We start from the raw sequence: 57671 nt of genomic DNA, 5'->3' as shown, positions 1-57671 counted from the left end.
CCTATCACTTGAATCTTCTGAGCACTTTTTTACGTACGGTCTGGCTTATACCAATAAGGACATTACCAACTACAACAAAATCATTGATCGCTCTAACAATGACCAAACATCGATATACTTTTATCAACCTGATGCAACCGAAACCAGAATTGGATTGTTCGTTCAAGATCAGATTTCATTCCTTGAAGATAAGTTAATTGTAACTCCAGGTCTACGTTGGGATAGATTTGAAACTAAGCCTGATAGCTCCACTGAAGGTATACCTTCAGGACAAACTTATGAAACGAACACAAGTTCAGCGCTTACTGCACGTCTCGGCACTGTGTATTCTTTAGATGATACATCTAAGGTGTTTGCTCAAATAAGCCAAGGTCACAGAGCCCCAACGTTTGAAGAGTTATACTACTCGATGCCTGGACATAGCTACACAAACGTACCTAACCCAAATTTGGAAGCTGAAGAAAGTATCACGTACGAAACCGGTTATCGTTATACGAATGACTTCTCTCGTTCAGAAATCGCCGTCTTCTATAGCGACTACAAAAACTTCATTGATGTTGTCGATATTGGTTCAGGCTCATCTGAATATCAACATCAAAATGTTGGTAAAGCGACGATTAAAGGTATTGAATTCTCAAGCCGTATTGCTATCAGTGAAGTGTTCGAGCTACCTAAGGGTATATCTACTAACTTTGCCGCTAGCTACACTGAAGGTGAAGATGGTGAGAACAAGCCACTTAATTCAGTAAACCCGTGGAATGCTGTCGCGTCATTGGATTACGATGCACCTAGCCAAACATGGGGTACCAGTATTGCAATGAACTACTACGCTGAGAAAAAACTATCGGACATTAACATTGACCCTGATGATAGTACGAGAACACCTGATGAAGTGGGAACACCAAGTGCAGCCATTATCGATCTAACAGCGTATTATCGCCCAATGCAAGACCTCACATTGAGAGCCGGCCTTTTCAATGTAGCAGATAGAAAGTACTGGAAATGGAGCGATGTGAGAGGCGAAGGCGCGCTGTATGCTGATGACACTCAAGCAGGTCGTAACTGGGCCATTACTGCTAAGTACGAATTTTAAAACCTGCCTTTACTAAGTCATTAAGAACTTAGTTTAAACTCCCAAAAGCCATCGCTGGAGACTCTGCTTTAACAGAGGTAATAGCGATGGCTTTACTTATGGCTAGCTAATATTTGAACTGGGAAACTTCCGCATTTAACTGCTCAGCCTGTGAAGACAAGCCCTGAAGAACATTATCCACATCACTAACTTGGCTCGATACCGCTGAAGATGCATCTGCAATAGAGGTAATACTGCCACTGATCTCATCAGTCACCGCTCTCTGCTCTTCGGTTGCTGCCGCAATTTGCACATTCATTTCATTAAGATCGTTCAGCATGGTCACGATCTGTTCCAGCATGACTGCGTTTTGGTCACACGTATCTACTCCTTGTGAAACCGTACTATTAGCGTTTTCTATACTCTTCGACACATCATTAGTTTCACGTTGCAAGGATTCAATCTTCTCACGTATTTCTTCTGTTGATGATTGAGTACGCCCAGCTAGGGAGCGGACTTCATCCGCAACTACAGCAAAACCTCGGCCTTGTTCCCCCGCCCTTGCCGCTTCAATAGCAGCATTTAGAGCAAGTAAATTTGTTTGCTCTGCAATACCTTGTATGACATCCAATACTTCAGCAATGGAGTTACTTTCATGATGTAAACGACCAATAGCCTCGACAGCGGTCTGCATTTCTTCGTTTAAACGTGAGATTTCTGAGCCCAAATTACGTCCGACAGTTACCCCTTCACTGCCTGTATCGTTCGCATTCTTAACAAACTCAGCCGCTCGACTCGCAAACTGTGCCACCTCAGCAATTGAAGCACTCATTTCGTTTACCGCGGTCGCTACCGATTCCGTTCTGTGATTCTGATCCTGAACGGCTGCTCGAGTACTGTTCATATTCCCTGTCATACTTTGAGTATTACTATTGAGGTTTTCGGTCGCCTCAGCAAATTTACGAATAATATCCTGTAAGTGAGTAAAGAGAGAGTTGAGGGACATCGCCAGCTCAGCCATTTCATCTTTACCACCTTCCTCGAGCCGTTCTGTCAAATCATTGTCACGACTGATTTTTTGTATTTTCTCACTCGCAATGCGTATAGGTCTCGCAATACTGTTACCAAGGAAGTACGAAACTAATACGGCCGCTATTACACCTACGACAATACTGGTCATCACAGTCGTAAATTTGGATTGAACAAGTGCATCCAAATCCGCTAACGCTTCTGCCTTATCTATTTCAGTCACAATAGCCCACTGCAATCCCGCAGCATCTAGAGGAGAATACACCGACAAAACTTCTATACCACGATAATCATTAATCACATTAGAACCACTTTGCCCTCGGAATGCTGCTTTAACGCTATCCGTGTCCACCATCTGACGACCAATCGCTGAAGACTTACCTTGTATTTGATCAATTATCGAGCTAGACACACCTGAGCTTTCTAGCTCCTTAATATATTGGTCAGGGTCTTCGATAAGAAAGCGAGATTCACTTCTTAACAAATGATCGGGCCCCACAAGATAGGTCTCTCCTGAATTACCGAGTCCGGCATAACTCCAGTTTTCCTCAAAGGTCATAATGCCGTTAATCTTATCGACGGGCATCTGGAAGATCAGTACACCAATAGTTTGATTATCCACTCTGACGGGAGTGGCAATAAAGGAGGCTGCCGCTTCATATGAAGGAAAGTATGGCGCAAAGTCCTCAAGGTGATATTGAGAAGACCCCAAATTTAGCGCCCCTTTGAACGCTCTGGCGATACCGCTGCCTGCATAAGGGCCAGAGTTAAGATTTGTCGCATAATCAAGTTCTTTGAACACCGAATAAATAACGTTGCCGCTAGGATCAACTAAGAAAATGTCGTAATAACCAAACTCTTCTAAAAAGCCTTTGATGCTTGGGTGGTACTTACGATGCACTTCATCGTATTCCGTACCCAGTGAGTCTGCCATCATTTGATGCTTTTCGCCTAGTGGATTTGGGTTGACACCTATGTAACGAGCTTGAAGTGCTTTTGCTCTCGGTGACAATCTATTCAACTTCTGCATTTCATTTGCAGAGTTTCCGCCATTCGCCGTTCGATAGGTTGTGCCAAAACTCGATGTGTAATAATTGCTAAGGCGAGATAAATCACTGGCACTAACAGATTCAACAGGATAACGCTCAAATGTGTCTTTAAACGCCACCATCGCATCCCTGACACCAATGGAATTGGCTGTGGTCAACATTTGCCCACGTATGTGTTGGAAGTAATTTTCTATTTCACTTCTTTTGTTTTCTCGAATGGAAGTAAGCTGACTAACGGCACGTTGAAACAGTGCTTGTTCTGAGAGTACAGACGCTCTCCACCCTACAAAAATCCCTGTTGCAACAACGGCAAAACTACATAATAAGGTTGAAGCCAAAACTATTTTAGTGGCAATCTTCATAACCGAACCTCTTTGCGGAAACTCCATCTCCGCCTCTGTTTATTCAGAAGAGTCTTGCCAGCTGACGTGCGATTTATATGCATTTAGTGATATAAGTGTAATCATAAAAGTCGATTTTTTCGATCTGGGTTGGCTTTATTGTTGTGTGGAAAATTAAACCCTGAGGCTAAAAAATACGTAACCATTTGAAATAAAATCAAAAAAGGCCAATCCACCCTACTCATTAAGTAGTAATTGCAAACTGGTCTAACCTGTTAAATTCATCAAAAAATAATTCTCGATCAACTTATATCTGCCTGTAATAGCGCCATTTAATAAACCAGTATGTCGTGTGCGAATCAATGACATCGTAGAGTTATTCATTTAGTAACGAGTTTGGCTCTGTTGTGAGTATCAAAAAGAAGTTTTCAGACAAATTTTGCAAAAAAATCCGGATAATATTCTTGTAAAATTCTCCAAATCGATAGTGAATCTTTTCAGATTTCGATATTTCCACTCAAAAAAACCAGCACTTTCATCTGTTTTTTAACGTTTGTAAGAATTAGTTTACTCCGAGGTAACGCCCCAAATCAGGCGCAATTTAACATTTTGGTTACACTTAGGTTAACTGGCATAACCAAGATTCATCACTGGATTAAGTTTATATAGCAGTGTGAAAGAATGCATATGGCTAATTCTCTAGAATAGTATTTCAGGCTATAACAGAGTTCAGTACGCGAAAGTTGGTTTTGCCCGGAGGATGTTAATCAATTGCTGCCAAAGAATGCAGCGTAACAAGGAGCTTGAGATGAACGTTCAGGCCTTACCCATGAATCGATTTATCGATCATCATGGTCAAGTAGTTAAACCACTCCCTGAGTGGGCTGATGCTGCGACACTGAAAAAGTTCTATTGCGACATGGTTGTCGCACGCACCTACGACAATAAAGCTGTCGCCTTACAAAGAACCGGAAAGCTAGGAACCTACCCGTCTCACTTGGGAGCTGAAGCCTTTGGTATTGCCATCGGCCACGCACTGCGAGTACAAGATGTTTTCGTCCCCTATTATCGTGATATGCCTGCAATGTGGGTTCGCGGTATCGGTATGGAGAAGAATCTTCAATACTGGGGTGGTGATGAACGCGGTAGTGACTTCTGCCCAGAGGGTAGTCACCTATCGTGCCAAGACTTACCATTCTGTGTTCCTATTGCCACACAATGTACTCATGCAGTTGGTGTGGCGGCGGCGTTAAAAATAGCAGGCGACCATAATGCTGCACTCGTCACCTGTGGCGATGGTGCAACCTCTAAAGGTGACTTCCTTGAGTCCATCAACTGTGCTGGTGCTTGGAATATTCCACTGGTGTTTGTGGTTAACAATAACCAATGGGCCATTTCCGTCCCTCGTGCTCTGCAGTGCGCAGCTGATTTTCTCTCAGAGAAAGCTAAAGGGGCGGGAATACCAGGTATTACCGTGGACGGCAATGATGTCGTTGCCATGTTTGACGCTGTTTCTACCGCTCTAGATAGAGCCAGAAAAGGTAAAGGCGCAACGCTTATTGAGGCAATCAGCTATCGTCTCAGTGATCATACGACCGCAGATGATGCCAGCCGCTACCGTAGCAAAGATGAACTAAACCAAGCTTGGCAATACGAGCCCATTCTCCGCCTTAAAAATTACCTCCTCAATTACGGACACTGGTCTGAAGAAGAAGAGCAAGCCTTACTTTCTAAAGCAAAGCTAGAAGTCGAAGAAGCGGTTGAACGTTATCTTAACCTCCCTCCTCAAGCTCCTGAATCTGCGTTTGACTATCTGTACGAATCCCCCGTTACAGAACTGAATAACCAGAGAGATGAACTGATCAATAAAGCGATGCGAATGCAGGGAGGCAAACATGTCTGAGATTACACTCGTTGAAGCAGTAAACCTCGCCTTGCATCATGAAATGAGCAAGGATTCTAAGGTTGTCGTTTTAGGTGAAGATGTGGGTGACAATGGTGGTGTATTCCGTGCCACTGTTGGGCTAAAAGAAAAGTTTGGTCTAAAACGAGTCATTGACACCCCACTTGCAGAAGCCTTGATCGGTGGTGTGAGTGTCGGTATGGCAACGCAGGGCTTGAGACCTGTGGCAGAGTTTCAGTTCCAAGGGTTTGTGTTTCCCGCCATGGAGCACCTGATGTGTCACGCTGCTCGAATGCGTAATCGAACACGAGGCCGCCTAACCTGCCCGGCGGTTTTTCGTGCACCTTTTGGCGGTGGTATCCATGCACCAGAGCATCATTCAGAGAGCATAGAAGCTCTGTTTGCTCACATTCCAGGGTTCAGAGTTGTGATTCCATCCTCACCCCAGCGTGCTTATGGATTACTGCTAGCGGCTATTCGCAGTAATGATCCTGTGATGTTCTTTGAGCCTAAACGTATTTACCGCACAGTTAAGTCTAATGTCATTGATAATGGCGAAGCTCTACCGCTTGATAGTTGCTTTACCCTTCGTAAAGGCCGTGACGTCACACTAGTCACATGGGGCGCTTGTGTGGTTGAGTCATTACAAGCAGCGCAAAGGCTGTCAGAACAAGGTATTGAAGCTGAGGTAATAGATCTCGCGAGCATCAAACCTATCGATATGGATACCATTTTGAAATCGCTCGACAAGACAGGACGCTTACTGGTCGTGCACGAAGCCAGTAAAACCTGTGGTGTCGGTGCGGAGATCATTGCGCGTGCGGCCGAACATGCTATGTGCACTCTTAAGGCACCACCGAAACGCGTAACAGGTATGGACACGGTTATGCCTTACTACCGAAATGAAGATTACTTTATGATTCAGGAAGAAGACATTGTTATTGCAGCAAAAGAGCTCGTGGAGGGATGGAAATGAGATCATTTTTATTGCCAGATCTTGGTGAAGGGCTCGCAGAGTCAGAGATTGTGCAATGGCATGTGAACGTCGGTGATATGGTCGAAGTAGACCAAATTATATTAACAGTCGAAACAGCAAAAGCTGTTGTCGAAGTACCAGCGCCCTATAGTGGTAAAATTGTCAGCCGACATGGAGAGGAAGGTGATGTCATCAATATCGGTAGCCTTCTGTTAGAAATCGAAGAAGAAGGGACGACAAAGAAAGCAGAATCCAAACAAAAAGATGCTGCAACTGTTGTTGGCAATGTCTCAAGCCAAACTCATCAAGTCGATGTCGACGATTTTTGGATCGGTGCTTCACACAATACCAGCGAAGGCTCCCCGATCACAGCGATGCCTTCTGCGCGCTTACTTGCGAAAAAACTCGGGGTGGATCTTCTTCGAGTAAAAGGCAGTGGTCATGACGGTATAATTACCGACGCTGATATTTATGAAGAAGCCGGCAAACAGCAACCGGGAACAGAAGTACTAAAAGGCGCTCGTAGAACCATGGCTGGCACCATGGCTGAGTCTCATCACAATGTAGCGTCAGTGACGATCACCGAGGAGGCCTTGTTAGAAAATTGGAAAAAAGGGGAAGATATCTCGAGTCGGCTGATCCAAGCCATTGTGCATGCTTGTGAGAAAGAGCCGGCACTTAATGCTTGGTTTGACGCTGAAACAATGACTCGATGCGTACATAGCTCTGTGAATATTGGTATTGCAGTGGACAGCAGCCATGGTTTATACGTCCCCGTTCTGCGTAACGCTAACGAGGTGAAAACGGAAGATATACGCTCGTGGTTAAATGAAACGGTGACAGGCATCCGTGACCGGAAAATTGGCCGTGAGCAGTTGCAACATGCCACTATCACATTGTCTAATTTTGGTGCCATTGCAGGGATTTATGCCACTCCCGTTGTCTCCCCTCCTCAGGTGGCGATCGTCGGTGCGGGGCGTATTATTGAAAAAGTCGTAATGCGAAATAATGAAGCGGTCGCAGTCAAAGCGATGCCACTCTCAGTCACTTTTGACCATAGAGCGTGCACCGGAGGCGAAGCCGCTCGCTTTACCAAACTATTAGTTGAGCACTTGGAAATGAAGCTTAACTAGCCTTTTTAGCCGCGACTTGGTTGCGGCCATTTTCCTTCGCGCTATAGAGTGCCTGATCTGCGCGCTCTATGGCGCTTTGCCAATCATCACTTCCGTTAAACTGAGTCACGCCAAAGCTTGCGGTACAAAAATCGACATTACTCGGTAACATTTTTGCTTTCTTAATCGCCTCTCTCAGCTTTTCGGCTACAATGACCGCATTTTCAGTATCAGTATTTGGTAATAAGACTAAAAATTCTTCCCCACCATAGCGAAAGCTTAAATCGTCTTTACGGGTTTGCAGTATCAGAAGCTTACCCATAGTCCTTAGCACTCGGTCCCCAGCTTGATGCCCATACGTGTCGTTGATTTTTTTAAAGTGATCGATATCAAGAAGTAACAAAGATAGAGGTTGCCTGTGCCGGCTCGAACGAGCTACTTCCCTAGGAAGTAGCTCTTCCAAAGCACGACGGTTATAAAGCTGGGTCAATTCATCTTTGATGGAAGTATCATAGATAGTCGCAACAAGTCGCCCTGTTAGCATCCATGTCACTGAAAAACCGATGAATATGATCATGAGTAATGTACTAACAAACGCCAGTTGATGAGCGGTTCCAGAAATCATGAAGTCATCAATTCTTTGTTCAAACAACGTCCAGATAAAACGGAATAAATTATAGATGCCCTGTGTTGCTAATCCTATTGAAAGCAGATACTTAGAGGGTGTCATGTCGGCATTTTTGCCTTTTTGATTAGCAATAATAGTAATGAAGCATAAACTTGATACATACGTGCTCATAAGAATGACACGTGCATTGGTCGAAGGCATAAAGAACGTAAAATAGGTTAACCCGACTATCAATACTGGAAAAGTATAAAAACCTATGTTGGCAGTTTTTCTCGGGAAGCCTCTGAATTGACAAACTCCCCAAAGTAAAATGATGTAACTAAACGCCATTAAAGAGTTGGCGAGTATCTTAGAGATCCAATGAGTGATTTGATTACCAAAGCTAAGGAGAAGGAAGCTCACGGAGAGTAAAAGCAGCGCAAAAGCTATTGTGCTAATACCTCTAACGGTAGGTTGAAGTTGCTGAATCAACAACAATCCAATGCAATAACATAAAGCCAACAAAACACAGATAATAGACAGTGTGGCTATATCTAAGTGTATGCTCATCGAATCCCCTCACTAAACACCAATAGATTGAGTTTAGGAGAATTATTGCTCGCTTACACATAAAACCCCGCTAATTTTTAGCGGGGTTTTACTTTTAAATTGAGTTAGTTAATTCTGGTAATATTTCAAACAAGTCACCGACCAATCCGTAGTCAGCAATCTGAAAGATCGGAGCCTCTGGGTCACTATTGATAGCCACAATCACCTTAGAATCTTTCATCCCAGCCAAGTGCTGAATCGCCCCTGAAATCCCGACTGCAATATAAAGCTCAGGTGCGACGATTTTGCCTGTCTGACCGACCTGAAGATCATTAGAAACAAAGCCTGCATCTACAGCAGCACGTGATGCGCCAATAGCACCACCTAACTTGTCAGCAAGTTGCTCAACCATAACAAAGTTTTCTTTACTACCAAGCCCTCGTCCACCAGAAACAACGACTCTTGCCGCTGGTAAATCAGGACGAGCACTTTCGGTTTTCTGACGCTCCACAAGCTCCGACAGATCGTTGCCTATGTTGATATCAACTGGTTTGATTTCGGCTGATGAACTGTCATCTATTTTTGCTGAATCAAATGCAGAACTGCGCACCGTGATGACTTTAATTCGATCCGACGACTTTACTTTAGCCAATGCATTACCTGCATAAACGGGCCTAATCACCGTATCATCAGACACAATCTCAATCACATCTGACAATTGTCCCACGTCAAGCAACGCAGCAACTCTTGGCATGAGGTTTTTACCAAACGTCGTAGCAGGAGCAAACACATGTGTAAAGTCTGCCGCAACCTGTTGTACTAATGAAGCACTGTTCTCTGCCAGCTGATCTTGATAAGCGTCTGAATCTGCGACCAATACTTCTTTGACTGTATCGACTTTAGCGACTTGCTCTACGACTCGCTGACAAGCGCTGCCTACGACCAGTGCGCTGATTTCAGTGCTGAGTGATGCCGCCGCTGACAAGGTTTTCAATGTATCCGCTAACAAGGTCTGGTTATCGTGCTCAACGATGACTAAGGTTTTCGCATTCATACTTATTTCCCTCACAACACCTTGGCTTCATTCTTAAGTTTATCAACCAGTTCTCCCACACTGGAGACCATCACTCCAGAAGAACGCTCAACTGGAGTCATTACTTCGATGATTTCATGGCTGCGTACCAAATCGACACCGAGATCCGCTGCTGAAATAACATCTAAAGGTTTTTTCTTGGCTTTCATGATATTCGGTAATGAAGCATAACGAGGTTCGTTAAGACGTAAATCGGTACTAATGATCGCAGGTAAGGCCAATTTCACCGTTTCTAAACCGCCATCCACTTCGCGTGTTACACTTACCCACCCTCCGTCGACTTGGACTTTGGAAGCAAATGTGCCTTGAGGTCTATGAGTCAACGCGGCGAGCATTTGCGCGACCTGATTGTTGTCAGTGTCAATGGATTGTTTACCTAGAAGGACGATGCCAGGTTGCTCTTGCTCTATTAAGCCTTTCAGTAACTTTGCCACGACTAGCGGCTCTGGTGACTCATTTACCTCTATGTGAATAGCTCTATCAGCACCTAGCGCCAATGCCCCTCTGAGGTTCTCTTGGCACGCAGTATCACCAATAGAGACGACAATCACCTCTTCTGCAACACCGGATTCTTTCAGGCGAACCGCTTCTTCCACAGCAATTTCGCAAAATGGGTTCATCGACATTTTGACGTTGTTGGTTTCAACACCACTGCCATCACTCTTCACCCTAACTTTGACATAAGGGTCAATCACTCGCTTTATGGCGACTAGTATTTTCACATTTCCTCCTTGGTGCTAAAGCATTTCCAGAACGATAACAAGTTGATAGATGATGTGTTTATCGTTGTTTTATGTCGCAATTTTGCGGCTTAACACCACATTAAACACAACTCATGTCGGTTTTTAGCCTATACTCAGCTTAGTAAAGTTTACGTTTACGTCAACTGCACTATATTTATCCATAAGAATTAATTGGCAAGGTAGGTTTACACCATGGAAAGAGAATGTATGGAGTTTGATGTCGTCGTCGTCGGGGCCGGGCCTGCGGGGTTGTCGACCGCAATCAAACTCGCCCAACTCTGCAAAATCAACGAAGTACCTCTATCAATCTGTGTTGTTGAAAAAGGGGCTGAAGTCGGTGCACATATACTTTCAGGTGCGATTTTTGAAACCAAAGCATTGGATGAACTTTTCCCTGACTGGAAAGAACTTGGTGCGCCAATCAATAATCCCGTCACCCGCGATGAGTTCATGTATATGACGACGGAAAGCAATCACATCAAGATGCCTGCATTTGTTACTCCCAAGCTAATGCACAACAGTTCCGACAATCACGTCATCAGTCTGGCGAACTTGTGTCGCTGGCTTGGTCAGAAAGCCGAAGAACTCGAGATTGAGGTCTATCCAGGTTTTGCCGCCGCTAGCGTGAATTATGATGAATCAGGTGCCGTAACGGGCATCAACACATCCGATATGGGTCTGAATAAATCAGGAGAACAAAAGCCAACCTTTGAAGCTGGGATAGAACTGAAAGCCAAATACACTGTGTTTGCTGAAGGTGCACGCGGTCACTTGGGCAAACAGCTCATTAGCAAGTTCAACCTCAATGAGGGTCGACAACCGCAACACTACGCCCTTGGATTAAAAGAAATCTGGCAACTCCCTCCGGACAGCGAGATCCATAAGGCAGGTAGTGTGCTTCATGGCGCAGGTTGGCCTTTGAACGAAACAGACTCTAGCGGTGGTAGTTTTCTTTACCATCTAGAAGATAACCAAGTCGTCGTCGGGTTGATCATTGATTTAAACTACTCGAACCCATACCTCAGCCCATTCGATGAGTTTCAACGTTTTAAGCATCACCCTGTGATTCGACAATACCTCGAAGGCGGTGAACGGATTTCGTATGGTGCAAGAGCGATTGCTAAAGGCGGTTTTGACTCATTACCTAAACAGCAATTTCCGGGTGGGCTGTTGATTGGCTGTGACGCTGGAACGCTGAATTCAGGAAAAATCAAAGGCAGTCATACTGCTATGAAATCCGGCATGCTCGCTGCCGAAGCGGTATTTGACGCACTCCAAGCAGACGGAAGCCAGAGAGAAGCCGATTATCAAAGTCTGTTTGAGTCATCTTGGCTGTTTGACGAGCTAAAACAGAGCCGAAACTTTGCTTCTTCAATCCACAAATATGGTGCGATTATGGGAGGCGCTTTGGCCACATTCGAACAAAACATCTGGCAATCTCTGTTTCACAAGGAAGCACCGTGGACGATTTCCGATCCGCAAGCAGATTACCTGTCGATGAAAGAGATTTCCCAATGCAACGCGATTGATTACCCTAAACCCGATGGCAAACTGAGTTTTGACAAGCCCTCTTCTGTTTACCTTTCCGGCACACAACATGAAGAAGACCAGCCTTGTCATCTGATTATCGCCAGTGAAAGTATTCCTATCGAAAATCATCTTCCTCTTTTTGATGAGCCTAGTCAGCGATACTGCCCTGCAGGCGTGTACGAAATTGTCACGGTTGATAATACGCGCAAGCTACAGATCAATGCCGCTAACTGTTTGCATTGCAAAACCTGCGACATAAAAGATCCTTCGCAAAATATCACTTGGCTCCCGCCAGAAGGTGGCGGTGGTCCCAATTATCAGAATATGTAACTGCTTTTCGCAAGAAATCCAGCACTTAGTGAAAGTGATCAAAGTTTCTATTTCTTACGTATATGAGAATGTCTCTCAACTACAAACCGTGAGGAATAAATATGATTAAACGTAGTGTTGGAATTCTTGCTGTTGTTTTTGGTGCAATCAGCTTCGGAGCTCAAGCAAGCGCAGAATGTTCTGTTTCTGTTGATGCGAACGACATGATGCAGTTCTCAACTAACAGCATTAGCGTCCCGTCTAGCTGTAAAGAAGTCACACTAACGTTGAACCATACAGGTAAGCTGGCTGCAACCTCTATGGGACACAACGTGGTTATTGCCGATACAGCGAATGTTCAGGCTGTGGGCACAGAAGGTATGTCTGCGGGCGCGGCGAACAACTACGTCAAACCAGATGATGCACGTGTTTACGCGTTCACCAAAATCATTGGTGGTGGTGAAAGCACTTCAGTGACATTCAGTACAGAAAAAATGAGTCCAGGTGGTGACTACACCTTCTTCTGTTCTTTCCCTGGCCACTGGGCAATTATGAAAGGGAAGTTCGAGTTGAAATAGCTCATTTCTAAAACAAAAAAGGCACGTAAATCACGTGCCTTTTTAACGTATGAAAGCTTAAGCTTTACATGAATATACCGCCATCGACTTCAAATACACGCGCATTCACATAGTCATTCTCAAAGATAAACTTAGCCGTATTAGCAATTTCTTTGGGATCGCCCATCCGACCCACAGGTACCATTCTTTCTAGACGCTCACGCGCTTCTGGTTTCATCGCTCCCGTCATAGATGTCTCAATCACACCAGGTGCAATAGCGGCCGCTCGAATACCGTACCTTGCCAGCTCTTTACCCCAAGTCGCTGCCAGAGTCGCTACAGCTGCTTTAGACGCCGCATAGTTTGTCTGACCGATGTTTCCAGCACGAGCAACGCTAGAAATGTTGATGATGACTCCTTTTCGCTTGGAATTGATCATCTGAACCGCTGCTTCTCGTCCACACAAAAACGTTCCGGTAAGGTTCACGTCAATCACGGAGTTAAATTGCTCAAGCGACATTTTAGTCATCTCACCATCTTTGACTTTCACCAGTAAACCATCGCGAAGAATCCCAGCATTATTGATCAGGCCGTCTAACTGTCCGAAATCAGTGACAATGTCACTGAAGACCTGCTCCACTTCATGCTCATCTGTCACATTAGCTTTGTAAGTCAGTGCTTTGACCCCGAGCATGTTGCACTGTTCTTTGGTATCCATCAGGGCTTCTTCGTTAACATCCAGTAGGGCTAGTTCCGCGCCAGCTTGCGCTAGTGTGATAGCCATCATCTGGCCTAAGCCTTGCCCTGCACCAGTAATCGCTATTACGCTCTGTTTTAGATCCATCGGCGAACTCCGTTACTTTTTAGATTGATAAAACTCGAACAAACTTGAAAAGTCTAGCTCTTCATTGCCATTTGCGTTGTGAAAAGCATACAGATTTCGGGCTAAAGAACCCATCGGCACGGAAGATTGACTCTGCGCAGCAGCATCCAGCCCTAACCCCAAGTCTTTAAGCATCAGTTTACTCATAAAACCTGGCTTAAACTCGTTGCTAGCAGGTGCTGTTTCCATCACGCCTGGGCAAGGGTTATACAATTCCAGTGCCCAGTTACGACCAGAGCTTTGCAGCATGATGTTAGAAAGGACTTTCGGGTCCAATCCATTATCTATACCTAGGTTGAGTGCTTCACAAGTCCCTGACATAAGAATACCCAACATCAGGTTGTTGCAGATTTTACCCATCTGTCCATCACCTGCTTTACCAGCATGGAAGATGTTTTTGCCCATATGTTTCAGCACAGACTCTGCTTTTTCAAAGGCACCGTCTGAACCTCCGACAATAAAGGTCAACGTACCTGCTTTTGCTCCTGCCACACCACCAGAGACGGGTGCATCAACAAAATCAAGCCCCTTCTCTGCCGCACACTGCGCAACAATGCGAGCTGACTGGGGATCAATAGTTGAAGAGTCGATAAGAAAAGTGCCATCTTCAACCATATTTAATAAGCCAACACCACCTCTATGGTCACCAAGATACACCGCTCGTACATGCTCGCCCGCTGGTAGCATTGTCACGACCGTATCCGCGCCTTTAACGGCATCTTCAACAGTAGGAGCCGCAACTGCGCCCGCGGACTCCAGTTTTTTTACTGCTTCAGGCATTAAATCGAACACCTGCACTTTCAAACCAGCAGCAAGTAAGTTTTCGGCCATCGGGCCGCCCATATTACCTAAACCTATAAACGCTATGGTACTCATGAATTCTTTCCTTCTTTCCCTGCTCGTAGAGCTTAGTAATGGCCCAGTTGTGCCAGCGGATGCGATTTTTCATCCCAAAGAGATGCAAACAAGGTATCAATCACGGCTTCATCAACATTATCGACACGGCTGAACTGCCATTTAGGCTCACCATCCTTGTCAATCAATCTGGCTCTGACGCCCTCTCGAAATTCCCCTAACAGCCCAGAACGTACCGAGAGATTCAATTCAAGACGGAAACAATCGGCTAATGACAGATCTTTGTATTGATTCAGCTGCCTGAAGCAAATATGGGATGTGATCGGGCTACCTGATGCGTGATTTCTTTTCGCAACGTCGAGCCACTTGCTTTGCCCTTCCAGCTCGAGAATGTTCTTACTTACTTCTACAACATTACTAGCGCTACACGCGCGTTGGATATCCTGCATAAAGGGCTGCATTTGCGGGTCTGGCTTGTGGCCGTTAACTTTGTCAGCGAATTCAACGAGCAAATCTGTCACCGCTTCATAAGCGTCTTCCTGCTCGTCCCAGAGCAAAGATAACAAGCGCTCAACTAGCGACTCTTTCTCTTCTGAGAGCACCATGTGGTCAGCTAGATTTACATCAAGCGCATCGCTACCGTTGATCATCACTCCCGTTAAACCGAGGAATAACCCCACCCCAGGTTCAAGCCGGTTAAGGAACCACGTAGCCCCGACGTCGGGATACAGGCCGATACTCACTTCAGGCATGGCCAAGCGCGTTGATGGCGTCACCACCTTGTGGCTAGAGCCCATATAAAGGCCCATTCCGCCACCCATGATGATGCCTTCACCCCATGCGATAATTGGCTTGCAGTAGGTGTGGATCAGATAGTCACATTCGTACTCAAGTTTGAAAAAAGTGGTACAGAAGGCTTCGATTTCCTGACTGGATTTATCTCGCATGACATCATGCATGGTGCGTACGTCACCACCAGCACAAAACGCTTTCTCGCCTTGCCCTTCCAATAAGACACAAGCAATAGTGTCGTCTTCTTGCCAGCGTTCGAGTTTCTCTTTAAGCAAAGCTAACATGTCATAGGTCAAGGCATTCAGTGAAGGCGCATTATCAAGAGTTGCCACACCAATCTTGGTATTCCCATCTTGGCAAAGCAGCTCTTTAAAATGAACGGTTGCTGTCATATTGCCTCCTAGCCATTTTTCCATTGAGGTTGACGTTTTTCTAGGAACGCGTTGACACCTTCTGTTTGGTCTTGAGTGTCAAACAACTGAATAAACAGTTCACGCTCCTTCATCAAACCGTGTGCTAGTGGGCTCGTCCTTGTATTTTGTATCAATGATTTACAAGCAGTGACCGAAGACGGAGATTGATTTGCCACCATTTCTGCAAGGCTAATTGCCGCATCAAGGGCATTCCCTTTGCTGACAACCTCTTCAACCAGCTTGATGTTAAGTGCTTTTGCCGCATCAAGCTGTTCACCGCACAAGATGACGCGTTTCGCCCAGCCTTCACCAACAAGCGCTGTCAGGTTTTGCGTACCACCAGCACAAGGCAATAGGCCAACTTTGGCTTCTGGAAGCGCCATAACCGCCTGCTCTTCTGCGATTCGAATGTCACACGCTAATGCCACTTCTAAACCGCCCCCCATCGCATAGCCATTAATGGCAGCAATAGAAACACCACGGAATGCAGATAAGGTTTCAAATGCCTCACCAAACAAACGCGACATATCTACTGCGACCGATTTGTCACCATCAGCAAACAATTTAAGATCAGCACCGGCAGAGAAGAACTTCTCACCCTGTCCGGTAATAACTAAGGCGTAAACGTCTTTGTTCTCATTAAGATCTAAGATGAGTTGCTTCAATTGAGCCAGACTTTGCGCTGTCCACGTATTCGCTGGAGGGTTGTTCATTGTAACGACTGCGACATGGTTGCGAATCGTATGTTGAATGGTACTTCCTTCTGAATGATTCATCGTTGAGCATCCTTTCAATTAGAGTAGTTGAGAGCCTTCAGCTAGCATTCGACGTGCGATGATCAATCGCATAATTTCATTAGTACCTTCAAGGATCTGGTGAACACGCACATCGCGGAAATGACGCTCCATCGGGTACTCTTTGATATAGCCGTAGCCACCGTATAACTGAAGTGCCTGGTCACAAATCTTAAAACCGACATCGGTTGCAAATCGTTTTGCCATCGCACAATATGCCGTGGCTTCTGGGTCCTGATTGTCCAATTTACTTGCCGCGAGGCGCACCATTTGTCTGGCAGCGACCAGCTCAGTCACCATGTCAGCTAACCTGAACTGCAGCCCCTGAAACTGAGCCAGTTCTTTACCAAACTGTTTGCGCTCTTTGACGTATTGCATCGCCTCATTCAACGCCTGCTGTGCTGTACCTATTGAACAAGTCGCGATATTAATACGCCCTCCATCCAGCCCTTTCATTGCGAAAGTAAAGCCTTCCCCTTCTTTCCCTAACAAGTACTTTTCAGGTACCACAACGTTGTCAAACGTAATGGCACGTGTTGGTTGACTGTTCCATCCCATTTTGGGCTCTTTTCGCCCGTAGCTGATGCCTTCCGCATCCGCAGGAATGACAAAAGCAGAAATACCTTTTGCTGAGCTATCGCCTGTACGCGCCATCACGACTAACACTTCCGTGTCACCAGCACCGGAGATAAAAGTTTTACCGCCATTGATGATGTACTCATCGCCCTGCTTTTTCGCAGAGGTTGTCAATGAAGCGGCATCGGAGCCCGCGTTCGGCTCAGTTAAACAATATGAACCAAGCCAATCGCCAGTGATCAGTTTTGGACAAAACTCTTCTTTGGCTTCCTCAGTGGCAAAACTGGCGATCATCCAGGTCACCATATTGTGAATGGTCATGAATGCCGTGGTGGAGGTGCACCCCATCGCCAGTTGCTCAAAAATGATTGAGGAATCAAGACGGCTCAGTTGCAAGCCCCCCTGATCTTCTGGTGTATACAGGCTAAGAAAACCTAATTCACCCGCAGTTTTGAGTACATCTTTTGGAAACAGCTGCTTTTCATCCCATTCTGCGGCCATCGGCGCTAGTTCATCCATCGCAAACTGCTGAGCGGTTTCAGCAAATGCACGTTGGTCTTCATTTAGTTCAAAATCCATTTGTCCTCCCGTTATCGCAGTTGAATGGTTAGGTTTGGCCCTGTCGGGATATCATCATCAAACCAGCGCGACGTAACGGTTTTGGTTTCGGTATAGAATCGAACCGCTTGCTTACCATAGGCATGTAGGTCGCCATAGAAGCTGCCACGCCATCCAGTGAATGAGAAGAACGGCAAAGGCACAGGAATCGGAACATTGATGCCCACTTGACCAACTTGAATTTCATGTTGGTATTTGCGTGCAGCCGCGCCATTTGCGGTAAAAATAGACGTTCCGTTGCCATAAGGGTTGTTGTTGATCAGTTCAATCGCCTCTTCTAGTGTCTCGACTTCTAGGCAAACTAAAACAGGACCAAAGATTTCCTGCTCATAGACCGACATATCAGTCGTCACACCTGTGAACAAGGTTGGGCCCAGCCAGTTACCTTCTGGCATGCCTTCAACATTGCACTGAGTTCCGTCTAGTTCACACACAGCCCCTTGCGCTTTGCCTTCTTCAATCAAACTCACTACACGATTCTTAGCTTCTTTGCTGATCAATGGGCCGTACGCCGCGTTGCCATCATCCCATGCACCCGGAGTCATCTTCGCCATTTCAGTTTTGAGATCATCGACCCACTCTTTCGAACTTCCAACGAACACCGCAACTGAAATAGCCATACATCGTTGCCCAGCCGCGCCAACTGAGCTTCCAACCAAGTTATTTATCACCTGCGCTTTATTGGCGTCTGGCATCACAACCATATGGTTTTTCGCACCAGCAAACGCCTGAACACGTTTATTGAAGTTGGTGCCCGTCTGATAGATGTACTGAGCAACTGGCACAGAGCCTACGAATGACACAGCACGAATCAAAGGATGAACGAGCAATTTATCGACCTGATTCTTACGGCCATGAACAACCTGAAGAACGCCTTTTGGCGCGCCAGCCTGTTCAAATAGCTCAGCCAAACGCATCGCAGTAAGCGGTACTTGCTCAGAAGGTTTAAGAACAAAGGTGTTCCCTGCGGCGATTGCCAGTGGGAACATCCACAAGGGAATCATGGCTGGGAAGTTAAACGGTGTGATACCACAGCATACCCCTAGCGGTTGAATCATCGAGTAAGTATCAATTTCCTTTGCAACGTTTTCTACGGTTTCGCCCATCATGTTGCTGGCGATATTCGCGGCTTGTTCAACCACTTCAATACCGCGCCAAACATCACCTTTCGCATCGATGGTGATTTTGCCGGTTTCTTTTGAAAGAAGCTCCGCTAGCTCGTCATGGTGCTCTTTAAGTAAGTGCTGATAACGCAGCATCAAGCGAGCTCGCTCCGATACCGCAACTTCCTTCCAAGATTTAAACACTTCAGCAGCATTTTGAATCGCTTGCTCCATTTCCTGTTCAGTCGCACAAGGAAGTTTGGCAATGACTTCACTGGTTGCCGGGTTGGTCACCTCAACCCATTCATTGGTCTGTGACTGGCAGAACTCACCGCCAATAAATAAGGGAACTGACTGAGTCATAATGATGTCCTTTTCTTTTATAGTGGGATCTCAATACCCATTGCGGTTGCTTCACCGCCACCAATACAGAGTGATGCAACACCTCGCACCACGCGTTTGTTGTTCTTGTTTCCATCCGTGCCCAGAGCCTGCAACTGACGAAGGCTATGAATCAGCGTGACAAGAATCCTTGCACCACTGGCACCAATGGGATGGCCTAATGCGCACGCACCGCCTTTCACGTTAACTTTCTCGCTATCGAGGCTGAGCTGTTTGACAGCTATCTGCGTCACCACAGCAAAAGCTTCGTTGATTTCCCATAAATCCACTTCGTCCACCGCCCAATCTAGCTGCGATAGAAGCTGCTCAATCGCGTAAACAGGTGCCAATGTGAATTCAGCAGGAATACGGGCATGCGTTGCATGACCTTTGATAATGGCCAGTGGTTCCAAACCCTGTTGCTTGGCCGTCTGAGCGTCCATAACCACAAGAGCGGCAGCCCCATCGGATATTGCGCTGGAGTTGGCTGCAGTAATCGAACCATCTTTGGCGAATGCAGGCCTTAACTGAGGAATTTTTTCGGGTTTGATTGAGCGTGGTTGCTCATCATAATCAAGCGGAGGATCTTTCTTGAGGGTAACAGGGACGATTTCATCGGCAAACAAATCCTGCTGCTGCGCTTCAATCGCTCGGTTAACCGACAAGGTTGCCCACTCATCCATTTGCTCTCGGGTAAATTCAAGCTTATCGGCAATCTGCTGACCGAAAACGCCCATGAGTTCACCTTCATACGCATCCTGCAGACCATCTAAGAACATATGATCGTAGGTCGATTTATGACCCATGCGCATCCCAGAGCGTGACTCTTTAAGCAAATATGGCGCATTAGTCATGCTCTCCATACCTCCTGCAACAATGCAATTGGCACTGCCCGCTCGAATAAGATCGTTTGCCAGCATCACCGCTTTCATACCGGAGCCACAAACTTTATTGATGGTCGTACAACCTACCGCTTTCGGTAAGTCAGCCCCTAGAGCCGCTTGTCTAGCGGGCGCTTGCCCACAGCCTGCGGGCAACACACAGCCCATATACACTTCATCGACTAACTCTGGCGATAAAGATTGCTCTTCCATTGCCGCCTTTATCGCGACCGCCCCTAGATTGGGTGAAGAATATTCAGAAAGCATGCCCTGAAAACGCCCCATTGGTGTTCTCTTCGCTGCAACTATCCAAATCTCTTTCTCTTGCATTGCCTGCTCCTCACAAGATTGTTGAGTAACGGCTTTACTACCTCAGCGACCACAAAGCAGCTTAATTCACGACGCTGCTTTCACTTTTAAAAGCCATTTGTTTTTTGCACGGTTATTTTCTTGACGTTTACGTAAGCATAGCACTAACATTTACGTTAACGTAAAGAAACACATTCACAACCTGTAAAATCTTTTTTACCGTCGTAGTGGAAAGTGTGATTGTCTATCACCTAGCAGTTGGGGAGTTTCATCTGGTGGAAACATACAAAATCAGCGAGCTCGCTAAAGAGTTTGATATCACAACAAGAAGTATCCGCTTTTACGAAGATATGGGCCTAATTCAACCTGAGCGCAAAGGCAGTATGCGGATTTATCAGCGTAGAGACAGGGTTCGTCTTAAGTTGATTTTACGAGGGAAGCGACTTGGTTTTTCATTGGCCGAGATACGCGACTTGTTAGAGCTTTACGATACTAATCAAATAGATACCCAGTTGATTAAGATGCTCAAAATCATTGATGAGAAGGAAGCTGTACTCAAACGTCAACTTGAGGACATCACCATTGTCCTTGACGATTTGAATACCGCTCGCCAGCGATGTGAAGAAGCGTTGCAGCGTTCAAAAGCCAGCTAAAGCGCTTCTCGAGACATCATTAATCCGCCAGGGATCGTAACCAGCAAAAACCGCTGAATCGGAGGCGATATGATATCTCAGTACACCCCCCTCAACTTTGGGCTCGATGAGTCTGTCAATATGTTGCGGGAACACGTGAATGCTTTTGCCCGCGAGCACATTGCGCCTATCGCGGCCAAAGTGGACGAGGAAAACCAATTCCCGAACCACTTATGGTCGCTAATGGGTGAAATGGGCTTGCTTGGCGTGACCATAGATGAACAATATGGTGGCGCTGCAATGGGCTATTTAGCACACGTGGTAGCCATGGAAGAGATAAGCCGTGCGTCTGCTTCTATAGCACTTAGTTACGGTGCTCATTCTAACCTGTGTGTGAATCAGATTTTCCGCAACGGAAATGCTGTTCAAAGAGAAAAATACCTACCTAAATTAATCGATGGCTCCTACATTGGTGCGCTGGCAATGAGTGAACCCAATGCAGGTTCAGACGTTGTAAGCATGCAGCTCAAAGCTGAATTAAACGGCGATCATTATGTGCTGAATGGCACCAAAATGTGGATCACCAACGGCCCAGATGCGGACGTACTCGTCGTTTATGCTAAAACCGACCCTAGCGCGGCTTCACGAGGCATCACCGCTTTCATCATCGAACGTGATTTTGAAGGATTCAGTCACGCTCAAAAGCTCGACAAACTCGGTATGCGAGGCTCGAACACCTGTGAGCTGGTTTTCACCAACTGCAAAGTACCCGTTGAAAACGTACTTGGTGAAGTGAATCAAGGCGTCAAAGTCTTAATGAGTGGATTAGATTACGAGCGCGTGGTTCTGGCTGCTGGCCCACTAGGTATCATGCAGGCTTGCTTAGACCTTGTTGTGCCTTACGTTCATGACCGTAAGCAATTTGGTCAGTCCATCGGTGAGTTCCAGTTAGTTCAAGCCAAGGTCGCGGATATGTACACCCGTGCCAACGCAGCACGCGCTTATGTCTATACCGTTGCCGCTGCCTGTGACCGCGGTGAAACAACAAGAAAAGATGCCGCTGGCGCGATTCTTTACAGTGCCGAATTAGCAACACAGCTTGCACTCGATGCCATCCAGCTGCTAGGCGGTAATGGATATATCAATGAATTCCCTGCCGGTCGCTTATTAAGAGACGCCAAACTCTATGAAATTGGCGCAGGTACTTCTGAAATTCGCAGGATGCTTATCGGGCGTGAACTGTTTGAAGAGTCACGCTAACGAGGATGTTATGGCAATCATAAAAACTAAAATCAAAACCGACTCTCCCCTGTTCACTAAAAATCAGCAAGCGATGAGTGGACTGGTCGAAAAATTGAACGCAGATGTTGAATCCATCAAACAAGGTGGTGGCGCTAGGGCTGTCGAAAGGCAGCGAAAGAAAGGTAAACTTCCGGTACGCGAACGTATTGATCTTCTGCTCGATCAAGGATCAGACTTTTTAGAAGTCGGTCAGTTCGCAGCGTGGAATGTTTACGAAGAATCAATCCCTTGTGCAGGTGTCGTTGCAGGTATCGGCAAAATAAAAGGGGTTACCTGTATGGTGCTCGCCAACGACCCATCAGTCAAAGGCGGTACCTACTACCCACTGACAGTGAAAAAACACCTCAGAGCACAAGAAATCGCTGAACGCTGCCACTTGCCCTGCGTTTATCTGGTCGACTCGGGTGGCGCAAACTTACCTCACCAAGCTGAGGTGTTCCCAGACAAAGACCATTTCGGACGTATTTTCTTTAATCAAGCACGCATGTCTGCCAAGGGCATACCTCAAATAGCGGTTGTTCTAGGGCCTTGTACCGCAGGTGGCGCTTATATTCCTGCGATGGCAGACGTTTCTGTTATCGTGAAAAAACAAGGCACCATTTTCCTTGCCGGGCCTCCTTTAGTCAAAGCGGCTACAGGTGAAATCGTGACGGACGAGGAACTTGGCGGCGCGGATGTTCATTGCCGTAAATCTGGGGTTGCAGACTACTACGCAGAAAATGAGCAACAAGCTTTCCATATGGCACGAGAAGCACTTGCAAGCAGCAACCAAGAGCCAGTAATACCGCAGACGGAAAAGGTGTTGCCACCACGTCTACCCGCTGAAGATATCTACGGCATCGTCAATGCCGATCTGCGCTTGTCTTTCGATGTGAGAGAAGTGATTGCACGTATTGTTGATGATTCTGACTTCGATGAATTTAAAGCCCTGTTTGGCACAACACTAGTGTGTGGCTTTGCTCGTATCGAAGGCAAGCTGATTGGTATCGTCGCGAACAACGGTATCTTGTTCGCGGAGTCAGCGCAGAAAGGCGCCCACTTTATCGAGCTGTGTGCTAAGCGAAAGATTCCATTGCTGTTCCTACAGAACATTACTGGATTCATGGTTGGCAAAAAAGTTGAGGAAGGTGGCATCGCCAAACATGGCGCCAAACTCGTCATGGCAGTGGCTTGTGCTGATGTGCCTAAATTCACCATCATCATTGGCGGCTCATACGGAGCGGGCAACTACGGTATGTGCGGTCGAGCTTACGAGCCAACGATGATGTGGATGTGGCCTAACGCTCGCATCTCTGTAATGGGAGGCGAGCAAGCAGCTGGCGTACTAACTCAAGTGAAGCGTGAAGTCCTGAAACGCCAAGGCGAACCTTGGTCAGAAATGGAAGAAGGCCAGTTCAGGCAAACCATCGTTGATCAGTATGAAGAACAAGGCCATCCATACTACGCCAGTGCTCGCCTCTGGGATGATGGCATCATTGATCCGAAAGAAACTCGACATGTTCTCGACCAAGCGCTCACCGCGACAGAACATGCTCCGATGCCAGATAGCCATTTCGGTATCTTTAGAATGTAGGAGCATGACATGACCACTTTGAAAGATACCGACTATCTCACTTGCAGCGTCGATACGTTCGGCGTTGCCAGTCTGTCACTTAACCGGCCAGACAAGCACAATGCGTTCAACGCACAGGTTATCGAACAGTTGATAGAATCGATTAACTCACTGGCACTGCGATCGGACGTTAGATGCTTGGTGTTACGTGGTAACGGAAAACATTTTTCTGCTGGCGCTGATCTTGGCTGGATGCAGTCAATGGTAGGTAAAAGTGAACAGGAAAATCAGGAAGATGCGTCAAGACTTGCTCAGTTGATGCATTGCTTGGATAATTTCCCTCACCCTACTCTCGCTGTTGTTCATGGCTGTGCGTTTGGCGGAGCTCTGGGGCTCATCTGCTGCTGTGATGTCGCGATTGCTGATCATAGCGCCTTGTTCTGTCTCAGCGAAGTAAAGCTAGGACTGGTTCCAGCGACCATCGGGCCCTATGTGAACCGCGCGATTGGTGCTCGCCAGTCTAGGCGTTACATGCTGACTGCTGAACATTTTGACGCTAACAAAGCGGTTGAGATTGGTTTGATTCATGAAGCTGTCGAAGCCAGCAAACTGGAGAGAACCGTCACTGAAATAGTAAATCAGTGGCAGCTTAATAGCCCTGCTGCACTTACGCAAACCAAAGCTCTGATTCGAGAGTGTGATTCTCAGGTGCTTGACGATGCTTTAATTGAATACACCAGTCAATTAATCGCAAAAGTCCGAGTGTCTGAGCAAGGGCAAGAAGGTCTTAAGGCTTTCTTTGATAAGCGACCACCAAATTGGGCGATGGGAGGCCGTGAATGACAACGACCTCGTTACTACCAGAGTCAGTCAAGGTAGTTGAAGTAGGTCCTCGCGACGGTTTGCAAAATGAGCAAGCCGTTTCAACCGAGGCAAAAGTCGCGCTAATCAACCAACTCTCTTCTTGCGGACTCACCCATATCGAAGCCGGATCGTTCGTCTCACCAAAGTGGGTGCCACAAATGGCGGACTCGTTAGAAGTCATGTCCAAAATTACTCGCGCGCCGAATGTTACGTACGCCGCTTTAACACCCAACATAAGAGGGTTTGAGCAGGCACTCGACGCCAACGCTGACGAAGTCGCGGTATTCACATCCTCTTCAGAAGGCTTTTGCCAAAAGAACATCAACTGTTCTATTGAAGAAAGCCTGGAAAGATTTCGCCCAGTGGTGGCTCAAGCAAAAGACAAAGGCATTCCGGTTAGAGGTTACTTATCCTGTATCGTCGATTGCCCTTATGACGGTCCAACCGAACCCAGTCAGGTCGCCAAGGTTGCTCAAGCACTGCTTGATCTTGGTTGCTATGAGGTGTCTCTTGGAGACACGATTGGTACGGGTACGCCAGTACGAGTTGCGAACATGCTCGACGCGGTTTTTGAGAGAGTGCCTTCACAACAGGTCGCCGTTCATTTTCATGACACTTGGGGGCAAGCGCTTGCCAATATATACCAAGCCCTTCAAATGGGCGTACGTGTTGTAGATAGCAGCGTAGCAGGTTTAGGGGGATGCCCTTATGCCGCAGGTGCTTCTGGTAACGTAGCGACCGAAGATGTGGTTTATCTTTGCCAAGGTTTAGGTATTGAAACAGGCGTAGATCTAAACCGTCTCGCTCAGGCTGGATGGGAAATCAGCGACGCCTTAGGGCGCCAGCCGACTTCCAAAGTTTCACTGGCTTTGCGTAGCTAACAAACTCTCTCTGTTTTTGGGCTGATAGGATTGAAGTAACAAGCAAACCATTATCAGCCCAATTCCTCCCCACCCCGACATGCCAATATGCTCTCCGACTACAACTACGGCAAATACTGCTGCTACAGCAGGCTCAAACAACGTCAACAAACTCGCTTTGCTGGCAGACACCGTTTTTAACCCATAACCAAAGCAGACATAGCCAAGAAACATTGGAACAAACGCCATGTACAAGGCGACGGATGTATTTATTGGTGTCGCAAACAAATTACCACCAGTAAAAAACAATGAAGGTAACAGCAATAGTGAACCCAGCCCGAAAATACTCCCCATAGCAGATTTGGAATGTACGCCTTCAGTGATGAGCATTTTGGCTGCCCACGCGTAAGTGGCATAGGTGAAACCCGCAAGCAATCCGAGCGCTATTCCTATGTATTTCATGTGTTGAATATCAGTTTGTGTGGAAGTTGATGTCTCTGATAGAGTCAGTAAAAGGATACCAGTTGCGCCCACAATAAGGCTTATCACCCAGCGGGTATCGATTGTTTTCTCTTTGCCAAACAGGCACTCCAGAAATGCAACGAAGAATGGCGCACTCGCGATAGACACTACCGTTCCAATTGCCACACCGGCCATTCTCATCGAGCTATAAAACGCGAGAGGGTAAACAGCCAAAGCAAGTGCTCCAGTCAACAAAATGGCTTTATTGGATTTCAATATGCGCCGATCTTTTCTGATCGTGTTGCAAGCAAACAGAGCCAGGAGAAGTCCACCCACACCCATAGAAAAAGCACCAATAGCCAACGGGCTTATATCAGGCGCATACGTGGCTGCGGTACCAGTCGTCCCCCACAATAAAGAAGCAAACAGGATGACCAGAACTCCAAGGTGTTCATTGTGTGTTTTTAGCGTCTGACTCATAGCTGTACTCTTTGTATTTATCATTTTGATAAGCACAGCTTAAACAAGCGAAGAGCATTAGACTTTGCAGAAAAGACACTTTACTTGATTTTATAGACTCAATTTCATCAACCGCGTATCTCTCGGGGAGAAAGCCCAAATGATGATGAAAAACGACGGCTAAAAGCCGACAGGTCAGCGTACCCTACTCTTTCTGCAATAAGCTGAACTGGGATATCCGTATGCGTGAGGAGTGCCTTGGCTTTTTCCATTCTTTGTTTGGTCACGTATTGCAGAACACTTAATCCAGTGGATTGTTTGAAGATCTTTTTAAACTGCGTCGGACTCAAACAGGCGACCTTAGCTAAGTTATCAACCGTGATCTCTCTGGCTAGATCTTCCTCAATATGATGCAGCACCGCTCTAACCCTATGATCAAGTTGCTGCCCAGCCTGTTGCTCCGCCAATAGCTTCATAAACATATCAACCATTGGCTCCTCAATGGAAGGGGTTACCCGATGCTGCAGCTGAGATTCAACAAATGTTAAGTAGGACTGAAGTGGTGAAGAAATCGGAAAAACCAGAGTGTCCATATTCAACAAATTCTCTGGCATGGTGTTTAAATCAGCGACAATGAAACGCGCAGCCTCTTTAGCGCGAAAATGGTGAAAAGTGTTGGCCTGTATCACCACGCACTCACCGACCGACACTTTTCCTTGATAGCCTTCCAGCTCAATAATGATGGTACCTAAAATAGGAAGCACAAGTTGATGATGTTCATGAGCATGGCCTCTACGTTGACGGGTATAGGCTCGAATGGTGAGATTGTTTTCCAACATCGGACTGGGTTCACTCCACAAAGTGAGACTGATAAAACTTAGGTGTCACAGCAAGTTTCTTTTTAAAATGTCGCTGAAAATGCGCTTGATCTGAGAAGCCTAGATTGTTGGCAACATCAACAATATCTTCTCCAGACTTGAGCATCACTTTCGCACGCTTGATCTTTTCATCCATAAGATAAGCGTATGGTGGTAACCCATACTGGTCCTTGAAAGCACGTAGAAGCTGATATCGGCTCATTCCCACTTCCTCTGCTAACGCTTCTAGGGAATGGGAGTTACTCAGTTCATCCATTAACTTCTCGCGCACCACCGCAAGACTCGACAAGCCGGTCTTTGCCATCGGTTTAACTCTCTGTCGAGAACTAAGCTCAATAAAATCATATAAACAAGATTGAGCTAACAACACATTTTCTTCGCTTTGAAGCGCAGAAAAAAGAGCCAAATATCGTTGCTGAAATTCCGGATGACGCTCTAAATCGTTTTCAAAAGCTAGGTAGTCATATCGTTGATTCGAACTCATTTCTCGCTGAATTTCACCCATTTCCAGCGCATCAACAAACAACATACTATAGGACCAAGTACCTTGGTGTGGATTACACGAATGAATATCTGCAGGGTTAATAGTAACGATATCCCCCTGCCCAATTTGATGTGTATTGCGTCGATTCCGGTAATCTGCACGGCCCTGATTGATAATGCCAAATGAAAATTCATCATGGGAGTGAGCGTCATAACATGCTGTCGACTGATTCGCGACACGTAGCTCGATCCATGGAAGAACCGTACTCTGCTTGAAACTCGCACTTTTATCTTTCTTCATTCACTCACCATTCCATTCAGAGCCAAATCATCACGACAGATACGCATAACATCATTGCCATGAATCGATTAAATTGACGATGAGCTCGTGGATTTGCAAGTCGATTCGCTAAAATACGGCCAATCATCGCCCATATGCCAACCCCGATCACACAGACTAATAATGAAACCAAAGTAAATAGACGCAAGGAATATTGTTCATTTTCCTGCCCTATTACATAAAGACTTACGCCGGACATCGCTACCAACCATGCCTTAGGGTTGAGTATTTGAGTCAAACTTCCAGTCACCCAGCCGGAACTCTTCCCTTGTTGAATAGTGACACCTTGCACAGGCGCAACAAAGATTTGGTAAGCAAGGTAAAACAAGAAGCTACTTCCAACTAACTGCATCCAAAACTCAAGCTTCGGTAACGTCGAAGCCAGTGTTTGCATCATCTGCCCGGTACCAAACACGACAGCAGCATACGCTATCGATGCGCCCAGAACGTGCTTTGACGCAGCCCTTAGCCCATCATTTACCGCAGTAGTTGTCGCTAATAAATTCACAGGGCCAGGTGTCACGGCTCCAACGAATGCAAACACCACCATCGCCAATATCAAATTTTCCATCTCGTTATCTCCTCTTTTTTACCAAGATAACGACTAGGAGGAAGCCAGTATTGAACGATATTGCAGTGCATTAATTGTTGGAAACAAGCTGAATAGCAACAAGTCAGGCAGAACATCGAATACCTTTACCTTTGCGGTAGCCAATCCAATCTTGCCAAAGTTCCTAACATTTATAATCTCCCCTCTACCTAAATTTTACTTGTTCGAATAATTCGAACAAGTGCGTTAGTTTTATCCGATTTCTTCTCACCTCATCAGCACTTAAACTTAGTTTTAACCACTGAGGGAAAGGTATAAACCCTCTACTACTAAATTTGAAAAATTTGAGGAAGATAGTATGAAAGCTCTATTAAAAACACTGACAGAATCAAACGCAGGCTACAGTGCGTTGGCCTTACGTATTCCGGTCGGCATTATATTTATGGCGCATGGTGCACAAAAATTGTTTGGCTGGTTTGGTGGCTATGGCTTAGAAGGCACAGGTCAATGGATGGCATCTATCGGCCTTGGACCCGGTGTTCTGATGGCATTTTTAGCCGGTAGTGCTGAGTTCTTTGGTGGTTTGCTCATCTTACTTGGCATGCTTACTCGCCCCGCTTCTGTCGCTCTAGCCTTTACTATGCTTGTTGCCATTTTCTCAGTTCACTTTGAAAACGGTCTGTTCATGGCAAACAATGGCTATGAGTTTGGGTTAGCACTCATGGCAGCAAGCATTTCATTGGCATTATCGGGATCAGGTAAAGCCGCTCTCGATCAATATATCGCAAAGACACTCGCTTAATCCCAAACTAGGAGGGCATTATTATGATTACCGTAAGACATTCAAATGACCGTGGTAGAGCAAGTTTTGGCTGGCTGGACAGTAAACATACGTTCTCCTTTGGCAATTACTATGACTCACAGCACATGGGTTTCTCAGCGCTACGAGTCATTAATGACGATGTTGTTCAGCCAAGTGCCGGGTTTGCCACACATGGCCATCGAGATATGGAGATCGTTAGTTATGTTCTACAAGGTTCCATCGAACACAAAGACAGTCAAGGCAATATTCAAACCTTACCTGCCGGAGAGTTCCAGCTTATGTCCGCTGGGCGTGGTATCTATCATAGTGAATACAATGCGTCTGACTCCGAAACTCTGCGATTTCTACAGATTTGGATTCAACCAAATACGTTTGGTAAAGAGCCCAGCTATCAGCAAAAAGATTTTGGTCACACAGAAGGCTTAACAACTATCGCCACACCTGATGGTCGCGATGGCACCTTACATATAAAACAGGATGCCTTTCTAAATCAATTGATTTTGTCGCCAGGCCAACACATTGACTATGAAGTTGTACAAGGAAGAAATGTTTATATCCATCAAATTGAAGGGCAACTGACAGTCGATAGCACCATTCTTCATCCAGGTGACGGTGCAAAAGTGGAAGATACCACTTCTCTTTCTTTTGCAAACACAGGAGAAGAAATGGTGACTGCACTGGTATTTGACCTGCCGTAAATTCCTCTAGATTACCTCAGGGAAAAAAGCGTACCTCCCTGAGGTTTCAACGCTAATTTTCCAAAACTTCAGCTGTTCGGCTAGCCAATTTTGTTATGAGAGCTTCTCTTCTAAGTTCGAGAATGTCATCTATAATTCTCTCTTTGCCACTTAAACCAAAATGTTCAGAGTAGTTCTTGATTGTGTCCACTTCGTGCCTATCCAGCTTGTACACATTACGCTTCAGATACGCCTCAGCTTCACTTTTTATTAATCCATTATCTTGTAGCTTTTTGATGATAATATCGTCTAGCGTGTTCAACTTTCTTGTCATTTTCTTCTGCTTCTAACCGTAAATTTCGTACATCATTCTAAAAAGCGAACTAAAAGTAATATCCGGACGGGAAAGTACCTTCTGTCTATGACAAGAAAGTGACAATTTTCCGCCATTGCTCCAATGCTCGTATTCAGTGCTGTACTCTCTCGTTGACAACGCGAATTGATATTCACCAATAAAACATAAATCATCACAAATCACTTATTATGAGCCCTAACGCAAATTTGTCTGCTGTTCAAACTTTAATCACACAGTTTTATATTTCAGCCACGAATACAGTATTAATAACTATATTAAAAACCGAATTATCATCAATAATTCCACTTTTCATGCAAAAAGCAGTGAAGAAGTTCAATTTACCCGTCTAGAGTTAGCGAATATTAGAATTGTTTGTTGGATCAAGTTTTCCGCCAAAGATGTTGCGGACCTATTTATAAAATGAATAATACCCATTTGTTACACACATGTAACAAACACAACATCTATATAAATAATATTCATATAAACCATAATGCATAGGCAGGAAAAGCATGACAAAGCGTATATCGCTTGCCGTTTTGGCAAGCCTTTTTGCAGGTAGCGCTGCGGCATCCAACTTGGATGACAAAATCAACGAAGTCGTTGCACCTATCGTCAACCCATTTGTAGGAATGATCTTCTCAACCATTCCTTTCCCTTTTACAGACGTACAGGTGCCTTGGATCGTTCTTTGGTTGGTTGTTGCGGCAAGCTTCTTTACCTTTTACCTTGGCTTCATCAACTTCCGTGGTTTCAAACACGCAGTTCAATTAGTCTCCGGTAAGTTTTCAGATCCAAAAGCCAAAGAAGATGGCGAGGTATCTCACTTCCAAGCACTGACTACAGCGCTATCTGGTACTGTTGGTCTTGGTAACATCGCTGGTGTTGCGGTCGCAGTTTCTATCGGTGGCGCAGGTGCAACATTCTGGATGATCCTTGCTGGCCTACTTGGTATGTCGAGTAAGTTTGTAGAATGTGCTCTTGGTGTGAAATATCGTAACACCAACCCAGACGGTTCTGTTTCTGGTGGCCCTATGTACTACCTAAGCAAGGGTCTAGCTAAACGCGGTAACGCTGCATTTGGCCGTACCCTAGCAGTTTTGTTCTCTGTATTTGCGATTGGTGGTTCTCTTGGTGGCGGTAACATGTTCCAAGCTAACCAAGCGTTCAAGCAGGTAGTCGGTGTAACAGGTGGCGACGCTTCGTTCTTTGCTGATAAAGGCTGGTTGTTTGGTCTTATCCTAGCTGTCATCGTTGGTATTGTTATCATTGGTGGTATTAAGTCTATCGCTAAAGTGACAGAGAAAGTGGTTCCTTTCATGGCGACCATTTATGTCGGTGCGGCACTTATCATCATCCTAATGAACTTCGACCGCATTGATGACGCATTTGGCGCTATCTTTAACGGAGCATTCACTGGTGAAGGTATTGCTGGTGGCGTCATCGGTGTGCTTATCCAAGGTTTCAAACGTGCAGCATTCTCGAACGAAGCGGGTGTGGGTTCTGCGGCTATTGCTCACTCAGCAGTTAAAACAAAAGAACCAATGTCAGAAGGTTTCGTGTCTCTGCTAGAACCGTTCATCGATACCGTTGTAATTTGTACTATGACGGCTCTAGTTATCATCATCACGGGTTACCTAGATACTGATACTGGTCTAGCAGGTGTTGAACTGACTTCAGCGGCATTCGGCAGCGCGATCAGCTGGTTCCCTTACATTCTTGCTATTGCCGTTGTTCTGTTTGCTTTCTCTACCATGATCTCTTGGTCTTACTACGGTCTGAAAGCGTGGACTTACCTATTCGGAGAGAGCAAAACAGCGGAGCTTATCTTCAAAGTTAAATTCTGTATCTTCGTTGTGATTGGTGCAGCAATGAACTTAGGTCCTGTTATCGACTTCTCTGATGCGATGATCTTTGCAATGGCATTGGTGAACATCATCGGTCTTTATATCCTAGTTCCTGAAGTGAAACGCGATCTTGCTGATTACCTTGAACGTTTCAATGCTGGTAAGGTCTACAAAGTACAGCAACAGAAACAAACGCAGACTGAAGCCGTAGAGCAATAAACATCTTCCTCTCTAATCAATAAACCCGGCATTTTCGCCGGGTTTATTATTTCCTCTTGATGTCGTCTTTCCAACATTCCACTAAAAAATCTATAAATTGCCTAACCACTGGTTGCTGATAACTACGAGATAAATACACAGCCCAAAGGGCATAACTTGGACAATGACAGTCATGGAGAATCGAGACTAATTCCCCCTTTTCTATCAATGGATTCGCCAAGTCACACGGCAAGCGAATAATGCCTTTGCCATTGAGAGCGACCTTAACCAAGGTTCCTAAGTCGTTCGCTCTAATGTTACCTGATACTGAAACATCGATCGTTTGATTATCTTTAACAAACGACCAGTTTTTCGTGTTTAAATGTGTTAAGCAATTATGCTCGCTTAACTCTTCAGCTACTTTCGGCTCTCCGACGCTATCCAAATAAGTTTGCGAAGCACATACCGCCATATCAATAGCCATCAATCGACGAGCAATAAGATTGTCTGCGGGTGTATCGGTAAATCTGAGTGCAACATCGACCCTTTCATCCACTAACTCTGAATATTGATCCGAAGCCAATATGTCAATAACGACCTGCGGATATCGCGAGACAAATTTCTCGACGATATCTATCAATAAGTTTTGTGCAAGCCCTATAGGAGAGGCAACTCTAATTGTCCCAATTAACGCGTCCTTACGATTATTCGCTTCCAGCTCTAATGCAGCAGCCTCGTCCAAAATGCGTTGGCATCGTACATACGCTTGCTCACCAGCATCCGTCAGGCTGACTTTTCTTGTTGTACGATGAAGCAAGCGCTGTTGAAGCCAATTTTCAATCTCCTGAACGTGACGAGACACCTGTAGACGGCTGATATCGAGTGCATCCGACGCTTTGGTAAAACTCTTAGTGTTCGCTACTTCTATAAAACTTCTGATTGCGGTTAGGCGATCCATACATCACCATTAGTAACATAAAAGGATACAATGTGTATCATTATGGCTAATTTATAACTAATTTAACACCTATTAGACTGCAATTGTTGTCAATAAATACAAAATAACTCATAGGAGAAACAAAGATGAAAATTGCAGTATTAGGTGCATCAGGCTGGATCGGTAGCCACATCGTAAACGAAGCAAAAGCGCGCGGGCATGAGGTTATCGCTTTAGTAAGAAACCCTGCTAACTTTGAAATAAAAGGTGTTGAGACAAGACAGTTTGATTTACTGGATAGTAGTGCTGACATCATAGCCGCAGTTGATGATGCAGAAGTTGTGATCTCAGCCATTGGCGGACGCGCCGCGGGCAATCACGACATCGTCGCTAGAACAGCAGAAACTCTGCTGACTCAGTTGCCTAAATCTAGCGCATCTCGACTACTTTGGGTCGGTGGCGCCGGTTCTCTGGAAGTGGCACCTGGCGTTCAGCTTATTTCTATTCCAGAATTTCCTGACGAGTATAAGCCAGAAGCTGTCGCTATGGGAGAAGCTTTAGAGGTGTTTCGCTCGGCTGAAACTTCTGTCAACTGGACCTTCATCAGCCCTGCAGCAGAAATTTTCCCTGGGGAGAAGCAGTCCCCCTACCGAATTGGTGGTGACACACTGCTGACAGACAATGATGGCAGCAGTCGAATCTCAGTCGCTGATTATGCTGTTGCTATGATCGACGAACTTGAGTCAGCCAAGCACCTAAACCAACGTATTGGTGTTGCGTACTAAGTAAAAAGGAGCCTTACATGGCTCCTGTTTCATTTATAAAAGTGATGATATATCGACAGCCCCAATACTGACTCATCACAAAGTTTTCACAATTAACGAAAACGCCGGATGGCTGTATTAAGCTTTTCCATGAACTCAGGGTGTTGTTCTAGAAAACGTTTTGAGATATAGAGGCCAAAAGCCTTTTCTTCTTCTAAAACCACACCATACCCTTCTAAGTCGATCACATCATGGAGAAATACCACCTCAGCAACAAGAAAAGCATCAATCTCCTTATTATCCAGCTTTTCAACTAACCCTGAGGGATTGGTCGCTGGCGGACTGATTTGATACCCTTGGTTTTTGAGCCAATAAGAAGTGTTCGTATTGAGTAAACTCGCTACCTTGGCGTTTGCTTTGAAGGTATCACTATGAGGATCAAATCCGTTCATATCTTCGGTTCTAACCACCCAAACCCAACGATTGATCATCACGGGTTCTGAAAAAACCGCATACTTATCCCGTTCTTCGTTTTTCGAGGCCATGAAGAAGCCATCAGAGCGCTCTTTTCTTAATTCAGACAATGCTCTACCGTGGTTTGATGACACTGTTACCGTATAATTTACTCCGATAGACGACAAGATCGGTAAGACCTTTTCAAGACCAATTCCATCTGGCTGTCCTTGATCATTAACCATAGTGTAAGGCGGAAAGTCTGGCAGGAAAAAATGCATATCGTATGCAGCATGCGTCTTCATACTCATAAAAATGAACACTAATGCTGTGATCAGTAAGGGTTTTGTCATCATATCAAACAGTTATCTCTTAATAATTAATATAAGTATAGATAGCAAATGTCTTTTTGTTATTTATATAGGTTACATACTGACACACCATGCAAAGTTAAACCAATATTGGACTTGTTGAGTATCAGCTTAAATTCCACACTATAGTCTAGCGAGATGGCAATGAACGGGTGAAAAACTGCGCTCAGTTTTACTCCAATACACATTAAACGAATGCAAGATTAAGTTATTTACGTGATATCCATTCAAATTCTGTTTTTATAAAAAACCACTTTCTTCCCTGAGACGGAAAATCAGAAATAAAACTTGAATAGGAATATGTAAATTTATATAAAATAACTACCCAAAGTATTCGAGAGTTTAATTTTTTGGATACAAAAACAACCTACGTTAATAACGTCAAAATATATAACAAGAACAAGTCCGTTTAGTTGAGCTTAACTCCTTAGACTGAGACCTATGCCATAAAAACAATGTTCACCAAGAGTATGGGCATACAAAACAAGCTGAATATAATGCTTGCAATGCATTAATCACGAAAATACCAAGTCAATAATGAACACTTGAAATATTAATKATTGAAAATTTAAATAAATCACAATTACATTTTAAAATATCATCGATATATTTATACCGGTAATAAAAGTAATTCACATCGTTTAATTTTATAAATTTAACTATCGAGCAATTAGATAAGTAACTTATTAAACCCGTACTATTTTCAGTTCTAGGTTATGACAACAAGAGGATACACCTAATGAAAATCAATAAGAAAAATACAGTATTGCAGCTGAGTTTACTCACTGCGGCACTGAGCAGTGTTTATGTCACCCCTGTGTCAGCTCATGGCTATATGGTCTCACCACAAGATTATGCGAATAGCTGTTACGAAAACACAACCACAGATCCGAGCTTGTGTAATAGCACTGTCAAAAATCAAAAAAATGAGATTAATAGCGGCAGTGCTGCTGGCGATCACCAAGCAGTCATCAAAGACGAAGAGCTATGTTCAGCTTCTAAAGGTGGCGATTACTCAGTACTTGATATCCCAAGTGCTAACCGATATGCCACTGAAATTGAGCTGGACGAAAATGGCGAATTTGAAATCACCTATATGCACACAGCAGTACACAAAACATGGTATTGGGATCTTTTCGTCACTCGTGACGGTTTCAATCCAGATACGGATAGGTTGACTTGGGCAGACTTGGAAAGGCTTACCGTTATTGACGGTAAAGGAGGTTTACCTGATCAGGTTATTAAGTACAAAGTAAAATGGCCAGAAGGCAAAACGGGCAAACACATTATCTACCAAGTTTGGCAGCGCCCTAACCCAGATCATAAAGCTCATGAAGTTTTAGGAGAGCCGCCTCAAGATGTATGGGACAGCCCAGAAGCCTTTTATAGCTGTGCCAACGTTATCGTCGGTGACCACGAACCGGGGCCAGACGAGTCACCATGGGTGAAAAGTGAAGAGTTTGCAACGGAAACAATCGACGTCGCTTCTGGAGACCAAGTCAAGGCTCGTTTGATGTATGAAGGTTATGAAGATTTCGAAGTCTTACAGGATATTACGCCTGAGAACGAAAAAAACGATCTTTGGAAGATTGACTTAGCAGAGTCCATCAACAGTAATCAGACTATTTCACAATATGTGCAAGTGGGTGTATTAAACGATGAAGATGAAGTGATCATCAGTGACGACCCATCAGAGAATAATATCTACTACACCAACGAGAATTGGTCACACTTGATTGAAAAAGTCGATCAGGATGCCAATGACACCTCTATAGAGTGGTCAAACAAAGAAGCAGAGTATGAGTTAGCACCTAGCGAAACTCTTTCTATTCCTGTTGAGGTCACTGTTATCAATGGCAAACAAGATGTTTACTCATATACAGCGACATTGAGAACCGTTGGCGGTGAGAAACCAGAACAAATCATCAAAGGAACAACAGAGCAGCCTGCATCTTTTGAAGTCAATGCATTAGGAAACTATAGCGTTCGAATTCTTAGTCAGGTTGATGGTTCCACTGAACAAGCCGCATACGAATTCTCCGTTGTTGAAGAACAAGGCGAGATTGAGTATGACTACCTATACCCAGAAGGCTTTGGCAGCTACGTGGCCGGTGACGTGGTGAAGTTTGAAGGCGAAGGTATCTACGAATGTTTCGGCGACTGGGCTGCACACTGTAACGACGAAGCGTTCTTACCTGGTGTTGCCAGTGACCCTAACTGGGTCGATCAACAGTGGCGTAAGCTAGATTAAAGTCAATCAAAGGCCACCTATATTTAGGTGGCCTAGTTCTGTAAGTTTTCTATGTCGTATTACTTCAACGTCTTATTGGCTCTACTTTTGCTTTTACCTAGTGTCACCTTCGCAGAGGAGCCGATTAGTGCAATACAAGAGCTAGGCCGTCATCTGTTTTTTGATACTCGGTTATCCGTCAAAGAGAACAGAAGCTGCGCACTTTGTCACTCACCCACACATGGCTGGAGTAACACATTTACGAAAACCATCGACATTAATGGCAACCACAGCACGCTAAATACTCCTTCACTGCTCAATGTATCTCTCTTTACTCACTTTTCTCAGGCCGATCCCACTCGCAAGATGATCGACACTGCGATCACCAACCCAATGTTTTCGACTCACCCCATCGAAATGGGTATAACACCGAAAAAGTTGATCTCACGGATAGCTCAAGACAGCTGTTATCCATCGATGTTTGAGCGTTCATTTGGTGATGAAAACATCAGCGTAGAGCGCATAGTACGGGCTCTAAAGCAGTACTTAACGCTGATCACTAGCCAAGAGTCACGCTACCTACGGTATAGGGATGGAGATATCACAGCCCTAACACAACAGGAGCAACACGGCCTGCAGCTCTTCTATAGTGACAAACTCAACTGCTCAGCCTGTCATGGCGGCCCCTTGCTGAATCAACCTGTAAATACCCTAAGCCATTATCAAAATACGGGTCTCTACGGGGTACCTAACAAAAATGGGATGCTCTCCTACCCTATTGGTGAGCCTGGGGTAAGGCAATATACAAAACGATGGGAGGACGATGGGAAGTTTCGCATTCCTTCTTTAATCAATGTATCAAACACTGGGCCTTGGGGACATGACGGTAGCTTCCAATCATTGGAGTCCGTCATAGAGAGTTATGCCAGAGGCGGAAGAAAACTTAGCTATGGGCCGAATAAGGGCGATGGTTACCATCACCCGGCCAAAAGTACTCTAATTAATGGATTTAATATAACGACCAATGAGAAAAAAGCACTCATTGCTTTTCTTCGCTCGTTATCTATCGACCAAGACTGGACACGCTATCCATTTAATTCACCATTCGGCTCCTCTGTTAGTACTAAGAATGAGCAAAATTCAACACCATCATGCCTACACCAACAACAATCGGAAACAATATTAAGATGATACTAACACGCCCAATATTCATCAGCCTGACAACCGCTATCGCGCTTATTAGCCCTCAAGCCCTTGCCGATATGAATTCAGCACGCAACCAATATTTTGCTAAAGAATATCGTGCCCTATGTGAGCTACCAACCAACACATTTGAAACGGCACAGTCACCCGATGAAGCCGCTCAACAAAGCTTGAGCGTTTCCACTCCCTTAGCGATCACACTTAAACTCAATAATGATGGACAAGCTTACCTAAATCTATCTGTTGAGAATTGGGATGAAAAGCTCGTTGTCTTCCACAGCACGGGAATAAATATAGAAATGAAAGACGCGGATACAACGGGGCAAAACATTACTAACCAGCAATGCGATCAACCAGATATGACCATCACTCACATAAACACTCATGAATGGGGTAGCTACCCAGTCAAAGTTGTAGGCACACCTAATGAAACGATCACATTAAAGATTCACCAAGAACAAAATCGCTGATAACACAGTACGCTTTGAGCGCATTATTGCGAATATGACAACCACTAAAACTGATAGCTGGGTGATAACAAAATCTAATCATTTTAAATAGTTGCTGAAGATAGAAAAGAATCAGAATTTGTACTTTACTGAAGAGAGACTAATTTCATAACGGCAGGGAACATCAATGGCGACTAATGACAAAAAAGACAGAAAATCGAATGCTAACGTTAACAAGGAGGAAGCCCCCTCAAAGAACAAAACAGAGGCTAGTAAAGTTCGATTGTTCTCACGCCTAAACATTAAGGTTCCACTTCCTCGTGAGATCGCCATGATTCTGCCTTCTCTCATGCTAAGTAAAGAAACTGATAATGCTTCGAATGAATCTCATACTGATGAACAGCCATACGATTCAAGCTCTGTGGTAAAAAATGAAACAGTTCAAACAAGCCATGACACTCCAAATACTCCGGCGCCAAAAGCGAGTCTAAAGAGCGAAGAAGCCGTTGCTGAAATGGAAGAAAAGGGGCATCTCCAAGTCTCTTTGTCTGTAACGCCATCTCATCATCTATCAACTAAACAACATCCGCTTGTGCATCAGATTACCAACCATGTCCCCCACACTGACACACCAAACACCGTTACTACAAAACCGTCAACACCACTGCAAACGCCAGCGCTAACTTCGCAATCTCAAATAACCTATATAGATGAGACAATGAAAGGTAAATACGGGTCTTTACATATCAATAGCGACGGTAGTTACACATTCACACTGGATCCAAAATCTCCAGCTTACATTGCTCTACAGAAACAGGAGCCAGGAACTGATACATTCACTGTTCACTTGTCGAATGGAACAGATGTTGTCATTCAAGTTCCGGTTCAGGGGCACCAAGATTCACCAAGCATATCAGGTGATCTTAGAGGTAGTGTTATTGAAGATCGTAATGTCGACTCACATGGCTTGATCACTACCTCGGGCAAAATCGATGTGATTGACCCTGACCATGATGAGAGCGCCGTTCAAGCTGAAACTCTCAAAGGGAAATTTGGTACATTAACAATCGACGCCCAAGGTCACTGGCAGTATCAGGTCAACAATTCGCAAAGCAACATTCAAGCACTAACCAGTCAAACTGAATTGCATGAATCGTTTACCATCCACACTAAAGATGGTACATCTCAAGTCGTCAACATGTCGATTGGTGGCACCGACGATCACGCATCGATTAGCGGTGGATTTGGCTCCATTACTGAAGATAAACAAACCTTTGTGAGTGGTCAGCTATCAATACAAGACCCAGATGCTAATCAAGATTACTTTATTGCTGATCAACAAGCGGGGGTATATGGTGCTTTAGAGTTCAACAAAGACGGTTCATGGCGCTACATTCTCGATAATAATAAAACGGCAGTTCAATATCTCAATCAATCTGAACACCACCAAGAAGTATTTACCATTCAGTCTGCGGACGGAACAAGACATTCAATCACCATCAAAGTTGAAGGAAGCAATGACGCCCCCACCCTCACCGCTCAATCTCATGCCGTAATCGAAGATGGAAAGCAGTTAACGGGACATATGCAAGGCCATGATATCGACCATGGCGCAACATTAACCTATTCAATAGCTCAACCAATTGATGGCTTAACCTTCAACCCAGATGGCAGTTACAGCTTTGACCCAACCAATGCGGCTTATCAACACCTGACAAGTGGGCAAAAAGATACGCTCACTATTCCTGTCACCGTCACTGATGAGCACGGCGCGAGTGCCACGCAAAATTTAGAGATTGTAATAACAGGGACCAATGATGCCGCTCAAGTGACTGGGGTTGATACAGGCCACATTTACGAGCGTCATGCTGGGCAAGATATGTCTCCTAATTATGCTCAGCCTGGCATGGCTCAATTGGGCAATACACTTTTGTATGCTGATGGAAAGTTGAGCATTATCGACCCGGATACCGGAGAGTCTGCATTCGATACTTTGTCGCACTCGTCGGTATCCAATAACTTCAACTATGCAGGCCAATACGGCAGACTCATGCTCTCCGCTGATGGCACTTGGCACTACATGGTCAACCTAGGGAAAACACCTTCAAGTGGGTTATCTCCCTCAACGGCGACAGCAATTGACCAGTTAGGTCAAAACGAAACCCTCACAGATACCATCACTATTCACTCCAAAGATGGTACCACTCACGACATTGTCATCACCATTCATGGCGACAACGATGCGCCTTATGTTTCGAGTGAAGTGCAACTCAAGTCGGGCAAAGAGGACATCGCTCAAACCATTACAGTTAGGGAGTTATTAGCAAATGCAGTCGATGTTGATCATAACGACCAAGGTCAACTGAGTATCGCCAATCTCGTTGCCGACCATGGCTCAATCAAAGATAACCATGACGGTACTTATACCTTTACCCCCGATAAAGACTACAACGGTCAAGTGCACTTTACCTACGATGTCAAAGACGCGCATTCAGGTGTGACGCATACGGGGGCAAACATGACCTTGGCTCCCCAAGACGATGCAGCAACCATCGGCGGAAAAGATACGGGAGATGTTACCGAAGACCATAATTTGGCTTCGAGCGTGTCAGGGTTAGCCGGACAGTTGGACACGTATGGCACACTAACAGTAACCGACCCAGATGCGGGCCAATCGGAGTTTGATGCCAAGCTTTTAGCTAACTCGTATCATACCCAGCTTGGTGGACGTTTGTACATCAATGACAGAGGTGATTGGGGTTACTCAATTGACAACAGTAAACCTGCTATCCAACAACTTGGACAAAACGAAACACTCACTGACACCGTCACCGTTCACTCCAAAGATGGCACCACCCACGATATCGTCATCACCATTCATGGAACCAACGATGCACCAACTATATCGAGTGAGGTACAACTCAACTCGGGCAAAGAGGATATCGCTCAAACTATTACAGCAGCAGATTTGTTGGCTAATACCATCGATGTTGACCATAACGACCAAGGCCAACTGAGTATCGCCAATCTCATCGCCGACCATGGCTCAATTAAAGATAACCAAGACGGTACTTATACTTTCACTCCCGATAAAGACTATAACGGACAAGTACACTTCACCTACGATGTAAAAGACGCTCATTCTGGTGTGACGCATACGGGGGCAAACATGACCTTAGCTCCGGTAAGTGATGCTGCAACAATTTCGGGTACCGATACCGGTTCAATAACCGAAGATAGGCACGTTTTTCATGATTCAATGCATCAAATTCAAGTTACCGGAACCCTTCACGTAACCGATTCTGATGTAAATGAAAATTACTTTCGGGAATCAGGTATATTTGGACACGAAAAAGCAATTAGTGACCCCTTCCAGGGAGAAATGCACATCGACCGATACGGTAATTGGGATTATGTTCTAGCAAATGGCAATCCAGCGGTACAAGCCCTAAAGCAAGGTGAAACGAAAGATGTCATCTATGAAGTCCATTCTGCGGATGGCACGCCACACCGTATTACAATTACTGTTACAGGCACCAATGATGCTCCAACGGTGTCGTCATCAGTCACATTGGCTGCGGGAAAAGAAGACACAGCGGTGACCTTGCAAGCCTCTGACTTACTTGCTCATGCCAGTGATATTGACCATGACGCACAACTGAGCATACACAGCCTCTCTGCCGACCACGGACAAGTTACAGACAACCATGATGGTACTTTCCGTTTTACACCTGATAAGGATTACACTGGTCCAGTCCAGTTTAGCTACCAAATACAAGATGAGCATGGTGCGTCTGTACAGCAAACTGCCTCGATGAACTTAGCGGCTGCTCCAGACAACGCCACGATAAATTATGCACCATCTGATAAACATCTAAACGGTGTTACTGAAGATCGCAACTATATCGATGCACACGATAAGCTCCACTTTAGTGGCAAGCTTGATATCATTGACCCCGACAAAGGAGAGGCTCAATTCAATATCAATTTAGGCCCTCAAACCTATCAAGGCATTGGCTATGACACAAAATTGGGTGGTCACATCGTGATATCACAAGATGGTGGTTATCTATACACTATCAAAGATCATCAACCCTTGATTCAAAATCTTGCAAATGGAGAAGTTATCACTGATGAGTGTGTCGTAAAGTCACAAGATGGCACTTCATTTACCATACAAGTCAATATACACGGCACTAATGACGCTCCCACCCTCACCGCTCAATCTCATGCCGTAACCGAAGATGGAAAGCGGTTAACGGGACAAATGCAAGGTCATGATACCGACCATGGTGCAACATTAACCTATTCAATAGCTCAACCGATTGATGGCTTAACCTTCAATCCAGATGGTAGTTATAGCTTTGACCCAACCAATGCGGCTTATCAACACCTTACAAGTGGGCAAAAAGATACGCTCACTATTCCTGTCACCGTAATTGATGAACATGGCGCGAGTGCCACACAAAATTTAGAGATTGTAATAACAGGGACCAATGATGCTGCAATCATTAATGGCCCTACATCAGTAAACGTCACTGAAGATAAAGTATTCATCTATTCAGTAAATGAACTGTGGTCAGGCTGGAATAATCTAGACATTCATGACCCAGACTCTCCGCTACAAGAAAAAGTAGTAGGTGTTATTGTCAATGGTGTCACACACACACTCACACCCAATTTTGCTGGAATTATTACAGCAACTTACGGAACTTTCAATTTTACACATGGCTATGATGGGCATAACAAATGGGGATATATGGCAAATAACGACCATGCAAATATCCAGGGGCTCAGTACCGGTGAATCACTGAGTGATTCTATGATCATAATCACTGAAGATGGTACACATATACCGTTTACAGCAGTTATCAGGGGCACAGATGATCATATCATCATTGACACTCCCAACTCGCTTACCGCACCAATCGGAAGTGTGACAGAGGATATTACTCCAAGAGTTTCAGGGCAACTTCAAGCTCATGATGTAGACACTATAGATAAAGTATCTTTCACTGCTGGGCAATTCGTAGGACGCTACGGTACACTAAATGTAAATAGTGATGGACACTGGCATTACGATCTAGATCCAACCAAAGCCAACTCTCTCGAAGAGGGAGAATTTAAGGCTGAAGGATTTAACATTACCGCAACTTCCACTGATGGATCAAAAGCGACAGAACGTATTCAAATTAACATATTTGGTACTAACGATGCACCAACTGTATCAGCTGAAGTTCACCTTCGCTCTGGTAAAGAAGACACAGTGCAAACCATCACCACTGCGGAATTATTAACGAACGCTAATGACGTTGATCACAACGACCAAGGCCAACTGACCATCGCTAATCTTATCGCCGACCATGGCTCAGTCAAAGATAACCACGACGGTACTTATACCTTTACTCCCGATAAAGACTACAACGGTCAAGTGCACTTTACCTACGACGTGAAGGATACAAACGGGGGTGAAGTCCGCACAGGGGCTAACACGACCCTCTTACCAACTAACGATGCTGCAGTATTTAGTGGTCAAGATACAGGCGATGTAGCGGAAGATTACAAACCCAATGCTTCTGTTGTCGGAAACTACTCATACACAATCCAGGCTCATGGTATGCTCACAGCGGCAGATTCAGATCTTGGCGAATCAGGATTTGAATTTAACACATTAATATCTGCACCTATGCACCCTGAATGGGCACCTTACACATCATCGTTAGGCGGTAAACTCGAAATAGGTCCAAAAGGCGATTGGGGTTATTACATTGATAATCGTAAGCCTGAAATACAACAACTAGGTGAGAATGAAACCTTGACCGATACCGTGACCGTGCACTCAAAGGATGGCACTACCCATGACATTGTGATCACAATTCATGGCACTAATGACGCCCCTACTGTATCAAGTGAGGTCCAGTTAAACTCTGGCAAAGAAGACACCGTTCAAACCATCACCGCGTCTGATTTGTTAGCAAACGCCAGAGATATTGATAGTAACGACAAGGGACAATTATCGGTTGACAACTTAGTTGCTGACCATGGCTCCATTCGAGATAACCAAGACGGGACTTATACGTTCACCCCCAATAAAGGTTACAACGGTCAAGTACACTTTACCTACGATGTCCAAGATGCACACTCTGGTGCAACACACGCCAGTGCAAGGATGACGCTAACATCACTAGCTCCCACGCCAGTTAGCCAATCTGATGAGACGGTAGATCAACAAGTACCAACCGTTGATGTCATACTTTCTCCTGATGATGTTACCGATGAACAAACCGCTCCGCCAACAGGTGAAGGCAATTCACACCACGGCGCAGCTGCATATCTCTCTGCTCTCGGCTTAAACACCGAACAAGCTTCTACAGAAACATCATCACCATCTGATTTGCCAAATGATATTGATATTGTAATGGCTCAAGAAGAACATACTGAGCTCCAAGAGCACGCCGTGGATACAGACATGTTAGAACCAAAACATGACCAAACTAATGACAGCGATAACAAGCATCAGGATCTAATAAACCCAGACGAACACCATGATCATACTGACCCTAGCCACTTAATTGATCCTTATTAAAAAATAATAACATCCAAAAGAGAGAGGCAGCGATTATGCTGCCTCTCTCTATATTCATTTAACCTAAAGGATAGAGTTAGCGTTCACCAAAGGCGACACTAACATTGGTATAGATCGGTTTCCAAAGATACTGAAATACGGACTTTTCGCCTGTCGTAATATCTGCTTCTCCTGTCATACCTGGTAGAATTGAAAACCTTTCAGGATCATTATGAAAGTAGGGTTCGTCAACAGAGATAAAGACTTCATAGAAGATTTCACCTCGCTCATTCTGACTGGTTGTCGGAGAAATTTTTTCTACTTCTCCAATTAAAGCTCCGAAGCGACTGTAGTCGAACGCATCAACTTTAACTCGGGCTGGTTGTCCTTCATGAACAAAGCCAATATCCCTAGGTGATAGCTTAGCTTTAAAGTCCGCTTTCCCCGTTAAAGGGACGATTTCTACCACTACGCCACCAGGTTGAATTACACCACCAACTTGAGTACTGGGAACGCTTTGTACCAGCCCTTTCAATGGTGAGGTCACAACTGTGTTTGTCACTTTCGCCTCACTCGAACGCACTCTCGCATTTAAAGCAGACAAATCTGAAACAGCTTTTGAGCGTTCATCACTCAGTTTTGAACGAGACTCTGCCAGCAGCTGTTCTATTTTTTGCTCGTTGGTCGAAGCTTGCTTCTCAAGGACGGAGCGCTTACCTATTGCCTCCGCTATTTGCTGCTCAATACTTGCCATTTTTTGTCTCATCTCTAGCACTCTTAATCGAGAGATGTTCCCTGCCTTGAAGCCCTTTTCTAGTATATCGAGTTCTTGCTTGGTCGCTTGTAATTGCTTCTCGTAAGAGGGTAAGGCTTTTTTCACCGAACGAAGCTGCTCTGCAATTTGTTCACTATCCTTTTCTAATACCACCCGCTGTTGATAAAACAAGGCTTTTTGTGCACTCAACTGAGCCAGCTGCTCACTCACTAAAGCCGGATATTCTGCGGAATACAAAGAAAAATCAGGCTCTCTTTGATCAAGCAAAGCGTTCATCCTTTCTATACTCAGTGACAGCGTAACCTGCTGAGATTTAAGCTCATCCAAAGTTGTTTGTTGAAACGTTGCATCAAACTCCACTAGCGGTTGTCCAGCTTCTACTAAATCTCCTTTCTTCACCAGCACACGTTTGAGTTTTCCTCCAATTTCGCTTTGTAACACCTGCCGCTCCCCCTCAGGAATGACTGCCCCTTTCGCTTTGGCAATTTCATCCACTTGAGTTACCAGTGACCAAACAACGAAAGTGACCACGCAAATGGCTACCGCCCACGTCGCAATCAATAATGATTTTGACGTTACACTCGACTCCACTAGTTCACCGTATTTATGTTCAGCCATTGGATACCTCATTGATAAATTGTTGTTGCTCAGTTTCTTCTTGTTTTATTGGGCCTGCATACGCTACGGAACCATCATTTAATACGACCACCTTATCCGCTAGTTTAATTAAATCAGGATCATGAGAAGTGAAGATGATGGTTGATTGTCCTCTTTTACGGTGAACAAAATCTGTGAATACCTGTTTCGCCTTAGGGTGATAGTCTGGAACAGGGTTATCCATTAACATGAGTTTGTAATCATAAACTAGTGCCTTAGCATCAATAAGGACTTGAGCAATCGTACCAGATAGAATATCGAACAAGCTGTCCGGTATGAGTGAGCTAATCACCGTATCTAAACCTTTAGGCAGCGAGTCATACCATGCGCTCCCCCCCACAAGAGCGAGTGCATCAACCATCTTCTGATCGGTCACCTGCTTCCCATCAGCTAGCCATTCCCTTACCGACAGAGAGAGTAAGTCTGGATAGGCTGCGCGGATGAAACACCAATGACGGAATAGTTGTGGGTCATATTGAGACAAATTCACCCCTTCAAGCTCAATCGCACCATTCTGTGCAACTTGAAGCCCCGCTAGAGATTCTAGCAACGTAGATTTACCACTACTGGATGGTCCTGTAATAGCAACAACTTCTCCTTTGCCTATCTCAAAGCTCACCGCGGAGAGAGCAGGACGTATCTGTTTTGGATATCGAAGCGTCAGTTGGTCTATTTTAATGGAAGGGGCATGATCAGGTAATGCGTGATGCTGATAGCTGAAATCACGCTCCGAAGGTTGGGCAAGTAAGCGATTAATTTGCATTTTAGACTGATTAAAGCTGGCAAACCTTGACGCACTGTTGGCTAGCATTTGAGCTGGCCCAGTAATACGAGAAATCAACATCATCGCGGCGATTAACCCACCAGGACTCAATACCTCTTCGAAAATCAAACCAATTCCCAACCCCATAACAGCGATTGTTGAGCCTAAGGTGATAGCGTAATAAATAGAGGTGTACCTGTGCTGTCTAATCGCTTGATTAAAACCAACTTTTGAAGCAAGGAAGTTTGCCTTATCAAAACGTTTCAACCAATACGGCGCAAAACCAGAGGTGCGTAAATAAACCAGTTTTAAGGAGAGCTCATTAATAAGATTCTGTCGATTGGTACCTGCTATGGTCGACTGCATTGAGCTCTTACTAGAATTAGCCAACGCGTGCTTGGAAAATATGGCATACAATATAAGCGAAGCAATGGGTACTAAGATAAGCCAACCGCCCAAAATCCCGATAGCAAGAATAAAAATAACAACGAACGGGATATCAAACAGCGCTCCTCCCAACGGCCCCGACAAAAGGCTCGATACCCTTTCCGATAAGAGAATCTGATTCTGTTGGTTGAACGCGATCGATTGCTGATTCTGAGTGTACGAATTTTTAAGAGTTTTTTTGACTAATGCTTGAGAAACCTCTCGGCTTAAACGATTAGCTAAGCTGACCAATACTTTTCCGCGTAAGGTTCTAAGCAGCCCCATCATGACAAAAAGAAGCGCTGCACCAATGGTAATTCCCAATAACTCATGCGCTGCATCTCCTCCAATCACATGGTCATAAATTGCCATAGTGATAAATGGAAGACCTAAGGCAAAAACATTCGTGAAAAAGCTTACAATAAGTAATTTCGGTAGCATTGGCTTAAATGCATCGAGCCTTTCACCAGTCCAATCCGAAGGGTGCTTTTCTAATGGCAACCCCAATACAACCACGTAAAAGTCGGCAGGCTGGCTTTCCACTTCCAAATTTACGCCATCACACACTTCGATACGCCCATCTTTGTAAACAGCAAGATAATACTTCGAGCTCTGATCCCGGTTAAGCTTAGGAACAATTTCATAGGGAAGATAAATCCGGTCAAACAACGATAACAATTCATCGATATTCTCAAGCCCATTTTCATCAATCCACTGTTTAGAAAAAAATTGTATATTAGTACTGACTTCCAAGCCTTTTAGCAAAGCGATTCCGGCTTGTTCGTAACTGTTCATCATGCTGCCGCCCCTTACTTCTCTTCCACAATCATAGTTCTGTCCGTAAGTTCAATGATTGCCGGATGATGAGAAACCAATACAATCATCCGCCCTTGAGTTTTTTCCTCTCGTAACACTCGATTAAGGGCTTCTAACCCATCAAGGTCGAGAGAGGCATCAGGCCTATCAAGAACCACTAATGGTGAGGTTGCAGCGAGCTGAGTAGCTAGGTTTAGGAGCTTGATATCGCCCATACTTAGTGGGCTCGAAAAAGCGTGGCCAACTTTCGTTTCTAGCCCGTCACTTAACTGAGCTAGTTTGCTGCTTACCCCAAGCTTTTGGGCATATTGTTGTGCCCTTTCGGTACGCTCTGGATCAAAACCACACAAATTGTCGAGTAAAGAGCCGCTGACTAACTGCCCTTTAACGCCAGCGTAAGAACTAATAGATGACAGAGATTCTATCGAAGCACTGTCATGATTTATGAGAAGGTCTCCGCTTTGAGCCCCGTCAACTCCAGCAATCACTCCAGCAAAGAAACTGTCGATGTGCCTTTCATCACTACTCAAATGAATGATCTCCCCTCTAGCCATTTCAAAAGAGACACTGTATGTGTGGCTATAACGTTGGGCGGTTAGGTTACATACGGCAATTGCATTCACTGATTTAATATCGCCTACTTCAAATGAATGTTGAGGCAAGTTACGAATTCGACCAATAGCCTGATTAGCGGAATGAATGGAGTTCAGTTTCACACGCATGCCAATGAGGGCACTTAAAGGGGCAATCGCACGCCCCGACAAAATCGAGCATGCAGCTAAACCGCCTGTTGTAAGATCTCCATCAAGAACCCATATGCTACCGGTGATCACTATCACTACCGATGTCATTAAGGACGCTAATTGAATAAATTCTAGTGCAAAGGCGTTTTGTTGCTCTTCACTAGATTTGGATAAGAACCTTTCATCGTTAGTGCGTTTAAACTGACGATAAAGCCTCGACTCCACAGCTTGTCGTTTGATGCCTTGCAGAGTTTGTCCGAGTAGCAGCATAAATCCCTTTCGGTCTTGCTCTTTCTCTAACGCGTCTTCACCTAAACGCTTAGATTTTATCGAGGCCAGCCAAACGACTGCACTGGCTAAGACCCACACAGCAATAGGAACAAGAACTAAGCTGCCACCAATGTAATAAACTAAGCCGAGAAATAGGAGAGCAAAGGGAAAATCGATAAAACCGGAAACCATGCCCCCTGAATACCACTCTTTCACTCTCGATATATACGATAAGCCATTGTCAACACTTGACGCTCCTAGCATGCGTAGTTCATTAGGCTTGGCATTAGTCACGGCTGAAACAAGTTGATCAAAGGTCTCTTTTTCCGTATTGCTTGCTGCAGCGGATAGTAACCAACTTCGCACATAACGAATGAATGATTCCAATAAAACGGCAGTACATGCTCCAACGATTAGTAATGTTGCCGTACCGTAGCTCTGGTTCGGCAGGATGCGATCGTAAATTTGCAACACCGTCAATGGAACGGCAAGTGATAGAAGATTAATTAGAATAGAGGGTACCATCACCCTCCCAATGACATCTTTATTGATCGTCTGCGTCAGCTGCATACCTAGCTCCCCTGTATTCATATGAGATAAGGTTGGTATACAGTAGGGGGTTATTCAAGTTAAGGTTCTGAATTTTAGATTAAATTTGATACATGACGACAAATTACATTGGCCATCAGCAATTGACCGCTTACGCCTGAGAAAAAGAGTCATTGTGTTTTGGTCACAAAACACTCAAGGTTCTTCCAATTTTTCGTTCCCTGACATACATTCCTAAACAACTTGATGGAACTATTTCCAATTAGCCTATCAATGTCCGAAAACAGCCATAGGGTTTCCGCCTTTATCAGTTAAATCTCTACTATGCCCTCCCCTGATAATGATAAAATCTCCATATTAGTACTATCGAGAAATTCTATGTTTATCCATCGCGTTAACGACATTGACTGGCTGGTGATTACCGCTTTTGAAGAACTGAAAACCATATTCATCGAAGAAGCCGGGGCAATCCCCTCTTGCTTCTCTACTGCGAGTGAATTGAACCTGATTGACCAAGCCAAGCGTACTTATGGATATTTGCCCAAACTCAGCGGCGTAGTCACAGATACCGGTACGTTTCAAAGCCAAGATAACGAAGAAGGTTTGAACCCACAACTTGCCTGCCTAGTTGAAGGGCGTGGACGAGTGTTTATCTATCACGGCGGCTTTGTCGCTTTTGTGGATGACGAACAAACCTTTATTACCCGACTTGACTAACAACCATTCGTAAAGTTGAAAGCTGCGGTTAAGTGAGGATCTGCTCCCCTAGCATGGTATATAAGAGGGATTAGAACAATCTGTCAGATTTGATTACATCGTCATTTTGGACTGACAGATTGAATCCTTACTAGCCCACAATAAGAGTGATTCTATACGATCTTATTTTTCACAGTAACTAGTACCGTAACGTTGAGAATTTGCCTTTCGACCATTTGGACCTACTGAGTAAAAAGTAGTGATCTCATCGCCTTTTACACTCACAATCACTGCGTAGTGTTCAGGATGGTCATTGGTTTGTGGGATTTTATGGAAACAACTCCTTCTATCCGCTAGGTCAAAGTAACCTTTGGTGGCTTGATAAAGAATTTCATCTGCATTCATTTCCATGTTGTAACCGTTGACAGGCTTCAACTTCCATTTGCTTTCATTGTTGAGATAGCTCGTAGGAATTGAGTAGATCCCCTTTTCCGGCACAACCTCATTGCCCGAACCAAAACATTTATCATTGTTTGGTGGACACATAGAAATGACTCCCATTTCGTATAGTTCTTTATATCTTGGGGCATAATGTAACCCGCCAAGACTACCGTCACTTTCTCTCTCTCCACAGAATATATGGTCAAACCCATCATTCTTGGTCCACAATGTTACGAGCTTCTCTATGTTTAAAGATTCATCAATAGATAGCAGTTTCTTTGTGATATCTGGATAATTTTCAAATAAAGATTGTAGGTCCTGTTCAGATACACCACTTCCCCATTCTCCACATATTCTCAGTACTTCTTTATCAATGGGTTTGTTTTTAAATGTATATTCAGGAGCGAAAGCCGTATTGGGGTCATCATCAAAAAATGGGACTTGCTGGGCGTGAACATTGATGGCTGTGAAAAGAAGAGCCAATGATGATATTGCTAATTTCATGTTTATTTCCCTTTTTGATTATCTATTAGAGGTCATACTGTATTTTTGGGCCACTACATATCTCCTACCCACACTTGATTTGGAGCAGATTATCACATAGATCTTCATATGACCCTTGTTCGCCACTCAAAAGAAAGGCCCCAAAGGAGCCTTATTCGTGCACGATTGCTTGTGTGCAATTCTTAAGCTTGGGAATTCAATAGGGTTTGTAATTTTCGGTGTTCAAACTTAGCCCACTAGACGATAGTCACTTATCTATTGACAATAATCGTGTCGAACGCGCCATTAAACCGCTAATGAGAGCGCAATGCTTTACAGCATCGTAGAGTCAGTGAAAGTAAACGGCCTTATTCCCTATGGCTACACGGTCAAGTGCATTGTAGCCTCGTTGCTTCATGGAGTGTTTACTTTAACGACGTCCCATCCAAAAGTACTCAGACTCACCATCCTGATAGAAATGTTCAACAGCCGCCCTCAAAGTCCCCGCTTGAATATGGCCTAATTTAACTAGCCGGTCACCATGAGCATAAATAATATCCGCAGCTGACATAAAAATACCATCTGAAGCGTCAACCGTATGAACAGTTCCCCCTCTACTTTGTGCAAACCTATGAGCGACATACACATTAGAAGTAAAGGATTGAACTTCTCCAGCACTCCCGCTAGTTCTTGAAGTGTGCTTAATGATCGAACTCATACGCTCATCAAGATTTGGGTAAGAGTCTGGTAAACTCAAGGCAAACACATCACCTCGATAATATTTACTATTAGGCCCCTTAGGGATAGAAGACTTGAAATCGTTGCGTGTTTTCCCCAGCAGATTAAGTATTTGATCAAGGCAAGATTTACGACTTTCTTTTTGCTGTGCTGCTTTCTCACGCTTAGCGATAACCCGCCTTCTATTATCAGCCCATCGTTTCTCATCAGTTTCATCAGACGTTAATTCAGCCCTGCGTTCTAGGCGTTGGTGTGCAGCACGTTCTCTTGCGGTTTTTTGTCTTACTTCTGGTTCTAAACGTTTGGATTTATATCTCATAGGAGTAGGCTTTAATGATAAATAACAAGGATGATAACCATATTTTCAGTAGCTTATAATTCCCAGTGAGACAATCTGACGATTTCACTAACAAAAAAGTCACTTTGACAAATCAAGCACTGCCGAAGTTAGTTTTTCAGAGATCTTTTCTAAACCGGAAACTGCCACAATACATGCTTTGACGTTGCTGCTGTCGTGGTAATGAGAATAAGCACATCCCCATTCTTTATCAATTTTGTCCAAATGCATCACCTGGCCAATCTATATGTTTGGCCTTTGTCCTCCATTCGCTCTGATGCTTATTGCAACTCATTTAGGGGCAAAAACAAGTGAACATGAACCTTGCTGACCTAAGGGCACAAAATGAGTTTCAGAAATCAATAGAGCAGTAACTAGTGTGGCGTCAAGCGCTGCTTAGCTATATCAACCATATAAGATCAAAAAAGCGAGCACGAGGCTCGCTTTTTAACTATCTGTTTTGTTATATATTACAGCAATTCTACCGATTGTTGGGCAATCACAAATTCTTCATTGGTTGGGATAACCATAGCAACCGCATTAAGTATGTCTGATTTTGCAATGATACCTGCGCGCCCAAATCGGGCATCTTCGTTGCCCTGCTCGTCTTCAACAAAGCCAAGTAACTTTAGGTTGTTCAGTATTTCACGGCGAATAGGTAGCGAGTTTTCACCAATACCGCCGGTGAAAATAATCGCATCTAACGCATTCAGCGGAATCAAATATGAGCCGATGTACTTGGCAACACGATAAGTGAAGACTTCAAAAGCAAGTTTAGCCCCCTCGTGTCCCTTTTCCATTGCTTCTAAAATGCCGCGCGCATCAGACGTCAAACCAGAAACCCCCAAGAAACCAGACTTCTTATTCAAAGTCTCAAACACCTTCTCTTGGCTCCAGCCTTTTTTCATTAGAAACTCAATTATTCCTGGGTCAAGGTCCCCAGAGCGAGTTCCCATCATCAAACCGGCTAATGGTGTAAAGCCCATTGATGTATCAACAGACTGACCGTTGCTGATCGCACAGACCGAGGCTCCGTTACCCAAGTGAACAGAGATAAAACTCGACTCTTCCACACGTTTATTTAGCATTTTGGCTGCTTCACGGCTTACAAAATAGTGACTAGTGCCGTGGAAACCGTATCGGCGGATGCCATATTCTTTATACAGTTCGTTAGAAATCGCACCAGTAAATGCCTTCTGAGGCATAGTTTGGTGGAATGCCGTGTCAAAAACAGCAAATTGAGGGAGGCTTGGGAATGCTTGCATGGCTGCTTGAATCCCTTTTGCGCCTGCTGGGTTGTGGAGCGGTGCCAGATCAGACAAGCTTTCAATTTCTGCTAGAACTTCGTCATTAATACGAACTGTGGAGGTGAATTTCTCGCCACCATGCACGATACGGTGTCCCACAGCAACTAGATCGTTTGTCAAACCTAATGACTCCATCAGGCTAACAATTCGGTTAATTGCGTGTTGATGATGATTGTCTGGAGCAGTGATGGCCTCTTCTGTCTTCTCACCTTTATACTTCCAGCCAATGACTGCTTCAGAGAGCCCAAAACACTCTCCTAAGCCTGTGATAACAGCGTCACCTGTAATGGAGTCGATCACCGCAAATTTAAGAGAAGAGCTACCAGAGTTAATAACCAGCACAAACGAGTTAGACATGGAGTATGTATCCTGTTTCAGACTGAATTTTGGAAGCAAAGTGCTTCTTTTTGTGTGCCTTACATTATTCAATATTTTTTTAATGATTCAACTTTATTTTAAAGAAGGACCTGTAGGAAACGATTTTTTGTTGATCTAACGCAACTTACGCTTTATTTCTAGCCATAAATTTAATGTTAGTTTTATAAATATGAAATCCAAGCCTAAACTCTATTAACAGAGTGACACTTTTGCGAGTTTACCCAAACCTGTTCCTTATGGTCTAACTAGTGACGACTTTATCTATTGTTCTGGTCATTTCAGGCATCATCATTCTATTAGCGGGGTACGTTCCCGCTAATAAAGTTTGTCGGAAGACAAAGCACTTAGGGTGGCAGGTTTTAAGCTACTTAATTCTTGGTTTCGTCGCCGGCTATACCTTTGTTTTAGTAGCTATTTTTCATGATCCTATTGTTACTCCTGTATTATTTGGCCTCTGCATCATTCTTTTTTGCGGTAGTATTTTCGTGTATATGGTGACCACCTACAGTTTACAAAGCATCAACCAACTCCATGTTCTAGCCGACGAAGAAAAGCACAATGCGCTTCACGACTCACTCACCACACTCCCCAACCGAAAACACTGTATAGAAACAATTGAGTTCTTAATTGAGTCCGATACCCCCTTTGATTTGATGCTGCTTGATATCGTGAATTTCAAGCAAGTTAATGATGGAATGGGTCACTTCTGTGGTGATCAGTTATTGATTCAAATCGGCCAACGAATTTCATCTTTGCTGCGTAAAGAAGATTTCATTGCCAGAATTGGTGGTGATGAATTTGTTCTTATTTGTCCAAATAGCAGTGAATCCGCATCAAAAGTATTGGCTAAGCGTATTGATACAGAACTGCGCAAACCCTTTTGTATCGACGGTTTTGAGTTGAGCACCGGTGCAATTATTGGCTTAAGCGAATTTCCAAGACACGGAGAAGACGCAGAACAAATCATTAATACCGCTGATGTTGCTATGTATTGGGCCAAAAAGTCTGGTCGCTTGTTTGCGTGCTATGACGATAAAATGAGCCAAGGAGCCAAGAAAAAACTGCGCATCACTCGCGAAATTGATGCCGCACTTCTTAATGACGAGTTTTGTATCTATTACCAGCCGATCCTGTGCGGGAAAAGCGCGATTGTTTCTGGCTACGAAGCACTAATCCGCTGGCAGAAAGAAGATGGTACCGTGATGAGTCCGGTCGAATTCATTCCTATTGCAGAACAAAGTAACAAAATCACCTCCATTACTAGCTGGGTCCTTAATCAGGTGTCTACCGATATCGAAAAGCTGAAGTCTGAGAATATTCGATGCCCTGTACATATCAACTTATCTGCGAAAGATCTCATGGGAAATAACCTCAAAAGGCATCTTGAAAAGTTGATTCAGATATACCCCGATATCACAGAAAACCTCATTCTGGAAATAACAGAAAGCACAGCGATTAATCGTTTAAGAAGCCCTGAAGAATTACTAGAAAGCCTCAAAATTCTCGGCTTCAAGATCAGCTTAGACGATTTCGGAACGGGCTATTCTTCCCTCTCGCTACTCAGAGACTTACCCGTTGACCAGATCAAAATTGATCGATCTTTTTTGTATCAACTAGAAACCAATCAGCGTAACAGCTCGATTGTCTCAAATGCCATCGCATTGGCCCATGGCCTCGGCTATACCGTCGTCGCTGAAGGGGTTGAAGATAACAGCGTTCTCGAACTATTAAGGCATTACGGCTGCGACTATATTCAGGGTTTTCTGTATAGCCCAGCGTTAAAAATCGATGAGGTAATCCGTTGGACTCACAATCATAACCCCCCTCATATCATTGAATTAGCGGAGGAAACGTAAGGAGAGCCCAGAAATTTTACCCACCATTTCTACCCACCTTTCATTTTCCACGGTAAGCTTTTCCTTTTGACTGCCATAAAACGATTGGCCTAAAAGTCTGAAAGTAGTAAAACTGATCATGAAATTTCGATGCGAACAACTTACCCATTGGCAGAGGTTCCCCATGAATATAGGCTCAGTAGCGAAACTTACCGGATTATCCAGTAAGTCCATTCGCCTGTACGAGGAAAAAGGCGTCATTTCTTCCCCTAGCCGCAGTGAAGCAGGTTATCGAGAATATAATGAACAGCATGTTCAAGAGCTTAACTTGGTTTCAAGAGCCAAAAATGCCGGCTTTTCACTGGCGGAGTGTAAAGAATTTGTCGAACTCGCCCACAACCCAAAACGGAAAAGCAGTGAAGTAAAAGCGAAAGCTCAGGAAAAGCTAAAAGAGGTGGAAATCAAAATTCGGGAATTGAAAGAAATTGAAAAGCAATTGAAAGGCTGGGTGAATGCCTGTCCTGGTAATGAAAGCAGTGAATGTCCTATTATTGAAGATCTGACCAAGTAGACTTGGTTATTTTCCTAATCTTTTCAACCCTTCACCATGAAGTACATCCGCAGATCATGTAACATTGAAAGACCACACTGATAGATCGGATGTCTTCATGGAAGCAGAATTACTGGAAATAAAAAATTTCCTCTCTCAGCACCCTCCCTTTGATGAA

General features: G+C 44.6%; 47 protein-coding genes (2 of these 47 cut by a window edge). 23 read left to right on the top strand and 24 right to left on the bottom strand.

The features are described from left to right. Positions 1-1093, top strand: the 3' portion of a protein-coding gene (locus tag L1D23_RS02750; protein WP_239864079.1) for a TonB-dependent hemoglobin/transferrin/lactoferrin family receptor. Its footprint begins 1037 nt before the window's first position; the window shows 1093 of its 2130 coding nt (coding positions 1038-2130); its start codon lies beyond the left edge, outside the window; it ends in the stop codon at positions 1091-1093. A 106-nt stretch (positions 1094-1199) separates the two neighbouring features. Here the strand turns inward: L1D23_RS02750 and L1D23_RS02745 are convergent, their stop codons facing one another. Beyond that, positions 1200-3512 (bottom strand): methyl-accepting chemotaxis protein, encoded by a 2313-nt coding sequence (locus L1D23_RS02745; protein ID WP_239864078.1) that lies wholly within the window; start codon positions 3510-3512, stop codon positions 1200-1202. Between the two features lie 787 nt (positions 3513-4299). On the opposite strand from L1D23_RS02745, the gene pdhA reads away from it, so the two are divergent. The 3 genes from pdhA to L1D23_RS02730 are packed head-to-tail and all read left to right on the top strand — an operon-like array spanning position 4300 to position 7503. Beyond that, a complete protein-coding gene (pdhA, locus tag L1D23_RS02740) occupies positions 4300-5394 on the top strand; it encodes a pyruvate dehydrogenase (acetyl-transferring) E1 component subunit alpha (RefSeq protein WP_239864077.1) in 1095 nt (364 codons plus the stop codon). Further along, positions 5387-6370, top strand: coding sequence for an alpha-ketoacid dehydrogenase subunit beta (locus L1D23_RS02735; RefSeq protein WP_239836331.1), 984 nt, complete (start codon positions 5387-5389; stop codon positions 6368-6370). Before pdhA ends, L1D23_RS02735 begins: the two co-directional genes overlap by 8 nt. After that, positions 6367-7503 (top strand): dihydrolipoamide acetyltransferase family protein, encoded by a 1137-nt coding sequence (locus L1D23_RS02730; RefSeq protein WP_239864076.1) that lies wholly within the window; start codon positions 6367-6369, stop codon positions 7501-7503. Before L1D23_RS02735 ends, L1D23_RS02730 begins: the two co-directional genes overlap by 4 nt. On the opposite strand, the gene L1D23_RS02725 is transcribed toward L1D23_RS02730, so the two are convergent. The 3 genes from L1D23_RS02725 to L1D23_RS02715 all read right to left on the bottom strand — a co-directional run bounded on the left by L1D23_RS02725 (position 7496) and on the right by L1D23_RS02715 (position 10453). Next, complete coding sequence (locus L1D23_RS02725; RefSeq protein ID WP_239864075.1) at positions 7496-8659, bottom strand: GGDEF domain-containing protein; 1164 nt, start codon at positions 8657-8659, stop codon at positions 7496-7498. The two genes, L1D23_RS02730 and L1D23_RS02725, sit on opposite strands and share 8 nt — an antisense overlap. 94 nt (positions 8660-8753) lie before the next feature. Further along, positions 8754-9692 carry an FAD-binding protein gene (locus L1D23_RS02720; RefSeq protein ID WP_239864073.1) on the bottom strand — a complete coding sequence of 313 codons (939 nt, stop codon included), beginning with the start codon at positions 9690-9692 and terminating at the stop codon, positions 8754-8756. An 11-nt stretch (positions 9693-9703) separates the two neighbouring features. Further along, on the bottom strand, positions 9704-10453 hold the full coding sequence (locus tag L1D23_RS02715) for an electron transfer flavoprotein subunit beta/FixA family protein (RefSeq protein ID WP_239864071.1): 750 nt from the start codon (positions 10451-10453) through the stop codon (positions 9704-9706). 213 nt (positions 10454-10666) lie between these two features. Here L1D23_RS02715 and L1D23_RS02710 point away from each other — a divergent pair, with 213 nt between their 5' ends. Next, complete coding sequence (locus L1D23_RS02710; RefSeq protein WP_239864069.1) at positions 10667-12334, top strand: electron transfer flavoprotein-ubiquinone oxidoreductase; 1668 nt, start codon at positions 10667-10669, stop codon at positions 12332-12334. A gap of 101 nt (positions 12335-12435) precedes the next feature. Further along, a complete protein-coding gene (azu, locus tag L1D23_RS02705; protein ID WP_171349003.1) occupies positions 12436-12891 on the top strand; it encodes an azurin in 456 nt (151 codons plus the stop codon). 64 nt (positions 12892-12955) lie between these two features. Here azu and L1D23_RS02700 read toward each other — a convergent pair whose 3' ends face one another. The 7 genes from L1D23_RS02700 to L1D23_RS02670 are packed head-to-tail and all read right to left on the bottom strand — an operon-like array spanning position 12956 to position 20496. Then, the gene (locus L1D23_RS02700) at positions 12956-13714 is read right to left on the bottom strand and encodes an SDR family oxidoreductase (protein ID WP_021455861.1); all 759 of its coding nucleotides are present in this window, start codon (positions 13712-13714) and stop codon (positions 12956-12958) included. Positions 13715-13726: 12 nt separating this feature from the next. Then, complete coding sequence (mmsB, locus tag L1D23_RS02695) at positions 13727-14629, bottom strand: 3-hydroxyisobutyrate dehydrogenase (protein ID WP_239864067.1); 903 nt, start codon at positions 14627-14629, stop codon at positions 13727-13729. Between the two features lie 32 nt (positions 14630-14661). Further along, positions 14662-15792, bottom strand: a complete 1131-nt coding sequence (locus L1D23_RS02690) for an enoyl-CoA hydratase/isomerase family protein (RefSeq protein WP_239864066.1) — start codon at positions 15790-15792, stop codon at positions 14662-14664. Positions 15793-15800: 8 nt separating this feature from the next. Further along, a complete protein-coding gene (locus L1D23_RS02685; protein ID WP_239864064.1) occupies positions 15801-16589 on the bottom strand; it encodes an enoyl-CoA hydratase in 789 nt (262 codons plus the stop codon). A gap of 18 nt (positions 16590-16607) precedes the next feature. After that, positions 16608-17762: an acyl-CoA dehydrogenase family protein gene (locus tag L1D23_RS02680; protein ID WP_239864062.1), complete on the bottom strand. Its 1155-nt coding sequence runs from the start codon at positions 17760-17762 to the stop codon at positions 16608-16610. An 11-nt stretch (positions 17763-17773) separates the two neighbouring features. Next, a complete protein-coding gene (locus L1D23_RS02675; protein WP_065741942.1) occupies positions 17774-19267 on the bottom strand; it encodes a CoA-acylating methylmalonate-semialdehyde dehydrogenase in 1494 nt (497 codons plus the stop codon). A 17-nt stretch (positions 19268-19284) separates the two neighbouring features. Then, positions 19285-20496: an acetyl-CoA C-acyltransferase gene (locus tag L1D23_RS02670; RefSeq protein ID WP_239864060.1), complete on the bottom strand. Its 1212-nt coding sequence runs from the start codon at positions 20494-20496 to the stop codon at positions 19285-19287. A 254-nt stretch (positions 20497-20750) separates the two neighbouring features. Here L1D23_RS02670 and L1D23_RS02665 point away from each other — a divergent pair, with 254 nt between their 5' ends. The 5 genes from L1D23_RS02665 (at position 20751) to L1D23_RS02645 (ending at position 25706) form a co-directional block, all read left to right on the top strand. Further along, positions 20751-21128, top strand: coding sequence for a MerR family DNA-binding transcriptional regulator (locus L1D23_RS02665; RefSeq protein ID WP_006960832.1), 378 nt, complete (start codon positions 20751-20753; stop codon positions 21126-21128). Positions 21129-21197: 69 nt separating this feature from the next. Next, on the top strand, positions 21198-22367 hold the full coding sequence (locus tag L1D23_RS02660; protein WP_239864058.1) for an isovaleryl-CoA dehydrogenase: 1170 nt from the start codon (positions 21198-21200) through the stop codon (positions 22365-22367). Between the two features lie 10 nt (positions 22368-22377). Further along, on the top strand, positions 22378-23982 hold the full coding sequence (locus L1D23_RS02655) for a carboxyl transferase domain-containing protein (protein WP_064486225.1): 1605 nt from the start codon (positions 22378-22380) through the stop codon (positions 23980-23982). A 9-nt stretch (positions 23983-23991) separates the two neighbouring features. Beyond that, positions 23992-24804 (top strand): enoyl-CoA hydratase-related protein, encoded by an 813-nt coding sequence (locus tag L1D23_RS02650; protein ID WP_239864056.1) that lies wholly within the window; start codon positions 23992-23994, stop codon positions 24802-24804. Next, the gene (locus L1D23_RS02645; protein WP_239864054.1) at positions 24801-25706 is read left to right on the top strand and encodes a hydroxymethylglutaryl-CoA lyase; all 906 of its coding nucleotides are present in this window, start codon (positions 24801-24803) and stop codon (positions 25704-25706) included. Before L1D23_RS02650 ends, L1D23_RS02645 begins: the two co-directional genes overlap by 4 nt. On the opposite strand, the gene L1D23_RS02640 is transcribed toward L1D23_RS02645, so the two are convergent. From L1D23_RS02640 to L1D23_RS02625, 4 genes are all read right to left on the bottom strand, one after another. Next, a complete protein-coding gene (locus tag L1D23_RS02640; RefSeq protein ID WP_239864052.1) occupies positions 25686-26627 on the bottom strand; it encodes an EamA family transporter in 942 nt (313 codons plus the stop codon). The genes L1D23_RS02645 and L1D23_RS02640 overlap by 21 nt on opposite strands. Positions 26628-26734: 107 nt before the next feature. Beyond that, positions 26735-27445 carry an AraC family transcriptional regulator gene (locus L1D23_RS02635; RefSeq protein ID WP_239864051.1) on the bottom strand — a complete coding sequence of 237 codons (711 nt, stop codon included), beginning with the start codon at positions 27443-27445 and terminating at the stop codon, positions 26735-26737. Between the two features lie 10 nt (positions 27446-27455). Then, entirely contained in the window at positions 27456-28268 is an 813-nt protein-coding gene (locus L1D23_RS02630) for an AraC family transcriptional regulator (protein ID WP_239864050.1), read from the bottom strand. 16 nt (positions 28269-28284) lie between these two features. Then, positions 28285-28878 carry a LysE family translocator gene (locus tag L1D23_RS02625; protein ID WP_239864049.1) on the bottom strand — a complete coding sequence of 198 codons (594 nt, stop codon included), beginning with the start codon at positions 28876-28878 and terminating at the stop codon, positions 28285-28287. Between the two features lie 337 nt (positions 28879-29215). Here L1D23_RS02625 and L1D23_RS02620 point away from each other — a divergent pair, with 337 nt between their 5' ends. Together L1D23_RS02620 and L1D23_RS02615 are read left to right on the top strand one after the other, a co-directional pair. Beyond that, complete coding sequence (locus L1D23_RS02620; protein WP_239864048.1) at positions 29216-29659, top strand: DoxX family protein; 444 nt, start codon at positions 29216-29218, stop codon at positions 29657-29659. 23 nt (positions 29660-29682) lie between these two features. Continuing rightward, positions 29683-30378 (top strand): pirin family protein, encoded by a 696-nt coding sequence (locus tag L1D23_RS02615; protein ID WP_239864047.1) that lies wholly within the window; start codon positions 29683-29685, stop codon positions 30376-30378. A gap of 52 nt (positions 30379-30430) precedes the next feature. Here the strand turns inward: L1D23_RS02615 and L1D23_RS02610 are convergent, their stop codons facing one another. After that, the gene (locus L1D23_RS02610) at positions 30431-30691 is read right to left on the bottom strand and encodes a hypothetical protein (protein ID WP_239864046.1); all 261 of its coding nucleotides are present in this window, start codon (positions 30689-30691) and stop codon (positions 30431-30433) included. Between the two features lie 533 nt (positions 30692-31224). Between L1D23_RS02610 and L1D23_RS02605 the strand changes: the two genes are divergently transcribed. Further along, positions 31225-32778 (top strand): alanine/glycine:cation symporter family protein, encoded by a 1554-nt coding sequence (locus L1D23_RS02605; protein WP_239864045.1) that lies wholly within the window; start codon positions 31225-31227, stop codon positions 32776-32778. Positions 32779-32824: 46 nt separating this feature from the next. Here the strand turns inward: L1D23_RS02605 and L1D23_RS02600 are convergent, their stop codons facing one another. After that, entirely contained in the window at positions 32825-33715 is an 891-nt protein-coding gene (locus L1D23_RS02600) for a LysR family transcriptional regulator (RefSeq protein WP_239864043.1), read from the bottom strand. A 125-nt stretch (positions 33716-33840) separates the two neighbouring features. Between L1D23_RS02600 and L1D23_RS02595 the strand changes: the two genes are divergently transcribed. Further along, on the top strand, positions 33841-34479 hold the full coding sequence (locus tag L1D23_RS02595; RefSeq protein WP_239864041.1) for an NAD(P)-dependent oxidoreductase: 639 nt from the start codon (positions 33841-33843) through the stop codon (positions 34477-34479). 92 nt (positions 34480-34571) lie between these two features. Here L1D23_RS02595 and L1D23_RS02590 read toward each other — a convergent pair whose 3' ends face one another. Continuing rightward, a complete protein-coding gene (locus L1D23_RS02590; RefSeq protein ID WP_239864039.1) occupies positions 34572-35267 on the bottom strand; it encodes a transporter substrate-binding domain-containing protein in 696 nt (231 codons plus the stop codon). A 754-nt stretch (positions 35268-36021) separates the two neighbouring features. Here L1D23_RS02590 and L1D23_RS02585 point away from each other — a divergent pair. The 4 genes from L1D23_RS02585 (at position 36022) to L1D23_RS02570 (ending at position 45750) form a co-directional block, all read left to right on the top strand. Beyond that, the gene (locus L1D23_RS02585; RefSeq protein ID WP_239864038.1) at positions 36022-37533 is read left to right on the top strand and encodes a lytic polysaccharide monooxygenase; all 1512 of its coding nucleotides are present in this window, start codon (positions 36022-36024) and stop codon (positions 37531-37533) included. Positions 37534-37584: 51 nt separating this feature from the next. Further along, a complete protein-coding gene (locus tag L1D23_RS02580; protein ID WP_239836303.1) occupies positions 37585-38703 on the top strand; it encodes a cytochrome c peroxidase in 1119 nt (372 codons plus the stop codon). Continuing rightward, positions 38700-39185, top strand: a complete 486-nt coding sequence (locus L1D23_RS02575) for a hypothetical protein (RefSeq protein ID WP_239864037.1) — start codon at positions 38700-38702, stop codon at positions 39183-39185. The genes L1D23_RS02580 and L1D23_RS02575 overlap by 4 nt, the downstream gene beginning before the upstream one ends. Positions 39186-39351: 166 nt before the next feature. Then, on the top strand, positions 39352-45750 hold the full coding sequence (locus L1D23_RS02570) for a VCBS domain-containing protein (RefSeq protein ID WP_239864036.1): 6399 nt from the start codon (positions 39352-39354) through the stop codon (positions 45748-45750). 76 nt (positions 45751-45826) lie between these two features. On the opposite strand, the gene L1D23_RS02565 is transcribed toward L1D23_RS02570, so the two are convergent. The 3 genes from L1D23_RS02565 to L1D23_RS02555 are packed head-to-tail and all read right to left on the bottom strand — an operon-like array spanning position 45827 to position 50749. Then, positions 45827-47122: an HlyD family type I secretion periplasmic adaptor subunit gene (locus L1D23_RS02565; RefSeq protein ID WP_239864035.1), complete on the bottom strand. Its 1296-nt coding sequence runs from the start codon at positions 47120-47122 to the stop codon at positions 45827-45829. Beyond that, positions 47115-49148 carry an ATP-binding cassette domain-containing protein gene (locus tag L1D23_RS02560; protein WP_239864034.1) on the bottom strand — a complete coding sequence of 678 codons (2034 nt, stop codon included), beginning with the start codon at positions 49146-49148 and terminating at the stop codon, positions 47115-47117. Before L1D23_RS02560 ends, L1D23_RS02565 begins: the two co-directional genes overlap by 8 nt. Before the next feature lie 11 nt (positions 49149-49159). Then, the gene (locus tag L1D23_RS02555) at positions 49160-50749 is read right to left on the bottom strand and encodes an ABC transporter transmembrane domain-containing protein (protein WP_239864033.1); all 1590 of its coding nucleotides are present in this window, start codon (positions 50747-50749) and stop codon (positions 49160-49162) included. Between the two features lie 357 nt (positions 50750-51106). Between L1D23_RS02555 and L1D23_RS02550 the strand changes: the two genes are divergently transcribed. Beyond that, the gene (locus L1D23_RS02550; RefSeq protein WP_239864032.1) at positions 51107-51445 is read left to right on the top strand and encodes a cytosolic protein; all 339 of its coding nucleotides are present in this window, start codon (positions 51107-51109) and stop codon (positions 51443-51445) included. Positions 51446-51607: 162 nt separating this feature from the next. Here L1D23_RS02550 and L1D23_RS02545 read toward each other — a convergent pair whose 3' ends face one another. The 3 genes from L1D23_RS02545 to L1D23_RS02535 form a co-directional block, all read right to left on the bottom strand. After that, positions 51608-52369 (bottom strand): EndoU domain-containing protein, encoded by a 762-nt coding sequence (locus L1D23_RS02545; RefSeq protein ID WP_239864030.1) that lies wholly within the window; start codon positions 52367-52369, stop codon positions 51608-51610. Between the two features lie 409 nt (positions 52370-52778). Further along, positions 52779-53405 (bottom strand): hypothetical protein, encoded by a 627-nt coding sequence (locus L1D23_RS02540; RefSeq protein ID WP_239864028.1) that lies wholly within the window; start codon positions 53403-53405, stop codon positions 52779-52781. Between the two features lie 488 nt (positions 53406-53893). Beyond that, positions 53894-55087, bottom strand: coding sequence for an acetate/propionate family kinase (locus L1D23_RS02535; protein ID WP_239864026.1), 1194 nt, complete (start codon positions 55085-55087; stop codon positions 53894-53896). A gap of 269 nt (positions 55088-55356) precedes the next feature. Between L1D23_RS02535 and L1D23_RS02530 the strand changes: the two genes are divergently transcribed. From L1D23_RS02530 to L1D23_RS02520, 3 genes are all read left to right on the top strand, one after another. Beyond that, on the top strand, positions 55357-56964 hold the full coding sequence (locus tag L1D23_RS02530; RefSeq protein ID WP_239864024.1) for an EAL domain-containing protein: 1608 nt from the start codon (positions 55357-55359) through the stop codon (positions 56962-56964). Positions 56965-57127: 163 nt separating this feature from the next. Continuing rightward, positions 57128-57514 (top strand): Cu(I)-responsive transcriptional regulator, encoded by a 387-nt coding sequence (gene cueR, locus L1D23_RS02525; RefSeq protein WP_239836295.1) that lies wholly within the window; start codon positions 57128-57130, stop codon positions 57512-57514. Between the two features lie 97 nt (positions 57515-57611). Continuing rightward, positions 57612-57671 carry the 5' portion of a DUF294 nucleotidyltransferase-like domain-containing protein gene (locus L1D23_RS02520; RefSeq protein ID WP_239864023.1) on the top strand. 1830 nt of this gene lie beyond the right edge of the window, so 60 of the gene's 1890 nt are visible here — the first part of the coding sequence; the start codon lies at positions 57612-57614; the stop codon falls past the right edge of the window.

It is taken from the genome of Vibrio sp. Isolate24 (assembly GCF_022398215.1).
GTDB classification, from domain to species: Bacteria; Pseudomonadota; Gammaproteobacteria; order Enterobacterales; family Vibrionaceae; genus Vibrio; species Vibrio coralliilyticus_A.
This window is presented reverse-complemented; position numbering and strand designations above follow the sequence as displayed.

Bases quoted from the DNA above. Each gene is read 5' to 3' on its own strand.
- L1D23_RS02595 (WP_239864041.1), top strand. From the start codon at position 33,841: ATGAAAATTGCAGTATTAGGTGCATCAGGCTGGATCGGTAGCCACATC.
- L1D23_RS02605 (WP_239864045.1), top strand. From the start codon at position 31,225: ATGACAAAGCGTATATCGCTTGCCGTTTTGGCAAGCCTTTTTGCAGGT.
- pdhA (WP_239864077.1), top strand. From the start codon at position 4,300: ATGAACGTTCAGGCCTTACCCATGAATCGATTTATCGATCATCATGGT.
- L1D23_RS02600 (WP_239864043.1), bottom strand. From the start codon at position 33,715: ATGGATCGCCTAACCGCAATCAGAAGTTTTATAGAAGTAGCGAACACT.
- L1D23_RS02570 (WP_239864036.1), top strand. From the start codon at position 39,352: ATGGCGACTAATGACAAAAAAGACAGAAAATCGAATGCTAACGTTAAC.
- L1D23_RS02675 (WP_065741942.1), bottom strand. From the start codon at position 19,267: ATGACTCAGTCAGTTCCCTTATTTATTGGCGGTGAGTTCTGCCAGTCA.
- L1D23_RS02545 (WP_239864030.1), bottom strand. From the start codon at position 52,369: ATGAAATTAGCAATATCATCATTGGCTCTTCTTTTCACAGCCATCAAT.
- L1D23_RS02535 (WP_239864026.1), bottom strand. From the start codon at position 55,087: ATGTCTAACTCGTTTGTGCTGGTTATTAACTCTGGTAGCTCTTCTCTT.
- L1D23_RS02725 (WP_239864075.1), bottom strand. From the start codon at position 8,659: ATGAGCATACACTTAGATATAGCCACACTGTCTATTATCTGTGTTTTG.
- L1D23_RS02640 (WP_239864052.1), bottom strand. From the start codon at position 26,627: ATGAGTCAGACGCTAAAAACACACAATGAACACCTTGGAGTTCTGGTC.
- L1D23_RS02615 (WP_239864047.1), top strand. From the start codon at position 29,683: ATGATTACCGTAAGACATTCAAATGACCGTGGTAGAGCAAGTTTTGGC.
- L1D23_RS02650 (WP_239864056.1), top strand. From the start codon at position 23,992: ATGACCACTTTGAAAGATACCGACTATCTCACTTGCAGCGTCGATACG.
- L1D23_RS02720 (WP_239864073.1), bottom strand. From the start codon at position 9,692: ATGAATGCGAAAACCTTAGTCATCGTTGAGCACGATAACCAGACCTTG.
- L1D23_RS02655 (WP_064486225.1), top strand. From the start codon at position 22,378: ATGGCAATCATAAAAACTAAAATCAAAACCGACTCTCCCCTGTTCACT.
- L1D23_RS02690 (WP_239864066.1), bottom strand. From the start codon at position 15,792: ATGACAGCAACCGTTCATTTTAAAGAGCTGCTTTGCCAAGATGGGAAT.
- L1D23_RS02670 (WP_239864060.1), bottom strand. From the start codon at position 20,496: ATGCAAGAGAAAGAGATTTGGATAGTTGCAGCGAAGAGAACACCAATG.
- L1D23_RS02660 (WP_239864058.1), top strand. From the start codon at position 21,198: ATGATATCTCAGTACACCCCCCTCAACTTTGGGCTCGATGAGTCTGTC.
- mmsB (WP_239864067.1), bottom strand. From the start codon at position 14,629: ATGAGTACCATAGCGTTTATAGGTTTAGGTAATATGGGCGGCCCGATG.
- L1D23_RS02585 (WP_239864038.1), top strand. From the start codon at position 36,022: ATGAAAATCAATAAGAAAAATACAGTATTGCAGCTGAGTTTACTCACT.
- L1D23_RS02560 (WP_239864034.1), bottom strand. From the start codon at position 49,148: ATGATGAACAGTTACGAACAAGCCGGAATCGCTTTGCTAAAAGGCTTG.
- L1D23_RS02550 (WP_239864032.1), top strand. From the start codon at position 51,107: ATGTTTATCCATCGCGTTAACGACATTGACTGGCTGGTGATTACCGCT.
- L1D23_RS02735 (WP_239836331.1), top strand. From the start codon at position 5,387: ATGTCTGAGATTACACTCGTTGAAGCAGTAAACCTCGCCTTGCATCAT.
- L1D23_RS02540 (WP_239864028.1), bottom strand. From the start codon at position 53,405: ATGAGATATAAATCCAAACGTTTAGAACCAGAAGTAAGACAAAAAACC.
- L1D23_RS02590 (WP_239864039.1), bottom strand. From the start codon at position 35,267: ATGATGACAAAACCCTTACTGATCACAGCATTAGTGTTCATTTTTATG.
- L1D23_RS02635 (WP_239864051.1), bottom strand. From the start codon at position 27,445: ATGTTGGAAAACAATCTCACCATTCGAGCCTATACCCGTCAACGTAGA.
- L1D23_RS02575 (WP_239864037.1), top strand. From the start codon at position 38,700: ATGATACTAACACGCCCAATATTCATCAGCCTGACAACCGCTATCGCG.
- L1D23_RS02630 (WP_239864050.1), bottom strand. From the start codon at position 28,268: ATGAAGAAAGATAAAAGTGCGAGTTTCAAGCAGAGTACGGTTCTTCCA.
- L1D23_RS02730 (WP_239864076.1), top strand. From the start codon at position 6,367: ATGAGATCATTTTTATTGCCAGATCTTGGTGAAGGGCTCGCAGAGTCA.
- azu (WP_171349003.1), top strand. From the start codon at position 12,436: ATGATTAAACGTAGTGTTGGAATTCTTGCTGTTGTTTTTGGTGCAATC.
- L1D23_RS02580 (WP_239836303.1), top strand. From the start codon at position 37,585: ATGTCGTATTACTTCAACGTCTTATTGGCTCTACTTTTGCTTTTACCT.
- cueR (WP_239836295.1), top strand. From the start codon at position 57,128: ATGAATATAGGCTCAGTAGCGAAACTTACCGGATTATCCAGTAAGTCC.
- L1D23_RS02680 (WP_239864062.1), bottom strand. From the start codon at position 17,762: ATGGATTTTGAACTAAATGAAGACCAACGTGCATTTGCTGAAACCGCT.
- L1D23_RS02700 (WP_021455861.1), bottom strand. From the start codon at position 13,714: ATGGATCTAAAACAGAGCGTAATAGCGATTACTGGTGCAGGGCAAGGC.
- L1D23_RS02710 (WP_239864069.1), top strand. From the start codon at position 10,667: ATGGAAAGAGAATGTATGGAGTTTGATGTCGTCGTCGTCGGGGCCGGG.
- L1D23_RS02745 (WP_239864078.1), bottom strand. From the start codon at position 3,512: ATGAAGATTGCCACTAAAATAGTTTTGGCTTCAACCTTATTATGTAGT.
- L1D23_RS02685 (WP_239864064.1), bottom strand. From the start codon at position 16,589: ATGAATCATTCAGAAGGAAGTACCATTCAACATACGATTCGCAACCAT.
- L1D23_RS02645 (WP_239864054.1), top strand. From the start codon at position 24,801: ATGACAACGACCTCGTTACTACCAGAGTCAGTCAAGGTAGTTGAAGTA.
- L1D23_RS02610 (WP_239864046.1), bottom strand. From the start codon at position 30,691: ATGACAAGAAAGTTGAACACGCTAGACGATATTATCATCAAAAAGCTA.
- L1D23_RS02565 (WP_239864035.1), bottom strand. From the start codon at position 47,122: ATGGCTGAACATAAATACGGTGAACTAGTGGAGTCGAGTGTAACGTCA.
- L1D23_RS02555 (WP_239864033.1), bottom strand. From the start codon at position 50,749: ATGCAGCTGACGCAGACGATCAATAAAGATGTCATTGGGAGGGTGATG.
- L1D23_RS02625 (WP_239864049.1), bottom strand. From the start codon at position 28,878: ATGGAAAATTTGATATTGGCGATGGTGGTGTTTGCATTCGTTGGAGCC.
- L1D23_RS02620 (WP_239864048.1), top strand. From the start codon at position 29,216: ATGAAAGCTCTATTAAAAACACTGACAGAATCAAACGCAGGCTACAGT.